44 protein-coding genes and 1 tRNA gene are annotated in these 42,561 nt (G+C 42.8%); 27 read left to right on the plus strand and 18 right to left on the minus strand.

Features of this window, described 5'->3' with window-relative positions; all coding sequences use genetic code 11:
* Positions 1-362: 362 nt before the first annotated feature.
* From P6709_RS19185 to dnaA, 14 genes are all read right to left on the minus strand, one after another.
* Positions 363-1,139, minus strand: coding sequence for an ABC transporter permease (locus tag P6709_RS19185; protein WP_278242523.1), 777 nt, complete (start codon positions 1,137-1,139; stop codon positions 363-365).
* On the minus strand, positions 1,132-2,031 hold the full coding sequence (locus P6709_RS19190; RefSeq protein ID WP_278242524.1) for an ABC transporter ATP-binding protein: 900 nt from the start codon (positions 2,029-2,031) through the stop codon (positions 1,132-1,134). Before P6709_RS19190 ends, P6709_RS19185 begins: the two co-directional genes overlap by 8 nt.
* 3 nt (positions 2,032-2,034) lie before the next feature.
* Positions 2,035-2,226 (minus strand): PLD nuclease N-terminal domain-containing protein, encoded by a 192-nt coding sequence (locus P6709_RS19195; protein ID WP_278242525.1) that lies wholly within the window; start codon positions 2,224-2,226, stop codon positions 2,035-2,037.
* Entirely contained in the window at positions 2,213-2,443 is a 231-nt protein-coding gene (locus tag P6709_RS19200; protein ID WP_278242526.1) for a sigmaY antisigma factor component, read from the minus strand. The genes P6709_RS19195 and P6709_RS19200 overlap by 14 nt, the downstream gene beginning before the upstream one ends.
* Positions 2,436-2,735 (minus strand): DUF5345 family protein, encoded by a 300-nt coding sequence (locus tag P6709_RS19205; protein ID WP_278242527.1) that lies wholly within the window; start codon positions 2,733-2,735, stop codon positions 2,436-2,438. The genes P6709_RS19200 and P6709_RS19205 overlap by 8 nt, the downstream gene beginning before the upstream one ends.
* Positions 2,722-3,249: a sigma-70 family RNA polymerase sigma factor gene (locus P6709_RS19210; protein ID WP_278242528.1), complete on the minus strand. Its 528-nt coding sequence runs from the start codon at positions 3,247-3,249 to the stop codon at positions 2,722-2,724. Before P6709_RS19210 ends, P6709_RS19205 begins: the two co-directional genes overlap by 14 nt.
* Before the next feature lie 279 nt (positions 3,250-3,528).
* On the minus strand, positions 3,529-4,623 hold the full coding sequence (locus tag P6709_RS19215; protein WP_278242529.1) for an HD-GYP domain-containing protein: 1,095 nt from the start codon (positions 4,621-4,623) through the stop codon (positions 3,529-3,531).
* A 94-nt stretch (positions 4,624-4,717) separates the two neighbouring features.
* The gene (gene gyrA / locus P6709_RS19220; protein ID WP_278242530.1) at positions 4,718-7,270 is read right to left on the minus strand and encodes a DNA gyrase subunit A; all 2,553 of its coding nucleotides are present in this window, start codon (positions 7,268-7,270) and stop codon (positions 4,718-4,720) included.
* 189 nt (positions 7,271-7,459) lie between these two features.
* Positions 7,460-9,382 carry a DNA topoisomerase (ATP-hydrolyzing) subunit B gene (gene gyrB / locus P6709_RS19225; RefSeq protein ID WP_278242563.1) on the minus strand — a complete coding sequence of 641 codons (1,923 nt, stop codon included), beginning with the start codon at positions 9,380-9,382 and terminating at the stop codon, positions 7,460-7,462.
* Between the two features lie 65 nt (positions 9,383-9,447).
* Positions 9,448-9,699 carry an extracellular matrix regulator RemB gene (gene remB / locus P6709_RS19230; protein ID WP_278242531.1) on the minus strand — a complete coding sequence of 84 codons (252 nt, stop codon included), beginning with the start codon at positions 9,697-9,699 and terminating at the stop codon, positions 9,448-9,450.
* Positions 9,700-9,703: 4 nt separating this feature from the next.
* The gene (gene recF, locus P6709_RS19235) at positions 9,704-10,831 is read right to left on the minus strand and encodes a DNA replication/repair protein RecF (protein WP_278242532.1); all 1,128 of its coding nucleotides are present in this window, start codon (positions 10,829-10,831) and stop codon (positions 9,704-9,706) included.
* 14 nt (positions 10,832-10,845) lie between these two features.
* Complete coding sequence (gene yaaA, locus P6709_RS19240) at positions 10,846-11,067, minus strand: S4 domain-containing protein YaaA (RefSeq protein WP_278242533.1); 222 nt, start codon at positions 11,065-11,067, stop codon at positions 10,846-10,848.
* 181 nt (positions 11,068-11,248) lie between these two features.
* A complete protein-coding gene (gene dnaN, locus P6709_RS19245) occupies positions 11,249-12,385 on the minus strand; it encodes a DNA polymerase III subunit beta (RefSeq protein ID WP_278242534.1) in 1,137 nt (378 codons plus the stop codon).
* Between the two features lie 199 nt (positions 12,386-12,584).
* Positions 12,585-13,931, minus strand: a complete 1,347-nt coding sequence (gene dnaA, locus P6709_RS19250) for a chromosomal replication initiator protein DnaA (RefSeq protein WP_278242535.1) — start codon at positions 13,929-13,931, stop codon at positions 12,585-12,587.
* A 329-nt stretch (positions 13,932-14,260) separates the two neighbouring features.
* Between dnaA and P6709_RS19255 the strand changes: the two genes are divergently transcribed.
* The 12 genes from P6709_RS19255 (at position 14,261) to P6709_RS19310 (ending at position 24,774) form a co-directional block, all read left to right on the plus strand.
* Complete coding sequence (locus P6709_RS19255; RefSeq protein WP_278242536.1) at positions 14,261-14,464, plus strand: hypothetical protein; 204 nt, start codon at positions 14,261-14,263, stop codon at positions 14,462-14,464.
* Between the two features lie 170 nt (positions 14,465-14,634).
* Entirely contained in the window at positions 14,635-14,769 is a 135-nt protein-coding gene (gene rpmH, locus P6709_RS19260; protein WP_084215458.1) for a 50S ribosomal protein L34, read from the plus strand.
* A gap of 71 nt (positions 14,770-14,840) precedes the next feature.
* A complete protein-coding gene (gene rnpA / locus P6709_RS19265) occupies positions 14,841-15,200 on the plus strand; it encodes a ribonuclease P protein component (protein WP_278242537.1) in 360 nt (119 codons plus the stop codon).
* Between the two features lie 57 nt (positions 15,201-15,257).
* Positions 15,258-16,022, plus strand: coding sequence for a YidC family membrane integrase SpoIIIJ (spoIIIJ, locus tag P6709_RS19270; protein ID WP_278242538.1), 765 nt, complete (start codon positions 15,258-15,260; stop codon positions 16,020-16,022).
* 17 nt (positions 16,023-16,039) lie between these two features.
* The gene (jag, locus tag P6709_RS19275) at positions 16,040-16,687 is read left to right on the plus strand and encodes an RNA-binding cell elongation regulator Jag/EloR (protein ID WP_278242539.1); all 648 of its coding nucleotides are present in this window, start codon (positions 16,040-16,042) and stop codon (positions 16,685-16,687) included.
* Between the two features lie 419 nt (positions 16,688-17,106).
* Positions 17,107-18,492, plus strand: a complete 1,386-nt coding sequence (gene mnmE, locus P6709_RS19280; protein WP_278242540.1) for a tRNA uridine-5-carboxymethylaminomethyl(34) synthesis GTPase MnmE — start codon at positions 17,107-17,109, stop codon at positions 18,490-18,492.
* A gap of 30 nt (positions 18,493-18,522) precedes the next feature.
* Positions 18,523-20,418, plus strand: a complete 1,896-nt coding sequence (gene mnmG / locus P6709_RS19285; protein WP_278242541.1) for a tRNA uridine-5-carboxymethylaminomethyl(34) synthesis enzyme MnmG — start codon at positions 18,523-18,525, stop codon at positions 20,416-20,418.
* 17 nt (positions 20,419-20,435) lie between these two features.
* Positions 20,436-21,149, plus strand: a complete 714-nt coding sequence (gene rsmG, locus P6709_RS19290; protein ID WP_278242542.1) for a 16S rRNA (guanine(527)-N(7))-methyltransferase RsmG — start codon at positions 20,436-20,438, stop codon at positions 21,147-21,149.
* Positions 21,150-21,228: 79 nt separating this feature from the next.
* Positions 21,229-22,083, plus strand: coding sequence for a nucleoid occlusion protein (gene noc, locus P6709_RS19295; RefSeq protein WP_278242543.1), 855 nt, complete (start codon positions 21,229-21,231; stop codon positions 22,081-22,083).
* Between the two features lie 285 nt (positions 22,084-22,368).
* Entirely contained in the window at positions 22,369-23,130 is a 762-nt protein-coding gene (locus P6709_RS19300) for a ParA family protein (RefSeq protein WP_278242544.1), read from the plus strand.
* The gene (locus P6709_RS19305) at positions 23,123-23,974 is read left to right on the plus strand and encodes a ParB/RepB/Spo0J family partition protein (RefSeq protein ID WP_278242545.1); all 852 of its coding nucleotides are present in this window, start codon (positions 23,123-23,125) and stop codon (positions 23,972-23,974) included. The genes P6709_RS19300 and P6709_RS19305 overlap by 8 nt, the downstream gene beginning before the upstream one ends.
* Before the next feature lie 86 nt (positions 23,975-24,060).
* Positions 24,061-24,774, plus strand: coding sequence for a DUF554 domain-containing protein (locus P6709_RS19310; RefSeq protein ID WP_278242546.1), 714 nt, complete (start codon positions 24,061-24,063; stop codon positions 24,772-24,774).
* 7 nt (positions 24,775-24,781) lie between these two features.
* Here P6709_RS19310 and yyaC read toward each other — a convergent pair whose 3' ends face one another.
* Entirely contained in the window at positions 24,782-25,351 is a 570-nt protein-coding gene (gene yyaC, locus P6709_RS19315) for a spore protease YyaC (RefSeq protein WP_278242547.1), read from the minus strand.
* Between the two features lie 189 nt (positions 25,352-25,540).
* Between yyaC and P6709_RS19320 the strand changes: the two genes are divergently transcribed.
* From P6709_RS19320 to P6709_RS19385, 14 genes are all read left to right on the plus strand, one after another.
* Positions 25,541-26,443 carry a mechanosensitive ion channel family protein gene (locus tag P6709_RS19320; protein WP_278242548.1) on the plus strand — a complete coding sequence of 301 codons (903 nt, stop codon included), beginning with the start codon at positions 25,541-25,543 and terminating at the stop codon, positions 26,441-26,443.
* Positions 26,444-26,455: 12 nt separating this feature from the next.
* Entirely contained in the window at positions 26,456-26,653 is a 198-nt protein-coding gene (locus P6709_RS19325; protein ID WP_278242549.1) for a DUF951 domain-containing protein, read from the plus strand.
* Between the two features lie 171 nt (positions 26,654-26,824).
* On the plus strand, positions 26,825-27,925 hold the full coding sequence (gene ychF / locus P6709_RS19330; protein ID WP_278242550.1) for a redox-regulated ATPase YchF: 1,101 nt from the start codon (positions 26,825-26,827) through the stop codon (positions 27,923-27,925).
* A 168-nt stretch (positions 27,926-28,093) separates the two neighbouring features.
* The gene (locus P6709_RS19335; protein ID WP_278242551.1) at positions 28,094-28,468 is read left to right on the plus strand and encodes a PadR family transcriptional regulator; all 375 of its coding nucleotides are present in this window, start codon (positions 28,094-28,096) and stop codon (positions 28,466-28,468) included.
* Positions 28,437-29,075: a DUF1129 family protein gene (locus tag P6709_RS19340; protein WP_278242552.1), complete on the plus strand. Its 639-nt coding sequence runs from the start codon at positions 28,437-28,439 to the stop codon at positions 29,073-29,075. The genes P6709_RS19335 and P6709_RS19340 overlap by 32 nt, the downstream gene beginning before the upstream one ends.
* 149 nt (positions 29,076-29,224) lie before the next feature.
* Positions 29,225-29,518 carry a 30S ribosomal protein S6 gene (gene rpsF / locus P6709_RS19345; protein ID WP_278242553.1) on the plus strand — a complete coding sequence of 98 codons (294 nt, stop codon included), beginning with the start codon at positions 29,225-29,227 and terminating at the stop codon, positions 29,516-29,518.
* Between the two features lie 66 nt (positions 29,519-29,584).
* Complete coding sequence (gene ssb / locus P6709_RS19350) at positions 29,585-30,109, plus strand: single-stranded DNA-binding protein (protein WP_278242554.1); 525 nt, start codon at positions 29,585-29,587, stop codon at positions 30,107-30,109.
* Between the two features lie 42 nt (positions 30,110-30,151).
* The gene (gene rpsR, locus P6709_RS19355; RefSeq protein WP_041054323.1) at positions 30,152-30,388 is read left to right on the plus strand and encodes a 30S ribosomal protein S18; all 237 of its coding nucleotides are present in this window, start codon (positions 30,152-30,154) and stop codon (positions 30,386-30,388) included.
* Between the two features lie 182 nt (positions 30,389-30,570).
* On the plus strand, positions 30,571-32,565 hold the full coding sequence (locus tag P6709_RS19360; protein WP_278242555.1) for a methyl-accepting chemotaxis protein: 1,995 nt from the start codon (positions 30,571-30,573) through the stop codon (positions 32,563-32,565).
* A gap of 178 nt (positions 32,566-32,743) precedes the next feature.
* Positions 32,744-33,682, plus strand: coding sequence for a YybS family protein (locus P6709_RS19365; protein ID WP_278242556.1), 939 nt, complete (start codon positions 32,744-32,746; stop codon positions 33,680-33,682).
* A 131-nt stretch (positions 33,683-33,813) separates the two neighbouring features.
* Positions 33,814-35,790, plus strand: coding sequence for a DHH family phosphoesterase (locus tag P6709_RS19370; RefSeq protein ID WP_278242557.1), 1,977 nt, complete (start codon positions 33,814-33,816; stop codon positions 35,788-35,790).
* Complete coding sequence (gene rplI, locus P6709_RS19375; protein WP_278242558.1) at positions 35,787-36,236, plus strand: 50S ribosomal protein L9; 450 nt, start codon at positions 35,787-35,789, stop codon at positions 36,234-36,236. The genes P6709_RS19370 and rplI overlap by 4 nt, the downstream gene beginning before the upstream one ends.
* Before the next feature lie 116 nt (positions 36,237-36,352).
* Positions 36,353-37,711 carry a replicative DNA helicase gene (dnaB, locus tag P6709_RS19380; RefSeq protein ID WP_278242559.1) on the plus strand — a complete coding sequence of 453 codons (1,359 nt, stop codon included), beginning with the start codon at positions 36,353-36,355 and terminating at the stop codon, positions 37,709-37,711.
* 171 nt (positions 37,712-37,882) lie between these two features.
* Entirely contained in the window at positions 37,883-39,175 is a 1,293-nt protein-coding gene (locus tag P6709_RS19385) for an adenylosuccinate synthase (protein WP_278242560.1), read from the plus strand.
* Between the two features lie 39 nt (positions 39,176-39,214).
* Here the strand turns inward: P6709_RS19385 and P6709_RS19390 are convergent, their stop codons facing one another.
* The 3 genes from P6709_RS19390 to P6709_RS19400 form a co-directional block, all read right to left on the minus strand.
* Positions 39,215-40,048, minus strand: a complete 834-nt coding sequence (locus P6709_RS19390) for an STAS domain-containing protein (RefSeq protein WP_278242561.1) — start codon at positions 40,046-40,048, stop codon at positions 39,215-39,217.
* Between the two features lie 149 nt (positions 40,049-40,197).
* Positions 40,198-41,028 carry a YitT family protein gene (locus P6709_RS19395; protein WP_278242564.1) on the minus strand — a complete coding sequence of 277 codons (831 nt, stop codon included), beginning with the start codon at positions 41,026-41,028 and terminating at the stop codon, positions 40,198-40,200.
* Positions 41,029-41,218: 190 nt separating this feature from the next.
* Complete coding sequence (locus tag P6709_RS19400) at positions 41,219-42,256, minus strand: potassium channel family protein (RefSeq protein WP_278242562.1); 1,038 nt, start codon at positions 42,254-42,256, stop codon at positions 41,219-41,221.
* Between the two features lie 229 nt (positions 42,257-42,485).
* On the opposite strand from P6709_RS19400, the gene P6709_RS19405 reads away from it, so the two are divergent.
* Positions 42,486-42,560: transfer RNA gene (locus P6709_RS19405), tRNA-Glu, on the plus strand.
* Position 42,561 lies beyond the last annotated feature (1 nt).

The raw sequence follows: 42,561 nt of genomic DNA on the forward strand, positions 1-42,561 counted from the left end.
ACGCCGCCAGCGTTCGTCCTGAGCCAGGATCAAACTCTCCGTAAAGTGTTTGATAAAGCTCATTGTGTTTCTTGTAAATCTTGTACTAACGTTGACGTTTTTGGTTGTTTAGTTTTCAAGGTTCAAGGTGTTTCATTTGTGTATTGCTCTCTCAAGCGACCAATCTATCATAACATTTATTAAGTTATGATGTCAACAACTTTTTTTATTTTGCTTAAGCTGCTTAATTAGTGCGCCTCAAATCGACGCATATAAATATACCATGCACTCTATTTAATAGCAACCCTTATATTCAAAAAAAGATTAATTGTTTAAAAGAGAACGAATAAATAGAGTGACAGCAGGAATCAACCGGTGCTTTCTTACCTCATCCATTCTGTTTTCTTCATATAGTAGACCGCCACTGCCCCCATTCCTGAAATGAGTATTACCGCAATCATGAGGACGGGGATAGTCCCTGCGAGAGAATCTCCTTGAATAGCCTTGTGTGCATAGATTGGCAGATTGCCTGGGCTCCATTTTAATAGCTGTTTAAAGACGGAGGGTAAAATCGTTAGAATCATAATGAGTAGAATACTAGCTGCACCCACCGCACCGGTTTTTTTCAAAATAGAACTGAAGAAAAGAACAACGGTAAGAACAAAGATGAGCCAGATGAAATAATAACCTGAGGAAGCAAGTACATTTTTCAAATCCAATGGCTCAAATAATAAGCGGATGTAATATAGGGCTGATAGGACGCCAATAATATAAGAAGTGGTGATTAAGAGGATCGCTGCAGTCCATTTTGATAAAAAGTAATTTGTGTAAGAGACCGGCTTGGTTAAAATCATCTGAGCGATTCCTTTATTTCTCTCGTTCGCAAACATTCCCATTAGAGACAGCGTGATCAGCAGGATGCCAACTTGCGAGAATTGTGAAAAGGTATCAATGAATACTTGAGTGGATGAAGGGATTGGAAAATCAATAAGGGCTGCTTCAGGAAGACCGCCAAATTCTTTTAAAAGATCCTCAAGATAATAACTGGTTAAAGGCTGCATAATGCCAAGAGATAGAAATAATATGGGCATCCACAAAAATTTATAGCTTCTCCACATTTCAGTCAGTTCTTTTTTTAACAGGACGTAAAACTCATTCATGATGCATCACCTCATGGAACACCTCTTCTAGTGTAGAGGTGCCGAATGTAATGGACCGTACTGGAAGGTCGCTTCTGCTAATTTCATCTAACAGAATTCTTCTAAGATCGCCAAGATTCGATCCAATCACTTCTACTTCGTTTCCCTTTATTTGAATCTCCCATCCTGAGTAACGCTGCCGCATGTCTGCCACCCATGGCATAAAAGAATGTTCAAATGTGATAACCATTCGTGGTTTGTCATATTGCTGATAAATGTGGTGAAGGGAATCGAACAGGATCATTTTGCCTTTGTTCATCATAAGCACGTCATCACAAAGCAGCTGGGCATCATGGAGAACATGAGTAGAATACAGAATCGTCATTCTTTCTTTTAATTCGTTTAGAAGAATCATAATCTCTTTACGTCCAATTGGATCAAGTGCCGATACCGGTTCATCGAGCAACAGAAGCTTCGGCTCATGCACCAAGGCTTGCGCGATACCGAGCCGTTGTTTCATTCCGCCTGAAAAACCGCCAATTTTTTTTCGGGACGCATCAGCAAGACCTACGAGCTCCAATAATTCTGATGACCTTATCCGTGCTTCCTTTTTTGACTTTTTTCCTAGTCTGGCTGCAAATTGCAAAAACTCTTCCGCTGTCATCCAGTCATGGAATGCGGGGTATTGAGGAAGAAAACCAAGCTGAGTTCTCGGATCTTTTTTTGCCGTATCGTAGTGAATGCTTCCGCTGTCTGGAGCAGCTAGACCGCTTAGCATATTTAACAGGGAGGTTTTCCCTGCACCATTCGGACCGACAAGGGCTGTTGTCTTACCTGTTTTTAAGGAAAAGCTTACATCGGTTACTGCTTTTACCTGTCCATATTTTTTTGCGACTTTATGAAGAGTGATCAATGGTTACATCTCCTTTCTGCCAAAGATAAAGTAGAGGATGGGGCCGATGGTACTGATCAATACGATACACAGCACCCAAAGTACTTTAGGTCCGTTTGTGGATGGCCGCTTGATTACATCAACCAGTGCGATAATAGCTAATAGAAGACTGATGACAAGCAGCGGAGCAATCATCGCAAAATTAACATTCTCCATTCTTTTCCCTCCTTCGCTGAATCGCCGGTGTCACAACTCTTGACCAAAGCAAATAAACCACGATGGGCATCGGCGTCTGAATCATCCCCCACAATCCCCAAAACCATCTGGCATGCCCCCTTTTTCTTGCATCAATAAATAAATAAATGCTTTGGGCAAGTAAGATAATAGCTAGCAAAATAAAAAAAACAATTGGAACCTCTTTAAGATCATTCATGGCCATGCACCTTTTCCTTGTAAAAATACACTGCTCCGCTGGCGCTCACGAGCAAAAGAATAAAAAAGTGGATCATTAGATATACTGCAGGTGAATTCATGATGAATACAACTGTACTAATGGCAAGTAAAAGAGCAATGGCCATAAATAAATACAGTTCCATTCTCATCCTTTTCTTTGTTTGATGAACCAGCATTTTCATTGAATCTACAGAAGGAACATGGGTTTCTACTTTATCTAACCCCCGAAGTCCTTCTTTAATAGAATGTTCTAGGCGTTTATTCTGATCCATCTTCAAGCTCCTCTCTCAGTTTTCTTAACCCGTTGTTTAATCTCGACTTAACCGTTCCGATGGGTACTCGGCAAATACCAGCGATTTCTTCATAGCTGTAACCATAATAGTGTTTTAAAATGACCGGGAGGCGATGAGTGTCTTTTAACTTTTTTAGAGCTTCTGTAATGATGAGCGTTTCATCCCCTTTTTTTTGACCCAGCTTCCACGAAAGCTGCTGCTTATTTAGATACGTCTTTTCCCGCTTCTTTTTTCTTTTTTTATCCAGCCATAAGTTTGTTCCTATTTGAATCATCCATGTGGTAAACGCTGCTTTTCCGGGATTATATTGATCGAACCGTTCAATGCACCTGACGATCGTATCCTGTGTTAAATCCTCTGCTTCTGAAGGATAAAGGGTTAATTTTACTAAATATAAAAATAAAAATTGATAGTGTTCTTGCAAAAGCATCGCAAGGGCTTCATCATTTCCGGCCATTGCTTGCTGAATTCGTTCCAATTCCCTTTCGTTCACAGGTTTCACCTTCTTTTTTTACAATCTTACTTCTTATACGTTTATGAGATGCAGTTTGTTCATTTTTCATTTAAATGAGGTGGCAATCTGTATAACCTAAAGGGGAAAGGCAGGAAGATTCCTGGAGGAAATGAATCGTGCTTGAGACTCTATACTACACGGCAAGGCTTTCAGCACCATTCCTGCTGAACGGAAAGGGAGCCATACTAAAAGCCTGAGACACTAGTGTCCCAGGCTCTCATAAAATTATGTACCACCGATATCGTCTTGAACTTCTTGTTACATGATCCGTTCAATAAAAAGCGTTCGCTGCTTTGAAAGATCGAGTATATCTTCTGCTTCCATTCTTTTAACCACTGGTCTTATTGTGTCAGTTGGCGGTGTGTAAATAACTTCTGCATGCTGGCCGTCAGATAATTGAACCTTTGTTCCGGGTGTAAGATTTCCAATGATGTCCTGCAGTGCTTTTACTACGACGATATCAAACTTGCCGAAGCTGTCTTCCGTTATAATTTCAAGTGTTTTGAATGGGGACTGCCTTTGTTTGTACAGCCGTTCTGAAGTCATTGCATGATACATATCGGCAAGGGCAATGATTTGAGAAAACATACTGATATTCTGCCCTTTCTCTCCGATCGGGTATCCGCTGCCATCTAATCGTTCATGGTGCTGATAAATGGCTTTTTTCATTTCTTTTTTCAGGAACGGCGTGTCCATAATATATTGATAGCTGAAAATGGAGTGCTTTCGGATTTCAATGGCTTCATCCCGCTCAAGACCGGATGATTTTTGAAGGATGGACATCGGCATTTTAGCCATACCGGCATCTGCGAGCACACCCGCAAGTGACAGCTGCGTACATAAGCCATCTTCATACCCCATTTTGCGTCCAATAAGATGACAAAGGACCCCAACAGCAATAGAGTGATGCGCGATATACTCTTTCGCTTCACACAATTCATGCAGACGGTGGACGTATGTATCCATTTGAGAGTTAGTGATTACAGGAAGAATGGCTTGCTTGAGCTTCACAATATCCACTTTGCTGCCTGACTGCCAATTGGAAAATTCATTTTTATAAAACATGACCGCTTCATGATATTCACGTTCAAATTCAGTTCGCGGACGTGAGAGGGAAGAACGTTCTTGTCTTTCTTCGCTTATAGAAGCTTCATCAAGCGCCTCTGCTCCAAAAAGGCTCCCATCTTCTTTTTTAGTTTTCACCGCTACGTAGTCAATTTGAAAAGCCTGCAAAACCTCTATATGCAAAGCTGTAATGGACGTATTCGTCTTCATTATCGGGTAATTTGTTAATCCCATGATATTTTCAGCAATAATACAGCCTTCGTGTAAATCCTCCACTTTTACCTTCATTCCGCTCACCCCGTCATTATACCTAGTTCTTTATTATCATTTTACCACATAAAAAAAAGAAAACAGGAAGTATTTTTCCTGTTTTCTTTACTATTTACTCTTCTGAATCTTCGTCTGAGTCTGAGGAATAGTCGGATGAAATATCCGTTTCTTCTGTTTCCACAGGATCTGCAGGCGCAGATGTTTCAAGCATTTCTTCTATCTCTTCTTCAATTTCTTCTTCTTTTTCTATTCGTGTAACAGTCGCAACCGATTCCTGATCACCGAGACGAATCAGTTTAACCCCTTGCGTACTGCGGCCTGTTTGAGAAATGCCGCTGACATCCATTCGGATCAATACGCCTTGAACCGTAATGATCATGACATCTTCTTCACCCGATACCGCTTTTACAGCAATGAGTTTACCGTTTTTATCCGTGATGTTGCAGGTCTTAATCCCTTTTCCACCACGTGATTGAACACGATAGTCCTTCTCTGTTGTCCTTTTTCCATACCCATTTTCCGTTACAACAAGAATTTCATTATCCGGTTCGAGAATTTCCATTCCTACGACAATATCCTCGCCTTTGAGACGAATACCCCGGACACCTGTAGCTGTACGGCCCATTGACCGGACGTCGGATTCAGGGAATCGGATCAGCAGCCCATTCTGGGTACCGATAATGATTTCCTTATTTCCATCGGTAAATTTAACGGAAATAAGATCGTCGCCCTCTTTTAAATTGATAGCGATCAAACCATTTGTTCTGATATTCGCAAAATCAGACACAGGTGTACGCTTGGAAATACCGTACTTGGTCGTAAAGAAGAAGAATGAATCTTCTTTAAATTCTTCTACTCTGATCATCGCGTTAATATCTTCATCCTTATCAATTCCAAGCAGATTGATAATTGGCAGCCCTTTTGCGGTTCTGCTGTATTCCGGAATTTCATACCCTTTTGTACGGTATACTTTTCCTTTATTGGAGAAAAACAGAATGGTATCATGCGTTGACGTTGTTAATAGATGCTCAACAAAATCATTTTCATTCGTTCCCATTCCCTGTATACCGCGGCCGCCCCGTTTCTGACTGCGGTAAGTAGAAGCTGGAAGACGTTTAATATAGCCGTTATGCGTAAGGGTGACAATTAAATTCTCGCGTGGAATTAAATCCTCGTCCTCAATCATCTCAGCTCCGCCGGTCGTAATTTCAGTCCGGCGCTTATCATTAAAGCGCTCTTTAATCTCTGTGAGTTCTTCACGGATGATTTCAAGGACGCGCTCGTCACTGTTTAAAACGGCTTTTAAATCCGCAATTAATTGAACGAGTGCCTGATATTCTTCTTCTATCTTGTCGCGCTCCAGACCGGTTAAACGCTGTAGACGCATATCCAGTATAGCCTGAGCTTGTTTTTCTGACAGATCAAATTGCTCCATCAAGCCTTCTTTTGCTGCATCAGCCGTCTGAGATCCACGAATAAGTGCAATAATTGCATCAATATGATCGAGTGCGATGCGAAGTCCTTCTAAGATGTGAGCACGTGCTTCTGCTTTTCGAAGCTCAAACTCAGTTCTGCGGCGTATAACGACCTTTTGGTGCTCAAGGTAATAGTGCAGCGCTTCTTTTAAATTCAGCACCTTCGGCTGACCATCCACAAGCGCCAGCATATTAATTCCAAAGCTTGTTTGAAGAGCAGTTTGCTTGTACAGATTGTTTAGAAGCACATTGGCATTGGCATCACGGCGTACTTCAATGACGATCCGCATTCCGTTCCGGTCAGATTCGTCGCGAAGATCGGTAATGCCATCTATTTTTTTATCACGAACCAATTCTGCGATTTTTTCAATGAGTCTCGCTTTATTTACCTGATAGGGAAGCTCGTGAACGAGGATGGTTTCACGCCCGTTCGCTTTTTGCTCAATTTCCACTTTTGCACGCTGAACGACTGAACCCCGTCCTGTTTCATAGGCACGGCGGATTCCGCTGCGTCCCAAAATAAGACCGCCCGTTGGGAAATCCGGACCTGGGATGTGCTCCATGAGTTCTCCGATTGTGATTTCCGGATGCTGCGTAAACGCAAGAAGTCCGTCAATGACTTCCCCAAGCTGATGAGGAGGAATATTCGTGGCCATCCCAACAGCAATTCCGCTTGAGCCATTAACCAGCAGATTAGGAAAACGGGAAGGCAAAACGACAGGCTCCCGTTCTGAGCCGTCATAGTTATCCCGATAATCAATGGTGTCTTTGTTTATGTCGCGAATCAATTCCATGGATATTTTCGACATTCTTGCTTCGGTGTAACGCATAGCTGCTGCTGCGTCGCCATCTACAGAACCAAAATTACCATGCCCCTGAACCAGCATATACCGATAACTGAAATCCTGCGCCATACGCACCATTGTATCGTAAACAGCGGAATCTCCATGAGGGTGATACTTACCAATTACTTCACCGACGATACGTGCGGATTTCTTATACGCCTTATCAGAAGTCATCCCGAGATCATTCATCGCATATAAAATACGACGGTGAACCGGCTTTAACCCATCTCTTGCGTCAGGAAGGGCACGCGCCACAATAACACTCATGGCATAATCCAAAAAAGAAGTACGCATTTCCTGACTAATATTTATTTCGTGAACATTCGAGCTCGGCGTCTCAGCCATAATATGGGAAACCTCCTTATTTAAAAGCGGAAGGCGTCTTCAGCCCAGACAATCATAAGACACTCCGGCCAGGTGAACCGCTTTGGTTCACCTGGACGGAGAGGTTGATGACTGCAAGGGCCGGCGCCTGCTAAACATGATTTATATAGTTAAACGTGAAGAAAGGATGGTAAAACCACTGCCCCAGTCTTATACGTCCAAGTTTTTAACATACATTGCGTTATCTTCAATGAACTGCCGTCTCGGTTCTACTTTATCGCCCATCAAGATTTCAAATGTCTCATCCGCTTCGATGGCATCCTTCAGGCTTACCTGCAGCATAGATCTTGATTCAGGATTCATCGTCGTCTCCCAAAGCTGCTCGGGGTTCATTTCTCCGAGTCCTTTGTATCGCTGAAGACCAGGCTTTGGTGTTGGCGGAAGCTCCGCCAGTACATTATTCATTTCGCGCTCTGTATACGCATACTGGATTGATTTACCCTGCGTAATTTTATAAAGCGGCGGCTGTGCGATATAAATGTATCCCGCTTCAATGATATTTCGCATATAGCGGTACAAAAATGTAAGCAGCAGCGTTCGAATATGCGCTCCATCCACATCCGCATCGGTCATAATGACCACTTTGTGGTAACGCGCTTTGGCAAGATCAAAATCTTCTCCAATGCCAGTTCCAAGTGCTGTGATGATGGCGCGGATTTCATTGTTGGAAAGTATTTTATCAAGACGGGCTTTTTCAACGTTGATAATCTTTCCGCGCAGCGGCAGAATAGCTTGGAAATGACGATCCCGGCCCTGCTTGGCAGACCCTCCGGCTGAGTCCCCCTCCACCACGTAAAGTTCGCTGATTTGAGGATCTCTTGAAGAGCAGTCTGCAAGCTTACCCGGAAGACTGGACACTTCAAGTGCACCTTTACGCCGTGTTAATTCGCGGGCTTTTTTGGCTGCGAGACGTGCACGTGCCGCCATAAGGCCTTTATCTACAATTTGTCTTGCAACGACCGGGTTTTCCATTAGAAATTTATCGAAATGCTCCGAGAATAAGTTATCCGTAATGGTACGGGCTTCAGAATTCCCAAGCTTCGTTTTCGTTTGTCCTTCAAATTGAGGATCCGGGTGCTTGATCGAGACAATCGCAGTCAAGCCTTCCCGAACATCTTCCCCTGATAGGTTGCTGTCTGCATCCTTCATCAGATTGTTCCGGGATGCGTAGCTGTTAATGACACGGGTCAGGGCAGTCTTAAATCCTGATTCATGCGTGCCGCCTTCATGGGTGCTGATGTTATTGGCAAATGAATAGATATTGCCTGCATACCCCTGATTGTACTGAAGTGCGATTTCGATTGAAATTCCGTCACGCTCCCCTTCAATAAACACCGGCTCTTCGTGAATAACTTCTTTCGAACGGTTTAAATGGGATACATAGGATTTGATTCCGCCTTCGTAGTGGAATCGTTTTGACAGTGGCGAGCCATCTTCTTCTGTTACCCGCTCGTCTGTAATCACCAGGGCAAGTCCGCGGTTTAAAAACGCCAGCTCCCGAACACGGTTGGCAAGAGTATCATAGTCATACTCCGTTGTTTCAGTGAAAATTTCAGGGTCTGCTTTAAAACGGGTAATCGTACCGGTGCGATCCGTTTCTCCGACTACTTTCAGGTCGTAGCTTGGGACCCCTTTTGAATATTCCTGATTGTAGACTTTGCCGTCACGGTGCACAAAGACTTCCAGTTTTTCAGACAGGGCATTTACAACTGATGCACCTACTCCGTGCAATCCGCCTGAAACTTTGTATCCGCCGCCGCCGAATTTACCGCCGGCATGAAGAACCGTCATGATGACTTCGACTGCTGGACGGCCCATTTTTTCATGCATCCCGACTGGAATACCCCGGCCATTGTCTTCTACAACGATTGCGTTGTCTTTTTCGATACTGATCTTGATTTCATCACAGTGTCCAGCGAGCGCTTCATCTATGCTGTTATCGACAATTTCCCATACAAGATGATGAAGACCTCTTGCAGCTGTTGAACCAATATACATTCCCGGTCTTTTTCTTACCGCTTCAAGACCTTCGAGTACCTGAATCTGATTTTCATCATAAGCCTGCGGTTGCATTTGTGTGTTATCTGTTGCCACACGGTTCACCTACACTTTCTCTCACGTTGCAATTTTCTTCGAATTTATTTAAAAATTGGCTTGACCATTTTTTCTGATCTTTTTTTAAGTGTGCTTGAGGACAAGGGAGACAGGTAGACTCTGAAATCAGTAACTACAATGGATTTACAGTTTGATTCGCATAGATCGACGATGCCATTATCGTTCTCTTTCATGTATTCTTCCATGATAAGAGAGGATTTTACAGACTCTATATCCATTATTGCCACGATGTCATGCATTCTTACCATCGACTCGCCTCCTATATGAACATACATAGGATCAGCCCTCCTCTGTTTTTCTGCTTATCCTGCCGTTTTCCACGATAAATGTTGTGGCTTCCCGCAAGGTTTGGTGATCAATTCCCTCTACGCTTGTCGTCGTAACGAAGGTCTGAACCTTTCCCTGTATGGTGTTAAGCAGATGAGACTGACGATAGTCGTCAAGTTCGGATAAAACATCATCCAGCAGCAATATGGGGTATTCTCCAATCTCTGCACGAATGAGTTCTATTTCAGCCAATTTAATGGATAACGCCGTTGTACGCTGCTGTCCCTGGGAGCCAAATGTCTGGACATCATGGCCATTGACCAGAAACTGCAGATCATCCCTGTGAGGGCCGATCAGTGTAACGCCCCTGTCAATCTCTCTTTCGCGAAGCTCATCAAATTTTTTCCTGATCACAGACTCAATGTCATCCCTGCTGTCTTCATTCGTCACCTGAACAGATGGCTTGTACACGACTTCGAGCGTTTCGATTCCTCTCGATATGCCGGAATGAATCGGCTGGGCCCACTGCTGCAGGAGATCAATAAATTGAAAACGGCGCTGAATAATTTTGACCGCCATCTCAATAAATTGGTCTGTCAGGACATCGAGCATGGTCTGATCCCGCTGCTTTCTTGTCTGCAGCTGTTTTAAATAATGGTTTCGCTGCTGGAGAATTTTTTGATAGAGCGAGCTGTCATGCAGGTAAACGGCTGAAATTTGTCCGATCTCCATATCAATAAAACGACGCCTTACTTGAGGGCTCCCTTTTACTAAGTGGAGATCTTCGGGCGCGAACATGACAACATTCATATGGCCAATATAATGGCTTAATTTCGATTGCTCAAGATGATTCATCCTGGCTTTTTTCCCTTTTTTTGTTACGGTTAATTCCATGGGAAGAGAGCCGTGATGCTTCATCACTCTACCTTTTATTTTAGCATAATCTGAGTCCCATTGTATTAAATCTTTATCATTAGAAGTCCTGTGAGATTTAGCCATCGCAAGAACGTAAATGGATTCCATGACGTTTGTTTTTCCCTGAGCGTTTTCTCCCAGGATTACATTGACGTTATTATCAAATTCCACCGTTAACGTATCGTAATTGCGATAGTGGGATAGCTCAAGCTGCTCAATATACATGTTTTAACATCCTTCTAATCGTTAGACTTCACCACATAAGAGCCTACATCCGGAATCTGCACTTCATCTCCGTCACGCAGCTTTCTCCCTCTTCTCTGGTCAAGCTCCTGATTTATATAAACTTCATGCTCGCTTAAAAACCATTTCGCCATTCCGCCGCTTTGTATAACATCAGCTAATTTTAAAAATTGGCCAAGCGTAATATACTCCGTACTGATCGTGATCGTCTCTTTCATTTCGCTCACTACCTTCTAATATTCTCTAATATCTTATTTTACCCAATATGAAGGCGGAAAACAAAGAAAAATTCACTTAAACGCCTTTTTCCTGAAGAATGCTTCAATAAAACAACCAAATGCCTATTGTTTCCCTCTGAAACAATAGGCATTTGGATAAAATTCACGTGTATTTTTTCACCTAGTACGTCCGTACAGGGGTGATTAATTGAAGAATGGTGTCGTCTGAAGTGGGCCGTAAAACAAACGGACGCATCGCGCCTGTGAACTGAATATTTGTTTCAGCTCCTTCAAACACTTTCAGTGCATCCATCATGTATTTTGCGCTAAAGGAGATGTTTAACTCTTCCCCATCAGTTGCTTCGCTTTGAACTTCCTCCACTACTTTTCCTATTTCAGGAGTATTAGACGAAATTTCAACTCTGCCGTCTTCGCCAATGGACAGTCGGACAACATTATTTCTTTCTTCCCTTGCGAGCAAAGAAGCACGGTCGATCGCCTGCAAAAATTCCTTTCCGCCGATGGTAAGCGAGGTTTTGCTTTCGGCCGGAACAAGCCGTGACGTATCAGGGTAGTTTCCTTCAAGCAGGCGCGAAAAGAATAGAACATGCTTCGCTCTGAACAGCACCTGGTTTTCCGTGATGACAATTTCAAGCTCATCTGATGTGTCTTCAAGGATTTTATTTAATTCATTTAAGCTTTTCCCTGGAATAACCGCTTTACTTTCATTTCCGTCTCCTCCAGTGATCGGCGCCTTCCTCATAGCCAGCCGGTGACTGTCTGTTGCAACACAGTTTAACAGGCCGTCTTGAATGTGCCAGTTTACACCTGTCAAGATAGGGCGTGTTTCTGAGGTGGACACTGCGAAAACGGTTTGTCGAATCATGGTTTTTAATAGGTTTGTAGGAATTTTAAGTACGTGATCTTCTTCAATTTGTGGGAGATGCGGATATTCATTTACATCCAGCCCATTTAAATTAAATTCTGATTTCCCGGAGCGGATAACCGTTTGAAGGTGAGAATGCACTTCAATTTCAACGGTATCCATCGGCAGTTTTTTTACGATGCTTTCAAAAAATTTCGCTTGAAGGACGATTCCGCCAGTTTGCTGGACCTGTACAATTTCTTTGCCATCTTCTTCTCTTGGAATAAATGATTCAATCGAAATATCAGAATCACTGCCTGTCAGGGTAACCCCTTCCTCGTGAGCAACAATTTTAAGTCCTGTTAAAATCGGAATCGTCGTTCTTGAAGATACAGCCTTCATTACATCGTTTACGCCGTTCACTAAACGATCGCGTTGAATTTGAAATTTCATTTTCAATGCCTCCAAAAGTTAGTAGTCTCGTGCTTTATATATATAGTAATTAATTCTTTTAAAATAATAGTAATACTAGTAGGCGCTGTGGATATGTGGATAAGCCTGTTGATGACTTGCGATGCCGAGTTTTCCCCATGTGGAAAAGATGTGCTTAAACATGCTCACTTTGTCCACATTTACCCACAGCTTGCAGCATCTATTTTTGAAGAGTTGATTTTATATCTTTTACTTCCTGCTTTAATGACACATCATGATCGAGTAATTTTGAGATTTTTTCATGGGCATGTATAACGGTCGTATGATCACGTCCGCCGAACTCTTCTCCAATCTTAGGCAAGGAGAAATCTGTCATTTCTCTGGAGAGGTACATGGCAATCTGTCTTGGAAATGCAACGGTCTTCGTTCTTTTCTTCGCTTTAAAGTCTTCTAATTTAATACTGAAGTGATCCCCGACAACCTTTTGAATGTCTAAAATGGTGATGACCTTCGGCTTCGAGCTTGGCATGATATCTTTTAAAGCTTCAGCAGCTAAATCAGCATTAATATCTTTACTTACTAATGAAGAATAAGCGACCACCCGGATCAGTGCTCCTTCGAGTTCACGAATATTTGAATCAATTTGATTAGCGATATACAGCATGGCTTCATTAGGGATATCCAATCCTTCCGCTCGTGCTTTCTTTCGAAGGATTGCGATTCTTGTTTCTAGATCAGGCGGCGTAATATCTGTGATAAGCCCCCATTCAAATCGGGAGCGCAGCCGGTCTTCAAGCGTCGGAATTTCTTTTGGCGGACGGTCACTTGAAATAACAATTTGCTTGCTTTCTTCATGTAAGGTATTAAAAGTATGAAAAAATTCCTCTTGCGTTTGTTCTTTTCCAGCAAGAAATTGAATATCATCAATTAACAAAACGTCCACGTTTCGATATTTATTGCGAAAATCGACAGCTTTATTGTCCCGGATCGAGTTAATGAATTCATTTGTAAATTTTTCAGAAGACAAATAAACCACTTTTGCAGAGGAATTATGCTCAAGTACATAGTGGCCAATTGCGTGCATTAAATGCGTCTTTCCAAGCCCTACTCCCCCATAAATAAACAGCGGATTATACGCTTTTGCCGGTGCTTCAGCTACAGCCAAAGAAGCTGCGTGGGCAAAGCGGTTGCCGGAGCCAATTACAAACGTGTCAAAGGTATACTTTGGATTCAGCATACTCTGTGACCACTCCTGCTGATCATCATCTTTCACAGGCTTTTTCGGCTGGATCGCAAAATTAAAGTCATCCTGGTTCTGATTTTGAGGAATAATAAATTTTACAATCAGCTCTTCCCCTGTCACATCCTTCAGCACACCTGAAATTAATTGAGAGTAATGGCCTTCCAGCCAGTCTCTTGCAAATTCATTTGGAGCTGTAATCGTAAGTGTATCGCGTTTTAATGAAAAGGCCTTTGTCGATTTTAACCAGGTTTCATAGCTTGGTTTACTGATTTTTTTTTCGATATGCTCTAAGGCCCGGTTCCAAAGATCCGTAATATTTTCCAAGTAGCAGACCCTCCTTACTTAATTATTTTTCTAGAAAAGTTACTTTTTCGAAGGTCCCTTATATATATTCATTTCGATGAATAGGGTAAAAAAGCGTTTTGTATATTTATCGACATAATCCAAAGCCTGTGGACAAGATTCTCCATGCATGTTGAGAGATCTATCCACAGCCTATCCACAATTGTGGATAATGTTTTTTGTGCTGACAACTTATCAAGAGTGAAAACACACTTATAATAGCAGAAAATCCTTTGCCTTGCAAGGGTTGTGATTATTTATCCACAGCACGCTTCACACTGTGATTGATCTTGTCCACAAGGGTTGAATGTGTGAAAAACTTGTCGATAGGTACTGTGGATAAAGAAAAAGGTGTCGAAAAAAATATCCACAGTTGTACACAGGCAGATACAGGAGAGTCGAATTTTAACGGAGTGCATAGCGAAATGCAGGGAATGATGTTTTCCATTACGTTTATCTGCGATCCTGGAGGAGAAATTTCAAAGAATGATGGCAGAGAGGAAAAAAATAATTAAGCAGAATTCTTTCGAAAAGTAATTTCACTATTGAAGTAAAGGTTTGATTCTGCTATGATATAGAGGTTGTATGAAATGAACATTGACATTTGATATGTGAAATCTATATAATTATTTAGAATGTCTGTAGCTTGGTTGCCACGAGCGACCAATTAGGAGGTGTCTTATACATGAAACGTACGTTCCAACCAAATAAGCGTAAAAGAAGTAAAGTACACGGATTCCGCGCACGCATGAGCACAAAAAATGGCCGCAAGGTTCTAGCTCGTCGCCGTCAACGTGGAAGAAAAGTATTGTCTGCTTAAGACCACTGATTCCACTCAGTGGTCTTTTTTCACTTATACCGGTGCAAAATTAACGATATGTGGGTGCTAAAATGAAAAAAGAGCAGCGAATCAAAAAAAATCCGGAATTCCAGCAAGTATTTCGCCATGGATCGTCTATGGCGAATCGGCAGTTTGTTTTGTACTGTTTAAAGAAAAAGGATCAAACCTCATTTCGACTGGGCTTGTCTGTCAGCAAAAAAGTAGGGAATGCTGTCGTGCGAAATCGTATTAAGCGGTACATCAGACAAGCGTTTTTAGAGCTCTCCCCTGAGCTGCAGCCTGATGCTGACTATATTGTCATTGCAAGAAAGCCTGCTGCCGACTTTACTTTTCATCAGACTAAAAGCAGTCTGATTCATGTGATGGGAAAGTCAAAGGTTCTTCAAAAGAAAGTGAATTCAGATAAATAACGTGATACAATTACGTGTGGTATGCAATTTACTATTAGAATAGGGAGGAACATCTGGGTGAAAAAACGATTACTGCCCCTTTTTATGATTGTGGGGTTAACTGCTCTTTTAACAGGTTGTATGGAGATCGACCAGCCGATTACAACCGATAGTGAAGGAATATGGAACAGCTATTTTGTTTATCCATTGTCATGGCTCATAACAACAATCGCACAATGGTCAGGAGATAATTACGGCCTTGGGATTGTACTGGTAACATTAATTATTCGATTTGCGCTATTGCCGCTAATGATTAAACAAACAAAAAACACGAAAAAAATGCAGGAAATTCAACCTGAAATGTTGAAGTTGAAGGAAAAGTATTCTTCTAAAGATGCTCAAACTCAGCAAAAGCTTCAGCAGGAAACGATGGCCATGTTCCAGAAAAATGGCGTAAATCCATTGGCAGGGTGTTTTCCACTTTTAATACAAATGCCGATTCTTATCGCTTTTTATCATGCAATTGTCCGAACGACAGAAATCGCGAATCACAATTTCCTATGGTTTGACCTGGGCGAAAGAGATCCATTCTTTATTCTTCCGCTTGTAGCAGGTGTGACGACTTACTTGCAGCAGAAGATCATGATGGCTGGAAACCCTGCCGGCATGAATCCTCAAATGCAAATGATGCTATATCTAATGCCTGTCATGATTGTGGTATTTGCGATTACATTCCCATCTGCATTATCTCTTTACTGGGTTGTTGGTAATATCTTTATGATTGTTCAGACGTTAGTTATTAATGGAACGGGCAGCAAAAAAGTAGACCAATCTGTTCAATAGACAGGGGGAGCCATGAAGTGACTCAAATCACGATGACGGGTGCAACAGTGGAAGAAGCGGTCGCTGCCGCCCTTGCGGAATTAAAAATTTCCAAGGAAAAATCGGAAGTTACCGTGATCGATGAAGGTAAAAAAGGGTTTTTAGGCTTGATTGGATCAAGGCCTGCAAAAGTCCTTGTTAAAAAACGGATTGATGCTATTGAAGAAGTGGACCGCTATATTAAAGATGTAACCAGCCATATGGGCCTTGAAGTAGTGACGAAAATTCAAAAAAAAGGTAAAATAGTTATTTTTGAATTACAAAGCGAAAAGGTTGCCCTTTTAATAGGAAAAAGAGGTCAAACACTTAATTCTCTTCAATACCTGGCTCAACTCGTTGCCAATCAGCATTCCGAACAATTTTTAACCGTCATGCTGGATGCGGAAAATTATCGCCAGCGCCGACAGGAAACACTGGAGCAATTAGCGAAAAAAATGGCAGATCAGGCTGTTCGCACAGGAAGATCAGTGAAGCTTGAACCGATGCCATCTTATGAAAGAAAAATTATTCATAATGCGCTTACTGGAAGACGTGATATTGAAACGAATTCAGAAGGCGCAGAACCCCACAGATATCTGATGATACAAGCGAAGAAAAATAAAAAAGAATCCTCTGTTTTTAAATAGAGGGTTCTTTTTTTATAGACTTTTTATTCATATAATTTAAGAAACAAAGTGAGAATTATTGGATATAATTTATTTAATATATAAAAATTTTTACTTTATTTCTCATTTATTTAAATTATTTTATCCCTTACAAGCATCTGCTTAGCAGAGGTCAAAACAGATAAATAGATCACCAGACGGAAAAAGTTGCCCACATGTGGATAAAGGAAAAGAAGAATCTTACCGTGTCTGCGGCTGTGGATAAAATCATTCCATTTTCTTTTTAATTAGGGCAAAGTGTGCTATTCTAATAATTTAGAGGATGCCATATTAGCGTAAGTAGGTACACGCTGTTATATATAAAGTAAACAGGATAAGATTTTGACTGCTTTTAATGAGTAAATTCAATTAAGCAGCAGTCTTGAATTGAGGTGAAAGACATGGAGTTTGACACAATTGCAGCGATCTCAACTCCGATGGGCGAAGGAGCGATTGCCATTGTCCGTTTAAGCGGAGACGAAGCGTTTGCTATTGCAGATCGTGTATTTAAAGGTATGGGTGGCAAACAGCTGCAGGCTGTTCCTTCCCATACTATTCATTATGGGCACATAGTGGACCCGGCTACTCAGACAACCCTTGAGGAAGTGATGGTTTCTGTTATGAAAGGCCCTAAGACATTTACACGGGAAGACGTGATTGAAATTAACTGCCACGGTGGGCTGGTGTCTGTCAATCAGGTGCTTCAGTTAGTCCTCCGCCAGGGAGCAAGGATCGCTGAACCAGGTGAATTTACAAAGCGGGCGTTTTTAAATGGACGAATTGATTTGTCTCAGGCAGAAGCCGTTATGGACATGATTCGAGCCAAAACAGACCGCGCGATGTCAGTGGCGATGGGGCAGATGGAAGGAAAGCTTTCGAAGCTCGTTCAGTCACTTCGTCAGGAAATTTTAGAAATTCTTGCTCAGGTCGAAGTGAATATTGATTACCCGGAGTATGATGATGTAGAAGAAATGACGTTATCCATGATGATGGAAAAGTCCACGTACGTGAAAGGACAGATTGAGCGTCTGCTTCAAACATCCGAGCAAGGGAAAATCCTTCGCGAAGGTCTTTCAACGGTTATTATCGGCCGCCCGAATGTCGGTAAGTCTTCCTTATTAAATAGTTTAGTTCATGAAAATAAAGCCATTGTGACAGATGTGCCCGGTACCACACGGGATGTCATTGAAGAATATGTCAACGTCCGCGGGGTGCCGTTAAAGCTTGTCGATACAGCAGGAATTCGGGAGACAGAAGATATTGTCGAACGAATTGGTGTAGAACGTTCGCGAAAAGTGCTGAAGGAAGCCGATTTAATTCTGCTGGTATTAAATTATGGCGAGGCATTGTCAGAAGAAGACCGCAGACTGTTTGAAGCAGTCAAGGGCATGGATGTAATCGTGATCGTCAATAAAACCGATCTTTCGCAGAAAGTGGATATGGACGAAGCCGCTCAATTAGCCACTCATCACCGCTTAGTCACAACCTCTCTTTTAAAGGAACAAGGGGTAGACGAGCTGGAAGAAGCAATCGCGTCGTTATTTTTCGCAGGATCTTTAGAGGCGGGAGACGGAACGTATGTATCAAACAACCGGCATATTGCGCTGCTCCATCAGGCGCTTGCTGCGATCAATGAAGCCATTGAGGGTGCTGAAATGGGCACACCTGTCGATATGGTCCAGATAGATTTGCGCAGGACATGGGAAACGCTTGGAGAAATAATCGGAGATACCGTTCAGGAAAGTTTAATTGATCAGTTGTTTTCACAATTCTGCCTTGGGAAATAAAACGTAATTAAAGGAGGAGCGTTCATCGTTATGGTGAAAAAATTTGAGGCAGGTTCTTTTGATGTAATCGTCGTAGGAGCCGGTCATGCTGGAGTAGAAGCAGGACTTGCTGCTGCACGCATGGGAGCCAAAACATTAATGTTAACAATTAATTTGGATATGGTCGCGTTTATGCCCTGCAATCCATCAGTAGGAGGGCCGGCAAAAGGAATCGTCGTGAGAGAAATCGACGCGCTTGGGGGTCAGATGGGACGCACCATCGATAAAACTCACATTCAGATGCGGATGCTGAATACAGGTAAAGGACCGGCTGTTCGCGCGCTGCGTGCACAAGCTGACAAAGTGCTTTACCAGCAGGACATGAAAGAAACGATTGAAAATGAGCCGAACATTACGCTATTACAAGCGATGGTGGAGGAATTAATTATAGAAGATGGGGAGTGCACCGGTGTTATTTCAAAAACAGGTGCCACCTACCGGGCGAAAACAACCATTATCACAGCGGGGACCTTCCTGCGCGGCGAGGTTATTCTCGGTGATTTAAAATATTCAAGCGGGCCAAACAATCAGCAGCCTTCCATTGGTCTTGCCGATCATTTACGGTCGCTTGGCTTTGATATTGTCCGTTTTAAAACAGGTACCCCGCCGAGGGTAAATAGTCAGACGATTGATTATTCTAAGACTGAAATACAGCCGGGAGATGATGTTCCCCGTGCGTTCAGCTATGAGACAACTGAATATATAACCGATCAGCTTCCTTGCTGGTTAACGTATACAAATGAGGAAACACACACAATTATTGACGAAAATTTACACCGTTCTCCGATGTATTCAGGTATGATAAAAGGAACTGGTCCCCGTTATTGTCCGTCTATTGAGGATAAAGTGGTCCGGTTTAATGATAAACCGCGCCACCAGATTTTCCTTGAGCCGGAAGGACGCAATACAAAAGAAGTCTATGTGCAGGGGCTCTCTACAAGCCTCCCGGAAGATGTACAGCAGCAAATCCTTACTTCCATACCAGGACTTGAAAATGCACAGATGATGCGCTCAGGCTATGCGATTGAGTATGACGCAATTGTTCCAACGCAGCTTTGGCCTACACTTGAAACAAAAAAAATCAAGAATCTATACACAGCCGGCCAAATTAACGGTACTTCAGGCTATGAAGAAGCAGCAGGGCAAGGACTGATGGCAGGGATCAACGCTGCAAGACGGGCCTTTAACAAAGAGGAAGTCATCCTGAGCCGTTCAGATGCTTATATCGGTGTGCTGATTGACGATCTAGTTACAAAAGGCACGAATGAACCTTACAGACTGCTTACATCTAGAGCAGAGTATCGATTATTGCTGCGTCATGACAATGCAGATCTGCGGCTGAAGGATGTAGGCCGTGAAATGGGTCTTGTGTCAGATGAAAGCTTTGAAAAATTTGTGTCGAAAAAAGAAATGATTCAAGGCGAAATCAAGCGTCTGCAATCAGTGATTATTAAGCCGAATGAGCATGTACAAACGCTGCTGGAATCCATCGGGAGCAGCTTATTGAAAGATGGAATTAAAGGATCAGACCTTTTAAGACGTCCGGAAATCACGTACAATCATATTAAGGCAATCATTCCTGCTGACAGTGAGCTTCCATTTGATGTTGAAGAGCAGGTCGAAATTCAAATCAAATATGAAGGTTATATTGAAAAATCATTGCAGCAAGTCGATAAATTAAAGAAGATGGAAAACAAAAAGATACCAGACGGCATAGATTACGATGCGATCTCAGGCATTGCGAGCGAAGCAAGACAAAAACTTCGCGATGTACGACCGCTTTCGATTGCACAGGCCTCTCGAATCTCAGGGGTAAACCCGGCAGATATTTCAATCCTGCTTGTTTATATTGAGCAGGGACGGATTGCAAAAGTATCCGGGGAATAACCTAAAGGAGAAAACACATGAACCAGGAGCAATTTCAGCAGCTGCTGAAGGAAAAAGGCATCATCCTGTCCGATAAGCAGCTTCATCAGTTTGACCGTTACTACGAAATCCTCGTTGAGTGGAATGAAAAAATGAATCTTACGGCAATCACAGACCGTAAAGAAGTTTATTTAAAACATTTCTATGATTCAATAACAGCGAGTTTTTTCGTAGATTTAACCCAGCCCCTTTCCATTTGTGATGTGGGAGCGGGAGCTGGATTTCCGAGTATCCCATTAAAAATCTGTTTTCCACATTTAAAGGTATCCATTGTCGATTCTTTAAATAAACGAATCACATTTTTAAATCATTTGGCGAGCGAGCTTGAATTAGATCAAGTACAGTTTCACCATGACCGTGCGGAGACGTTCGGGCAAAACAAATCATACCGGGAAACGTATGATCTTGTTACGGCAAGAGCGGTGGCAAGGCTCTCGGTCTTGTCAGAGCTCTGTTTGCCGCTCGCTAAGCCTGACGGCACCTTTGTGGCCATGAAGGCTGCAAATGCTTCAGATGAATTAAAGGACGCAAAAAAAGCGATCAGCGTACTGGGCGGAGGAAGCATTGACGTTCATTCTTTTGAGCTTCCTATAGAATCCAGTGAGCGTTCGATCATTGTCGTTGAAAAATCAGCTTCAACTCCCAAAAAGTATCCGAGAAAGCCAGGGACCCCAAATAAGTCCCCGCTGTAATAGATCGGTTCCCCTGTATGCCATATGTAACAGGGTATAAGAGCAGAGATTGCGAGTTTCATAAAGGTGGTGTGTCTTGATGAAGACTCCGTTTTCACGGATCTTTGGCCTTGGTGATAAGGAAGAACCCGTTTCTCCCGAAGCCTTGGAACAAAAAGAAGAAGTTAGGCAAATAGAAATCCATCAAATACAACCAAACCGTTTTCAGCCGAGAACGATTTTTGATGATGAAAAAATAGAAGAGCTTGCCAGAACCATTCATACACATGGCATTATCCAGCCAATCGTTATTCGGGAAAGCGGAGACGGCCAGTTTGAAATTATCGCCGGGGAACGCAGATGGCGCGCCATGAAATCGCTTGGGTGGGAAAAGGTACCGGCTATTGTAAAAAATATGAGCGATACCGAAACAGCTTCTGTTGCACTGATTGAAAATTTACAGCGCGAAGAGCTCTCACCCGTGGAAGAGGCGATGGCCTATCAAAAACTTTTAGACCTCCACCACCTAACACAGGAAGCTCTTGCACAGCGTTTAGGAAAAGGACAATCAACGGTGGCCAATAAGCTTCGTTTATTAAAGCTTCCTGAACAAGTGCAGCACATACTCACTCAGAAGCTGATTACGGAACGGCATGCACGTGCGCTGATTCCACTAAAGGATCAAGAAATGCAAGTAAAACTCTTAGATGAAATCGTGGAGCTGCAGCTGAACGTAAAACAGACCGAAGCCCGGGTGCAAAAGCTGCTCGAAAGTCCGGACAAAAAACCAAAGCCTAAAAAAAAGGCCTTCAACAAAGACGTCCGCATCGCGGTAAACACCATCCGTCAGTCGCTCAATATGATCTCTGACTCCGGAATGAAACTCGACTCAGAAGAGGAAGAGTTTGATGATTACTATCAAATCACGATTAAGCTTCCTAAAAAGAAAAAATAGACACCGTTTTAAAAGCGAAAAACGATCCTGTGATCCTTTTTCGCTTTTTTAATGCAGTAAAGCACAAAAGGGGCCTGGCCCCTTTTGTGCTTTACTTTGTTACACTCCCCTTTATTATGGGAGGAGGTTCATTTCATTTTATTTCAAAACTACCAATTAATTTAAAAAGTCTGTTAAAATAAAGATAAGATTGCCCGGAAGGCAGGAAAAGGTTGCTTTAGAGGTTGAGAGACATGACGTTTTGCATCCAGAGTTCCCGGCATTATAAGGATAGGTGAAAGTCTTATGGGTAGAATCATTGCGATTACAAATCAAAAAGGGGGAGTTGGTAAAACGACGACTTCTGTTAATTTAAGTGCTTGTCTTGCATATTTGGGGAAAAAGGTCCTGTTAGTGGATGTAGACCCTCAGGGAAATGCGACGAGCGGTGTGGGAATCGACAAAGGAGAAGTCGATCAATGCATATATGATATTTTAGTAGATGATGTGGATATTCGGCCGATTATTAAGGAAACAACGGTTGAAAATCTCCATGCGATTCCTGCGACGATTTCTCTTGCCGGAGCCGAGATTGAACTGGTTTCCACGATATCAAGAGAGGTTCGTCTTCAAAAGTCTCTGCGGGAAATTCAGCCGGATTATGATTATATTATTATCGATTGCCCCCCGTCACTTGGTCTTCTTACCATCAATGCGTTAACGGCTTCAGACGCGTTAGTCATTCCTGTTCAGTGTGAATATTACGCCTTAGAAGGATTGAGTCAGCTTCTCAGTACGATACGCCTTGTACAAAAGCATTTAAATCATCAGCTGCTGATTGATGGCGTACTGCTGACCATGCTCGATGCAAGAACGAATCTTGGCATTCAGGTCATTGAGGAAGTGAAAAAATACTTTCAGGACAAAGTGTACCGCACCATTATTCCCAGAAATGTACGTTTAAGTGAAGCGCCCAGCCATGGTCTGCCAGTCATTTTGTATGATCCGAAATCAAGAGGAGCAGAAGTGTATCTTGATCTTGCAAAGGAAGTGATAAAGAATGGCTAAAGGTTTAGGAAAAGGCGTACATGCACTGTTTAAAGATATGTCTTCAGTGGGCGATGAACAGGTACAGCAGCTGTCTCTGAAAGACATCCGGCCAAATCCTTATCAGCCCAGAAAGATCTTTCAAAAGGAGTCCATTGAAGAACTGAAGAAATCCATTCAGCAGCATGGCATCCTGCAGCCGATCATTGTTCGGAAAAGCATTAAGGGCTTTGAAATTGTTGTAGGCGAACGGAGATTCAGGGCTTGTAAGGAAGCGGGACTGCATCATATTCCCGCTGTGGTGCGGGACCTCACAGACCAGCAGATGATGGAGCTTGCCGTGCTGGAAAATCTTCAGCGGGAGGATTTAACACCGATTGAAGAGGCAAATGCTTATGAAACATTGATGAACAAGCTTTCGATCACGCAGGATCAGCTGGCCAAAACACTGGGGAAAAGCCGTCCTCATATCGCCAACCACGTCCGCCTTCTGACACTTCCTGAAGCTGTACAGGACCATATATCAGAAGGTGAGCTGTCGATGGGACATGGCCGTGCACTCCTTGGCTTGAAGAAAAAAAACCAGCTGGAGGAGCTGACGGAAAAAGTCATTAAAGAGAAAATGACGGTCCGTGCACTGGAGCAGTTGATTCAAAAAATGAATGATGTTCCACGTGAAACAAAGAAAAAGCCTAAAAAGCAGATCCCTTTTTATCGTGAGCATGAAGGCATTCTGCGGGAACGATTCGGCACCAGTGTGGCCATTAAAAAAAGCAAAAACAAAGGCAAAATTGAAATTGAATTTATGACAGATGATGATCTTGAAAGAATACTGTCTCTTTTAAATGAAAATCAGGAAGTATAAAAAACACGACTCGATGAGAAGCAGGTGCTCACGGGTCGTGTTCTCTTACATAGAAAGTAAAGTAGAAATAGAGATGAGGAATACGGATGGTTTTATTAGGAACATTGGTGAATGGTCTGCTGATCGTCCTTGGCACGCTCCTGGGGAAATTGCTGCATCGGATTCCAGAGCATATTAAAACAACCGTCATGTCCGCTATTGGACTGGCTGTTGTGGTGCTGGGACTTCAAATGGGGTTTCAAAGCAATAATTATTTAATTGTGATCATCAGTCTGGTCATCGGTGCCATCGCTGGAGAGTGGATCGCACTTGATGAGAAGTTAAACGCAGTTGGACGCTGGATTGAAGCCAGAGTTGGCTCAAAGGGTGATACGAGTATTTCACAGGGCTTTGTTACAGCAACCCTGATTTTTGTGATCGGAGCCATGGCCGTCATTGGCGCTCTTGACAGCGGCATACGCGGTGATCATCAGGTGCTGTATACCAAATCGATTATAGACGGCTTTACTTCCGTCATCCTTGCTTCCACACTCGGAATCGGTGTCCTGTTTTCAGCGATCCCCGTCATTCTGTATCAGGGCTCCATTGCTTTATTTGCCACGCAGATTGACCGGTTTGTACCGGAAATCCTGATGGAGAGCTTTATCTCTGAAATGACGGCAACGGGCGGGATCATGATTTTTGCGATTGGCTTAAATTTAATCGGCCTGACAAAAATAAAGGTGGCTAATCTGCTGCCGGGCATCTTAATCGTAGCCATCGCCGTAACCATTCAGTACGGATATCAGTCGACCCTGTAAAACGGGTTCATTTTCTGTATAAAATATTGGAATAATGAATGGCATCGGTCATAATATTGGCCATTTCGGTCACAAGATATAAGCGGGTATTTTGCAGCATGGTCAGCTCCATAAACCCTCCAACGTTGACGATGCCTATAAGATGAATGTCTCCAACGTCCGGCAGTTTTTTTTGAACGCCTGCTCCAGGGCGGACGGGTCCATTGTCTATTTCGATAAAACCGACACTTTTCATCTGCCCAAGACAAGCGTCAATTCCAACGATAAAAGATCCGGGGTGGATTTCGTGAATCATGTTCATGGTTTTTTCTAAATTCAATGCATGAACAGGTTCTTTCAGCGTTCCATATACATGAAAGCCGGGAAGCCTTCTTTTTTCAAGAAGAGTACCAATAAGCGGTCCTAATGCATCTCCTGTAGACCGGTCCGTTCCGATACAGACAAAAACGATGGGGTCTCCCTGCACAGGATAACGAAGCACCAGCTCTTTTGACAGATGATGAGCGGTTAACGGTTCATCCATATGACTTCGATAGGCAGGGGGGAACAAAGGCAGTGAACTTGGTTGAGTGGTCATTAAACTAGCTCCTTCACCAGAGGATATGAGTCTCAAGTATTGCCAATTACAGATAATAAAATACTCTTTCGTTCATTATATAATACAACTCGTTCTTTTTAAAGAACAAAATGTGTTATTGTTTCTCATTTGATGCGGGACTTGGTAGAATAGATAAAAGTTTTGTACTTTAAAGAGGATGTGCAACGCGTGAACTCATTGAATACGTATTGGCAGGATTTTTTAAACTATGTCTCTGATGAAAAAATCTGGGTGTCTCTTGGATTTACGCTAATAAAAATTGTTTTCATTGTTTTAGTAGCTGGAATTGCTGTAAGACTGGCAAAAACGCTGATTTTGAACATCTTTAAAGTGCGTTCAAAAGCGCCTTTGCATGTGTCTGAAAGAAGAGAAAAGACACTTCTTAAATTGCTTCAAAATGTTGTTTCATATGTGGTGTATTTCGTGGCCATTTTAGCTGTATTGTCTGCTATTAATATTGACGTTACCGGGCTGATCGCCGGAGCAGGGATATTAGGTTTAGCAGTCGGCTTTGGCGCCCAGAATCTGGTGCGTGATATTATCACCGGATTCTTCATTATCTTCGAAGATCAGTTTTCTGTTGGAGATTATGTGAGAATTGGGCAGGCAGAAGGAATTGTCGAAGAAATTGGTCTTCGGACTACGAAAATCAAAAGCTGGACAGGTGAATTGCATATATTTCCGAACGGCAGTGTAAATGAAGTTGTAAACTTTTCAATTCATAACAGTGTTGCTGTAGTGGATGTCAGTATTGCCTATGAAGAAGATATTGAACGGGCGGAAAAAGAACTGATGACGTTCCTGGATTCTTTGGAAGGAAAGTATGAAGAAATAATATTGAAACCCGAGCTGCTCGGCATTCAAACGCTGGGAGCTTCTGAGGTCGTGATGAGAGTGATTGCCGAAACAAAGCCTATGCAGCATTTCTTTGTTGCAAGAGCCTTGCGTAAAGATATCAAAAATCATCTGGACAAAATCGGAATCGAAATCCCATTCCCCCGCATGGTTATGTATTCGCGGGAGGAGGCAGCGCAAAAGGCAGTATCTAAAAATCAAGTACAAGGGGAATAGGAGGAACATGAGTTGGAGGAAAAAGATTACGGCCTGAATGATGTGGTGGAAATGAAAAAACAGCATCCATGCGGTACGAACAGATGGAAAATTATTCGCATGGGGATGGACATCCGCATAAAATGTGAAGGCTGCTCCCACAGTGTGATGATCCCTCGTAAAGAATTTTCAAGAAAAATAAAAAAAGTACTCGTTAAGCATGAAGAGTAAATTTCAGCCCCTTCTGATGTGAAGGGGTTTAACTATGCCTCAGAAACTGTGAGTAAAGGGGGACGTACTTGTTTTTTATCCATCCAAACTCTATAATTGTGTGAGGTTTAACTAGTAATCTAAATGTCTTTGGACGTTAAAATAGAAGATGAAATTGAGGAGTGAAGATATATGGCTCTTACAGCCGGAATCGTTGGGCTGCCGAACGTTGGTAAATCAACCTTATTTAATGCCATTACAAAAGCGGGGGCAGAGTCTGCCAATTATCCGTTTTGCACCATTGACCCTAATGTGGGAATTGTGGAAGTACCGGATTCCCGTTTAACAAAATTAACTGAACTGGTGGACCCGAAAAAAACCGTTCCAACAGCCTTTGAGTTTACGGACATTGCAGGAATTGTAAAAGGAGCGAGTAAAGGAGAAGGGCTTGGCAACAAGTTTTTATCTCATATTCGGGAAGTGGATGCCATTGTTCAGGTTGTCCGCTGTTTTGCAGATGATAATATCACACATGTATCAGGAAAAGTCGATCCAATCGATGACATAGATGTTATCAACCTTGAATTAATTCTGGCGGATCTTGAAGCCGTTGATAAAAGAATTGCGCGCGTTGGAAAAATGGCAAAGCAAAAAGATAAAGATTCCCTTGCAGAGTTAACCGTACTGGAACTCGTAAAGGAAGCCTTAGAAGAAAACAAACCTGCCCGCACCGTTGAGTTTACCGAAGATCAGCAGCGGATTGCCCGCCATCTTCATCTTTTAACAAGCAAACCGATGCTTTATGTATCAAACGTCGGAGAAGATGAAATCGCAGATCCTTCAGGCAACGAATATGTACAAAAGGTTCGCGAATTTGCGGCCAAGGACAATGCAGAAGTGATTGTGGTGTGTGCTAAAATCGAAGAAGAAATTGCAGAGCTTGATGATGACGAAAAAGCCATGTTTCTTCAGGAGCTTGGCATTGAAGAATCCGGTCTGGATCAATTAATCCGGGCTACGTACAATCTTCTCGGCCTTGCAACATACTTTACAGCAGGCGTTCAGGAAGTGCGCGCATGGACATTCCGCCACGGCATGAAAGCACCTCAATGTGCAGGCGTGATTCACACTGATTTTGAGCGTGGATTTATCCGTGCCGAAACGGTTTCTTATGAAGATCTGATTCAAACAGGGTCTATGACAGCAGCAAAAGAAGCTGGAAAAGTCCGTTTGGAAGGAAAAGAATACATCGTAAAAGACGGAGATGTCATCCACTTCCGCTTTAACGTATAAAACGCGAAATTGCCAGGGGCTCATTTAGTTGAGCACTGGCTTTTTTTATGGAAAAGAAAACCATAATGCAGTGGACAATAAAGCCAGCATTTGATAAACTCACTGTAACTTGCAAAGCAAGCTACTTAATTTGCTCAGGTAACTTGCATAACAATATACTGACAGGAGATGTTCAAACTGAATAAAAGCCAGATGCTTAAAGGGGTGCTTGAAGGGTGCATCCTTGCTGTAATTGAAGAAAGACCTACATACGGATATGAATTATACCTGCGACTAACAGATCAGGGGCTTCAAGCCGTGAGTGAGGGTTCCATCTACCCGGTGCTGCTCCGATTACAAAAAGAAGACCTGATCGAAGGGACCTTTGTAAAATCAGCAAACGGCCCGAATAGAAAATATTATTCTTTAACTGACAAAGGAAAACAGGCACTGAAGCACTTTAAACAGGAATGGACCGTCCTATCCGAATCCGTCAGCCAAATTGTGTTAAAGAAAGGAGGCAGAGGAGACGATGACCACCACCGCATTCGTCGAGCTAAATAATAAACGGAGAAAAGAACTGACCGCTCAAAATGAAGCGTTTTACAAGGACATTATGCTATATGTCAGAGGCAGCAATGTGGATCAGCGGGCGGGAGAAGAACTCCTGCTTGAACTGCTTGAGCATTTAATTGATGCGCAGGCCAGAGGGAAAAGAGCTGTGGATGTGTTTGGCATTCATCCGCAGGAGTATTGCAAAAAACTTGTGGATGCGCTGCCCAAGGCTTCTTTCAAAGAAAAAGCAGTCCTCTATGGATCTGTTCTTTCATTTAGCGGAATGTGGCTTTTCGGTTTGCTGGGTGCAGCCCAGCTTCTATGGCCCGAGCTTCAGCCTTCAATCGCAGTTTCACATATTGCTGCAGTTGTCATGGTGATGCTCATCTTGCCCGGAACCGCACTTACCCTCCTGAAAAAGAGTCTTTTTTCTACTAAAAAATCACGCATTGAAAATGTCATCTGGGCCACTACAACAGCCCTAATCTGGCTGATTCCCATCGCCATTATCTATATCGTACCCGAAACCTTTAAAATTGAAGGTTCATTCTTCCTGTATGGATATGTTTTTGCGGGACTTTTGCTTGTTCACTTTCTATTAAAGAAATTTAAATAATCACGTGTGTCGAAAAGAAAAAGGAAAATTGGAAAATGCATTGTCTTTCCTCTCACAATATGATATACTTCTACATTGTGAGTAATATAATTATTATTCCTTGCATCCCAGCATTGGGAAGCCGCACAGACCATAAGGAGGTGAAACCGATGAGAAAGTACGAAATTACGTACATTATCCGCCCAAACGTGGACGATGAGCAAAAGAAAGCTGTAAATGAGCGTTTTGCGAATATCCTGACTTCTAACGGAGCGGAAATCATCGAATCAAAAGAGTGGGGTAAGCGTCGTTTAGCTTACGAAATCAACGAATATCGTGAAGGAATTTACCATATCGTCACATTGAATTCTGCTTCTGAAGCAATCAATGAATTTGACCGATTGGCTAAAATCAGTGAAGATATCGTTCGCCACATGACAGTTCGTCTAGACGAAGATAACTAATCGTAACGATAAAAGCTACCCAATGAGAGGGCTTTTGCCTGATCGGGGAAAAAGGAGTTGATTCTGATGATGAATCGAGTCGTGCTAGTGGGTCGATTAACGAAGGATCCAGATTTGCGCTACACGCCAAGCGGTGTGGCAGTTGCAACCTTTACACTCGCTGTGAATCGTCCATTTTCGAACCAGCAGGGAGATCGTGAAGCGGATTTTATCAATTGTGTTGTTTGGCGTCGTCCAGCGGAAAACGTTGCGAACTTTTTAAAAAAGGGCAGCCTTGCCGGTGTCGACGGTCGTGTGCAGACACGAAGCTATGATAACCAAGAAGGAAAGCGTGTATATGTAACGGAAATCGTTGCAGAAAGCGTACAGTTCCTTGAACCGAAAAATGCATCTGGCGGACAGTCTGGTGGAAATTATGGAGGAGACCAGGGTTACCGCGGTAACCAGGGAAACCAAAATAATAATAACTTCGGTCAGAATCAACCTCGTGATAATAATCAGAACAACCAAAATTACACCCGGGTGGACAAGGATCCATTTTCAAATGATGGTCAGCCGATCGACATTTCAGATGATGATTTGCCATTCTAGGATGTAATCGTATAAAACCTTAAAAAGAAGGAGGGGAATCTCATGGCAGGAGGACGCAGAGGCGGACGTCGTCGTAAAAAGGTGTGTTACTTTACTTCTAACAACATCACAAGCATCGACTACAAAGACGTAGATCTTCTTAGAAAGTTTATTTCTGAGCGTGGAAAAATTTTACCACGTCGTGTAACTGGAACAAGAGCGAAATATCAGCGTATGCTGACAATCGCAGTAAAACGTTCACGTACAATGGCATTACTACCATTCGTAACAGGTGAATAAGTAGTAAATGAAAACCGTCAGATCCCCATGGATCTGGCGGTTTTTTCGCTGTGTAGTATATTTGTGTCGTAAATTAAAACAAAATAGCCGTAATTAACGATTTTTTTACTAATAAAGTTAAAAAATTCAAACATAACCGATCAACTTGTATATACGATTACAACACAGATCGGGGGATCCACATGAATCGAATCGTAAAATCTATAAAAACAAAACTGCTGGTCGTGACCACATTTGTTTTGTTCATCTCCTTTGTTTTTCTTCTGGGAGTGACCGGATGGCAGCTTCATGAAAGAACACAGAAGGATGTACTGGAACAAGCCGGGGGAATTGCAAAGGAGCTGAACAATTCCACGAATACCTTTTTAGGTCAATATGGCAGAAGCATAGGTCAGGTTGCTGCTACAGAAACGGCCTCGCAATTTGCCCGTGGTGAACAGGAAGGGGAGACGGAGTTGATTTCTCTAATGCAGGACTATTTAGACCTGTACGATGAGTCCGGTCAAATTTATGCCGCTGGAAATGACGGGAGACTGACGATCGAGCCTGATGCAGACTTGCCTGCGGATTTTGACGCCAGAACGCGCGAGTGGTATATCAATGCGATGGAGAATCAACAGGAGGTTCAATGGAGTGAACCTTATTTGGATGAGGCAACTGGAGCGTACATCATTACAGCTTCAACGGCAATAGTTTCTAATGAGGAAGTACTTGGGGTTGTAGGCGTTGATATAACATTGGCAAGCCTGTCAGAGAAAATAGAACAGTCTCAAATTAGTTATGAAGGATATCCATTTGTTTTATCATCCGAAGGAATTGCGCTTATTCACCCTTCTCTTGAGGGAGAAAGTCTGATGGATTTTGAATTTATCCAGGAAATTTACAGTGCCCAGGAGAGCAGCGGTTCTATCGTATATGAGTTAAATGGGTCAGAGAAAATGTTAGTGTACACCAGAGCAGAGGATACGGGTTGGCTGATTGGAGTTGCTTTCGAACAGGAAACCATCCTAAAAGAGTCACAAGCTGTGATCCTTATGCTTGCCTTGCTTGGACTGATCACACTGGTCCTTTCCGGTTTTGTCATGTGGTTTATTGCGGGTCGATTTACAAAACCGATCCTGCAATTACGGGAAACCGTCAGCCGAGTGGCAAAAGGAGATTTGACCGGGCGTGCTCAAGTAAGCACAAGAGATGAGCTTGGTGAGCTGGCGAATGAATTTAATACCATGGTGGATTCAATGAGCGGCATTATAAAAGTAGTCAAAGGCTCAGTGGAAGACGTAAGAAATTCTGCAGAAGGGCTGAGTGCTGTTGCAGAAGAAACCAATGCATCAGGAGAACAGGTTGCGGGAGCCGTCTCCGATATTGCAGAAGGAGCAGGTCAATCTGCTGTGGAAGCAGATGAAGCAAATAAGCAGACAGTCGGGCTTGGCAGCCAAATCAATACGATTTCAGTACAGGCTGGACACATGTCCGGGACAGCTCAAGAGGCAGGAGAAATGAATCAAAAAGGCATCAGCCAGATGAAAAAACTGCAGGAATATCATGGGACGTCTTCAGCCTTTATTCAATCAATGGAAACGGTTATACAAGGGCTTGAGGTAAAAGTACAGTCGATTGAAAAAATCATGGCCACCATTACAGATATTTCTTCTCAAACGAATCTTTTGGCGCTGAATGCATCCATTGAGGCTGCAAGAGCCGGAGAGCATGGAAAAGGATTTGCGGTCGTGGCCGAGGAAGTAAGAAAGCTTGCCGAGCAATCCGCTTCTGCGACAAATGAAGTAAAACAGACAATTGTGGCGATACAGGAGAGCTCAACTCACGCTGTATCTGAAATGGGACGTACAAAAGAAACATTCGCCCATCAATCGGAAGTGGTTGAACAAACACATGAAATGTTTAACCAGATGTCCCATGTAATGAGCAGCATGGAAGCCTCCATTTTAACGATCTATGAAGAAATCAAGGAGGTTGCACACAGTAAAGATGCCGTGAGCCGTGTGATACAGGAAATGGCCGCTATGGCCGAGGAAACAGCAGCTTCCTGTCAGCAGGTTGCAGCCTCAACAGATGAGCAGACAAGAGCGATTCAAACCGTTACAGCCTCCGCTGAACGTCTAAGTGAACTTAGTGAGGAACTGAAGGATGCGGTCAATCGCTTCCAAGTCGAATAAAGAAAGAGGCTCTTTTAACAGCTATTGTTAAAAGGGTCTTTTTCGTCTTGACTCACCTCAAAATATGACAACTGTGTAGACATCCTTTTAAATAGTTGAATGGGCGGAGGATGACAGGTAGAATTAGCTTGATACGGTTTTAATGAACGTGTACAGGGAAAAAGACTGAGGTGACCCAATGAATGATTCACTCGCCAGAAGGATAACAGAAGGGGCTGTGCTGACAGCGATTTTCGCATTGCTCGTTTCAGTGACGGTTTATTTGCCTCCTTTAGGATTAATTATCCATTTAGTATTGGTTTTTCCATATATTATTTACAGTTCCAAGTATTCATTAAAGTCTTCTCTGCTGATGGTCGCTGCAGGAATCGGTGCATCCGCAATTGTCAGTTCGGTTGCTGCGATTCCATTTGCGTTTGCATTCAGTACAGCAGGGGTGCTGATGGGATGGATGATTAAAGAAAATAAAAGCAAATTACTCATTTTAGTTTCATCCACCCTGATTTTTGTGTTTTATATACTTTTGTTTTACGTAGGTTCCATTCTTTTTCTGGGAATCAATTTAATTGATGATTTGCTTTATGCTTTGAATGAGTCCTTCCAGGGATTTATTTCTCAAAGCGAGGCAGCGGGCGTCGATGTGTCAGACTTGTCAGAGCAGTGGACGAGCTATATAGGAACGCTTGAACTGCTGATGCCAACCTGGCTTGTCGCCACTGTTGCAGTATGGACATGGCTGATTCTGCTCATTAACTTTCCGCTTGCAAAAAGATTTTCTGTCAAGGTCCCGCGTTTTAACCCTTTTCATGAACTATCTTTTCCCAAAAGTGTGATATGGTATTACTTAATCGTTTTAATAATCGCGTTGATCAGTATGCCTGATGAAGGTACCACATTTGCGTTTGCTCTGCTCAATCTGCAGGCAGGACTTGAGCTGATCATGGTTGTGCAGGGACTTTCCTTTATTCACTTCTGGGGTCATTTAAAAGGATGGGGAAGAGGAAGGCTGATTCTGTTTACGGTCATTGGCATCATGCTGAATCCATTTACCCGGATAGTAGGTATAATTGATTTAGGTTTTGACCTGCGTGAACGACTGAGATCAAACGGGAAATAACGGCAAAAAGTTTGCATATTGCGGAATTATGCCTATAATTATATCAATAATTAGGAAAATCAAGCGTACATCTCCGGTACAGCTTAACAAAATCATTTAAGCGGAATTATCCGTTTTTGGGAGCTGAAAGCATGCCAACATATTTTCAACATAGGGTAATGCGAAGATTGTTAATCGGGCTTTCGGTTTCATTAGTACTTTTAGTAGTGGCATTCGCTTTTTTCAACTGGTGGATTACATTTGTCGGGCTTCTTGTGATTGCCCCTCTGCTATGGTTCTCATTTTCCTATGAGAAACGCTTTTTTGAAGACACCGAGCAATATATTTCAACCTTGTCCTACCGCATTAAGCGGGTAGGAGAAGAAGCGCTGATGGAAATGCCTGTAGGAATTCTTTTATTTAACGATGATTTTTATGTGGAGTGGGCAAATCCCTATCTCTCTTCCTTTATTGAGGATGGACCGATGATTGGCCGTTCGTTGTATGATGTGGCAGATGTTTTGCTTCCTGTCATAAAAAGGGAAGGGAATACGGAAGAAACCGTCTCCTGGAGCGGGCGTATTTTTCGTGTCGTTCATAAGCAGGATGAGAAGCTGCTTTACTTTTTTGACGTCACCGAGCAATCCCAGGTCGAAGAGCAGTTTGAAGCAGACCGTACCGTATTGGCTGTTATTTTCCTGGACAACTACGATGAGCTGACACAGGGGATGGACGATTCGGCCCGCAGCAATATCAACAACTCCGTTACTACTCTGCTGAATGCCTGGGCTAACGAACATCATATCTACGTGAAAAGAATATCCTCTGACCGTTTTATTGCGGTGATGAATGAAAACATTTTGCGTGAGCTAGAGCAGGAAAAATTTACGATTTTAGATTCCATCCGTGAAATGACGTCCAAACAAAATGTTCCGTTAACCCTGAGCATTGGGATAGGCTCTGGCGCCGAGAGCTTGCCTGAGCTTGGACTTCAGGCGCAATCAAGCCTTGACCTTGCCCTTGGAAGGGGAGGCGACCAGGTGGCCATTAAACAGCAAAATGGCAAGGTTAAATTCTTCGGAGGGAAAACAAACCCGATGGAAAAGCGCACCCGGGTGAGGGCACGCGTAATTTCCCACGCGCTTCGTGAACTGATCCTCGGCAGCGACCAGGTCATTGTGATGGGCCATAAACGACCCGACATGGATGCAATCGGCGCGTCGATCGGCATTCGGAAAATAGCCCAAATGAATGATCGTGAGGGCTATGTAGCTGTGGATTTTTCACAAATCGACAGCGGGGTGAAACGGTTAATGGATGAGATCAAAGGAAAACCTGATCTCTTTTCTCATATGATTACTCCGGAAGAAGCTCTTGAAATGGCAACAGAAGATACGCTTCTTGTCATTGTTGACACACATAAGCCAAGTCTCGTCATTGAAGAACGGCTGCTGAATAAAGTGGAGAAAGTGGTCGTCATTGACCATCATAGACGCGGAGAAGAGTTTATACAAAATCCTCTGCTGGTTTATATGGAGCCATACGCTTCCTCCACCGCCGAGCTTGTTACGGAGCTTCTTGATTATCAGCCGAAGCACGAAAAAATCACCATGCTTGAGGCAACGGCATTGCTTGCCGGAATTATCGTTGATACAAAAAGCTTTACGCTCCGGACAGGTTCAAGAACATTTGATGCAGCCTCATACCTGAGAACGCTTGGAGCAGATACGGTACTTGTGCAGCAATTTTTGAGAGAAGATGTGACTACTTATGTAGAGCGGGCAAAATTAGTGGAAACCGTCGAATTCTTTAAGCATGGCATGGCCATTGCCACAGGAGAAGAAGACCGGGTCCACGACTCTGTCATCATTGCTCAGGCAGCGGATACACTGCTGTCCATGGAGGATGTAGCAGCATCATTTGTCGTGGCGATGAGAGAAGAAAATGTGGTGGGAATCTCCGCCAGATCACTCGGTACCGTGAACGTACAACTGATCATGGAGAGGCTTGAAGGCGGCGGACATTTAACCAACGCAGCAACACAGCTGTATGACATCACCATTGATGAAGCCGTTGAGCGATTAAAAACGGCCATTAACGAACATATTGAAGGGAGTTCTGAAGAATGAAAGTTATTTTCTTGAAGGATGTAAAAGGAAAAGGAAAAAAAGGCGAAGTGAAAAACGTGGCGGATGGCTACGCACATAACTATCTGCTTAAAAATAAGCTTGCCGTTGAAGCAAATGCAGGCAATGTGAACCAGCTGGATGCTCAGAAAAAGAAACAGGAAAAGGCTCAGGAAGAAGAGCTTCAGCAGGCTGAAGAATTGAAAGAAACACTTGAAAAGCTGACAGTTGAACTAACTGCAAAATCCGGTGAAGGCGGTCGTTTATTCGGTTCGATCACCTCAAAACAAATAGCGGAAGAGCTTAAAAAGAGTCATCAAATCAAGATTGATAAACGTAAAATCGAAATGAATGATGCCATTCGCGCACTTGGCTTTACCAATGTCCCGGTTAAAGTGCATAACGATGTGACGGCAACACTTAAAGTACATGTTGCAGAGGAAAAATAAGGAGACCTCACGAAAAAGGTCGAATTCATGCTATACTAAGAAAAAATGTGATCAGGTCTGATCACATTTTTTTTGATCAAAACCCTTTTAAAAACAGAGGGAGGGGACAGAAAAAGATGAATGAACAATATGCGGATCGCATTCCGCCTCAAAATATAGAAGCAGAGCAAGCAGTCATTGGAGCCATTTTTCTTGAGCCTCAGGTGCTGATTTCTGCTGCAGAAATTTTAATGCCCGAGGATTTTTACAGAAGCTCTCATCAAAAAATCTTTGAAGTGATGATGAGTTTAAGTGATAAGGGAAAAGCCATCGATTTAATCACCGTAACAGAGGAGCTTTCTGCTGCAAAGGAGCTTGAAGATGTAGGAGGAGTTTCCTATTTAAGCGATGTAGCAGCCTCTGTGCCGACAGCAGCGAATCTTGAATACTACGCCCGTATAGTGGAAGAAAAATCGCTCCTGAGACGCCTGATCCGTACAGCGACCACCATCGCCCAGGACGGGTACGCAAGAGAAGATGAAGTGGAAAATCTTCTTGGTGAAGCTGAACGCAGCATCATGGAGGTTGCGAACCGGAAAAATACGAGCGCGTTTCATTCCATGAAGGATGTACTGGTCAGAACCTATGACAATATCGAGATCCTTAACAGCCAAAAAGGGGATGTAACCGGAATTGCTACAGGCTTTAACGAGCTTGACCGCATGACAGCCGGGTTTCAGCGCAATGATTTGATTATCGTAGCAGCGCGTCCATCTGTTGGTAAAACTGCCTTCGCGCTGAATATTGCGCAAAACGTAGCCACTAAAACGGGAGAAAACGTAGCCATTTTCAGTCTTGAGATGGGCGCTGAGCAGCTTGTTATGCGTATGCTTTGTGCAGAAGGAAATATTAACGCACAAAACCTGCGGACAGGTGCGCTTACGGATGAAGACTGGCGCAAGCTCACCATGGCAATGGGATCTCTGTCGAATGCAGGGATTTACATTGATGATACGCCAGGTGTGCGCGTACAGGATATTCGTGCAAAATGCCGCCGTTTAAAACAAGAGCACGGGCTGGGCATGATTTTAATTGACTATATGCAGTTAATTCACGGAAACGGCAAACCGGGAGAAAATCGTCAGCAGGAGGTTTCTGAAATCTCCCGTTCCTTAAAAGGATTGGCCAGGGAACTCGAAGTGCCGGTAATCGCACTCTCCCAGCTTTCCCGTGGAGTAGAAACACGTCAGGACAAACGCCCCATGATGTCCGATCTTCGTGAATCAGGAAGTATTGAGCAGGATGCGGATATCGTTGCCTTCCTTTACCGGGACGATTACTATGACAAAGAAAGTGAAAATCAAAACACCATTGAAATCATCATAGCCAAGCAGCGTAACGGCCCAGTTGGCACGGTTTCTCTTGCTTTTATTAAAGAATACAACAAATTCGTCAACCTTGAACGAAGGCTGGATGATTCCGGTTTACCAGCGTAAAGGGGCCAGGCCCCTTTAACGGTTTAAAGCATCACCTAAAAGTAGATTACACGAATATATAGAACCATTTCTTCATTATTGTTCGTCTTTTTATTGACGTGACGATGAGAGATTGGTACACTGATCTTGTTTGAAAAAAAGGGTGCAAGCAGCCTATCGGAGGTGCATTTCATGTCTTCAGTCGTCGTAGTAGGTACACAATGGGGAGATGAAGGGAAAGGAAAGATTACGGACTTTCTCTCAGAGCATGCAGAAGTAATTGCGCGTTACCAGGGCGGTAACAATGCAGGACATACGATTAAATTTGGCGGGGAAACATACAAGCTTCATTTAATCCCATCAGGTATTTTTTATAAGGATAAGATTTCTGTGATCGGCAACGGAATGGTCGTTGATCCTAAAGCACTTGTGACGGAGTTAAAGTATTTACATGATCGCGGAGTATCAACGGATAACCTTCGCATTAGCAATCGTGCACATGTGATTTTGCCTTACCACTTAAAGCAGGATGAAGTGGAAGAAGAGCGTAAAGGCGCCAACAAAATCGGCACGACGAAAAAAGGAATCGGCCCGGCTTACATGGATAAAGCAGCGCGCATGGGAATTCGCATGGCGGATCTTTTAGACCGTGAAGCATTTGAAGAAAAATTAACGCACAATCTTGAAGAAAAAAATCGTATGCTTGAACGTTTTTATGAAGTTGAGGGTTTCAAGCTTGAAGACATTTTTGAAGAGTATTATGAATATGGCCAGCAAGTAGCTAAATACGTCTGCGATACGTCTGTTGTGTTAAATGACGCATTAGACGAAGCTCGCCGTGTCCTTTTTGAAGGGGCGCAGGGAGTCATGCTTGATATCGATCAGGGTACATATCCATATGTGACCTCATCCAATCCTGTGGCAGGGGGAGTAACGATCGGTTCTGGAGTAGGCCCTACCAAGATCAGCCATGTTGTGGGCGTGTCGAAAGCCTATACTACACGTGTAGGGGATGGACCATTTCCAACAGAACTGAACGATGAAATCGGCAACAAAATTCGTGAGGTGGGCCGCGAATACGGTACAACGACCGGACGCCCGCGCCGCGTTGGCTGGTTTGACAGTGTCGTGGTGCGCCATGCACGCCGTGTAAGTGGATTAACGGATCTATCCATTAATTCCATTGATGTATTAACGGGTATTCCAACATTGAAAATTTGTACCGCTTACCGTTTAGGCGATGATATTATTACAGAGTACCCTGCCAACCTTCGCACATTGGCGAAATGTGAGCCAATTTATGAAGAACTGCCGGGCTGGGAAGAAGACATCACAGGTGTCCGCTCATTGGATGAGCTTCCTGATAATGCACGCCACTATTTAGAGCGTGTTTCCCAATTAACAGGGATTCCGCTGTCCATCTTTTCAGTGGGACCTGACCGCACGCAAACCAACGTGATTAAAAGCGTCTGGCGCCTGCAATAAGACAAAAGATCAGTGCCTGTATGAAGGCACTGATCTTTTTTATATTCTCACCGCATTTGTCCAGGTGTCCATTGCCTGTTTCACGGTAGAATAGGTTTTTAAGCCAGAAAATGAAATACCGCTCAAGACAATACTCTGGGCCAATTCAGGTCTTAATCCTGTTATATTGACTTGAATACCGAGCAAATCAAGGACACTCGTAATCGTAAAGATATGCGCAGCCACCTCTGTGTCGATTTTATGAATCCCTGAAAAGTCGATGATCAAACAATCGATGTTCAACGAACTGATTTTAGGCACGGCTTTTGTCATAATTTGCTCGGCCCGGTCCTGGTCAATGGAGCCGACTAACGGCAAAATGGCAATGTCATGCTGGAGCGGGACAACGGGAGCGGCCAGTTCAATAATTTCTTTTCTATTTTGATGGTTGATTTCATTTTTATACCGTTCGTATTCTAAAATGGACTGAGCTAATCGTGTATCAAGAAGGTAATGGAGGCGGTTTACGACTTCAAGTGTTTCTTCTGTAGATAGGTCATGCATGAAGCAGATTGCTGTTACTTTCTTACTGAAATATAAGCGGTTTTCAGCAAAGGGTTTTACCAGGCTGGACAGTTGGTCATAGATGATTTGCTGATTTTCACTGAACTCTTTATTCCACGTTTTGAATTTTTCCAGCATGATTTTTTCATTTTCTTCTAAGATCGCTTCTGCGAAAAAAATAAAAAAGGATTGCTGCATGGTTCTTGCTTTCATAATCAATACTTCTGGAATATTGACCGTTACTTGTCTTAAGCTAAACTCTACTAATTCTTCAGCAAGCACTGTTGCATGATTGGCAAAATAGTCTGCCACATTGTTGAGCTTACTCATCTATACTGTCTCCTCTGTTTTTTATCATATGTATCTACTTCATAGTATACTTCGTAAGGATTTAAATAAGCTACAAAAAATATAAGGGTTATTATGTTAATTTATTTAAATAGAATTTATTTAAATAAATTAACATAATAGGGAATAAATTAATGAATCGCCCTCTTTTTGAATCGTCCGCCTCGAACCTCTGCAATACTGCCGACTGCAAGAAAAGCAGCTGGGTCAATGTCTTCTACAATCCCTTTCAGTTTTGCTTCTTCTAATCGGGTGATCACGCAAAAAATCACTTTCTTTCCATCGCCCGTATAGGCGCCTTCTCCATTCAGATAGGTGACACCACGCCCGAGACGGTCAATAATCGCCTGACCGATTTCTTCATAATAATCACTGATAATCCATGCGGATTTTGATTCATCGATCCCCTGAATGACAATATCAATGGTTTTAAAAGCAATAAAGTAGGTCATAGCTGAGTACATCGCACGGTCCCATTCAAAAACAAAGCCTGCCACGATGAAAATAAAGAAGTTAAAAAACATAATTATTTCTCCAACGGAAAACGGACTGTTTTTATTAAAAAGAATAGCCAGAATCTCCGTCCCATCCAGAGAGCCTCCGTATCGAATGACAACTCCGACACCCATTCCAAGAATGATTCCGCCAAAGACGGTGGCGAGCAGAAGATCATCGGTAAAAACAGGAACGGAATGCAGAAAAAATGTGCCTAGTGACAATACGCTGATCCCGAGTAAGGTGGAAAGGGCAAATGTTTTTCCGATCTGTTTGTAACCAATAAAGAAAAAAGGAATATTTAAAACAAAAATAAACACGCCCAGTTTCCATCCGGTTAAGTAGGAAAGAATGATGGAAATTCCGACAATGCCCCCATCGAGCACCTGGTTTGGGACAAGAAACAATTCCAGGCCGATCGCCATCAAGAGAGCACCAAGAATAATAAAAGTAGATCGTTTAAAAATAGATTGATAGGAAAGTGTTTTATGCTGATTTCGCCGGGGAGAAGGAGCGGGAGGCTTTTGAAATAATGGACTCTTTGCCAATGGACATTCCTCCTTAAAGTGGTATCTATTAGTATATAGGAAAACAGGCAAGATAGAAGAATGGACTGACCACTTTTTCCTTTCTTTTATAAAAAAAAGACGAAGTTCACTACTCCGTCTTGTAAATCGCTTTTAGTTTTTCAAATGTTGAATCGTGGCAGATCACATATAATGTATCGTCTTCCTTCAGTTTTTTCTGAATGGCCTGCCGAAAATCCATGTCTTCATTCACCGCAATTAACACGGCCCCATCATCGAGCAAACGTTGAGAAGCATCCCGGTACGTTTTCCAGCTGGATTTGGATTTTAGGACATGGATATTGTTGCCGAATTTTTTGCTTAACAGCTGTCGGAAAATGGTCGTGGTACCTGGCTGCAGCGTGGCTTTTGCCATCAGAAGAGACACCGAGTCATCAGATAAAATAAAATCGTCCACCCGAATGTGATTAAATTTTGAGATGTGTCTTTCTTCACTGACTTCCACAACGGTTTGAATATCCTGGTTATGCTGAAGAGATAAAGCTTCTACTGCAGAAGCAATCAGCAGACTTTTCCCATCACGCAAAACCGTTTCATCGATTTTCGGATCGGAAAAAATAGCCACTCGTCTGGCTTCTAAGACATTGCTTTTAACGAGTGTTTTTTCGTCTGTTGGATCTCCGCTGATAAAATGAATGTGATCGTGCGCAATCGGTGTTTCAGGTAAATCATCAATCAGGACGATCGAAGCCTTAGGGTCGTGATTAAAAATTTCCTTTATTGCCTGTTCTGTTTTTTTCGACCAGCCGATGTAAATAAAATGCCCCGATTTCTTATACACAAGGCGTCCCTCCTTTTTCAAGCGTTGATAGGTGCTTGCTGCTTCGACGATCTTTCCGATGAGCACCCCGATCAAACCGATGCCAAAAATGAAAAGAATGATTCCGACTAAACGGCCGGGAATGGTAACAGGAAAAAAATCGCCATATCCGACCGTCGTAACCGTCGTCATGGTCCACCAAAAGCTGTCAAACATTGTTGGAAATGTTTCCGGTTCAATAATATGTACAGAAACAGTGCCGAATAAGATAATAAGAGCAGACAAAATGGATATCACCCGAAAGTCCATTTCGGATAGCTGTTTCCAAAGTCGGAAAAGAATGGCCATGCAGATCCCTCCAGTTCTAAACAAATATCATGTTTAAGTATATCGGATTGCAGTGACAAATGGATTGAAATACTCAAATTTCTGGCAATTAGTTTGAAGAACTTTCGTTTCCTTGAAAGAGCGGTGAAGCTGAGTAATTAAAAAATAAAAAAGTTTTTTTAAAAAAACATTGTTTTTATAAAATTGGTTATGGTATATTTAGATTCGTTGTTAAGAAGTTGTAACAAACGGCCCGTTGGTCAAGCGGTTAAGACACCGCCCTTTCACGGCGGTAACACGGGTTCGAATCCCGTACGGGTCACCAT

The organism is Jeotgalibacillus sp. ET6, assembly GCF_029667115.1.
Lineage (GTDB): Bacteria > Bacillota > Bacilli > Bacillales > Jeotgalibacillaceae > Jeotgalibacillus.

Coding starts and splice junctions, on each gene's coding strand:
- P6709_RS19185 (WP_278242523.1), bottom strand. CDS start 1,139: ATGAATGAGTTTTACGTCCTGTTAAAAAAAGAACTGACTGAAATGTGG.
- P6709_RS19195 (WP_278242525.1), bottom strand. CDS start 2,226: ATGGAGAATGTTAATTTTGCGATGATTGCTCCGCTGCTTGTCATCAGT.
- P6709_RS19200 (WP_278242526.1), bottom strand. CDS start 2,443: ATGAATGATCTTAAAGAGGTTCCAATTGTTTTTTTTATTTTGCTAGCT.
- P6709_RS19205 (WP_278242527.1), bottom strand. CDS start 2,735: ATGGATCAGAATAAACGCCTAGAACATTCTATTAAAGAAGGACTTCGG.
- P6709_RS19215 (WP_278242529.1), bottom strand. CDS start 4,623: ATGAAGGTAAAAGTGGAGGATTTACACGAAGGCTGTATTATTGCTGAA.
- gyrA (WP_278242530.1), bottom strand. CDS start 7,270: ATGGCTGAGACGCCGAGCTCGAATGTTCACGAAATAAATATTAGTCAG.
- gyrB (WP_278242563.1), bottom strand. CDS start 9,382: ATGCAACCGCAGGCTTATGATGAAAATCAGATTCAGGTACTCGAAGGT.
- remB (WP_278242531.1), bottom strand. CDS start 9,699: ATGTATGTTCATATAGGAGGCGAGTCGATGGTAAGAATGCATGACATC.
- recF (WP_278242532.1), bottom strand. CDS start 10,831: ATGTATATTGAGCAGCTTGAGCTATCCCACTATCGCAATTACGATACG.
- yaaA (WP_278242533.1), bottom strand. CDS start 11,067: ATGAAAGAGACGATCACGATCAGTACGGAGTATATTACGCTTGGCCAA.
- dnaN (WP_278242534.1), bottom strand. CDS start 12,385: ATGAAATTTCAAATTCAACGCGATCGTTTAGTGAACGGCGTAAACGAT.
- rpmH (WP_084215458.1), top strand. CDS start 14,635: ATGAAACGTACGTTCCAACCAAATAAGCGTAAAAGAAGTAAAGTACAC.
- rnpA (WP_278242537.1), top strand. CDS start 14,841: ATGAAAAAAGAGCAGCGAATCAAAAAAAATCCGGAATTCCAGCAAGTA.
- mnmE (WP_278242540.1), top strand. CDS start 17,107: ATGGAGTTTGACACAATTGCAGCGATCTCAACTCCGATGGGCGAAGGA.
- mnmG (WP_278242541.1), top strand. CDS start 18,523: ATGGTGAAAAAATTTGAGGCAGGTTCTTTTGATGTAATCGTCGTAGGA.
- rsmG (WP_278242542.1), top strand. CDS start 20,436: ATGAACCAGGAGCAATTTCAGCAGCTGCTGAAGGAAAAAGGCATCATC.
- noc (WP_278242543.1), top strand. CDS start 21,229: ATGAAGACTCCGTTTTCACGGATCTTTGGCCTTGGTGATAAGGAAGAA.
- P6709_RS19300 (WP_278242544.1), top strand. CDS start 22,369: ATGGGTAGAATCATTGCGATTACAAATCAAAAAGGGGGAGTTGGTAAA.
- P6709_RS19305 (WP_278242545.1), top strand. CDS start 23,123: ATGGCTAAAGGTTTAGGAAAAGGCGTACATGCACTGTTTAAAGATATG.
- P6709_RS19310 (WP_278242546.1), top strand. CDS start 24,061: ATGGTTTTATTAGGAACATTGGTGAATGGTCTGCTGATCGTCCTTGGC.
- yyaC (WP_278242547.1), bottom strand. CDS start 25,351: ATGACCACTCAACCAAGTTCACTGCCTTTGTTCCCCCCTGCCTATCGA.
- ychF (WP_278242550.1), top strand. CDS start 26,825: ATGGCTCTTACAGCCGGAATCGTTGGGCTGCCGAACGTTGGTAAATCA.
- P6709_RS19335 (WP_278242551.1), top strand. CDS start 28,094: ATGTTCAAACTGAATAAAAGCCAGATGCTTAAAGGGGTGCTTGAAGGG.
- P6709_RS19340 (WP_278242552.1), top strand. CDS start 28,437: ATGACCACCACCGCATTCGTCGAGCTAAATAATAAACGGAGAAAAGAA.
- rpsF (WP_278242553.1), top strand. CDS start 29,225: ATGAGAAAGTACGAAATTACGTACATTATCCGCCCAAACGTGGACGAT.
- ssb (WP_278242554.1), top strand. CDS start 29,585: ATGATGAATCGAGTCGTGCTAGTGGGTCGATTAACGAAGGATCCAGAT.
- rpsR (WP_041054323.1), top strand. CDS start 30,152: ATGGCAGGAGGACGCAGAGGCGGACGTCGTCGTAAAAAGGTGTGTTAC.
- P6709_RS19360 (WP_278242555.1), top strand. CDS start 30,571: ATGAATCGAATCGTAAAATCTATAAAAACAAAACTGCTGGTCGTGACC.
- P6709_RS19365 (WP_278242556.1), top strand. CDS start 32,744: ATGAATGATTCACTCGCCAGAAGGATAACAGAAGGGGCTGTGCTGACA.
- P6709_RS19370 (WP_278242557.1), top strand. CDS start 33,814: ATGCCAACATATTTTCAACATAGGGTAATGCGAAGATTGTTAATCGGG.
- rplI (WP_278242558.1), top strand. CDS start 35,787: ATGAAAGTTATTTTCTTGAAGGATGTAAAAGGAAAAGGAAAAAAAGGC.
- dnaB (WP_278242559.1), top strand. CDS start 36,353: ATGAATGAACAATATGCGGATCGCATTCCGCCTCAAAATATAGAAGCA.
- P6709_RS19385 (WP_278242560.1), top strand. CDS start 37,883: ATGTCTTCAGTCGTCGTAGTAGGTACACAATGGGGAGATGAAGGGAAA.
- P6709_RS19390 (WP_278242561.1), bottom strand. CDS start 40,048: ATGAGTAAGCTCAACAATGTGGCAGACTATTTTGCCAATCATGCAACA.
- P6709_RS19400 (WP_278242562.1), bottom strand. CDS start 42,256: ATGGCCATTCTTTTCCGACTTTGGAAACAGCTATCCGAAATGGACTTT.